The sequence below is a fragment of the Frondihabitans sp. PhB188 genome (genome assembly GCF_003752365.1).
Taxonomy (GTDB): Bacteria; Actinomycetota; Actinomycetes; order Actinomycetales; family Microbacteriaceae; genus Frondihabitans.
In genome coordinates this window covers 111,938-169,447 of the sequence record NZ_RJUO01000002.1, presented here as the reverse complement: position 1 = coordinate 169,447, position 57,510 = coordinate 111,938, and the positions used below count along the sequence as shown (strand labels likewise).

Below are 57,510 nucleotides of genomic sequence, written 5' to 3'. Positions count from 1 at the left end.
GGCTGTCGTAGGAGGTGAAGGACTGGTCGGTCGAGGAGTAGCCCCAGGCGACCAGGACGGATTGCGCCCTCGAGGTGCGCCGGTTGAACAGGTTGCCCGTGATGGTGATCTTCTTCGCGGGGGCGTTGAGAGCGTAGATCTGGAAGCCCGTGCCCGCACCGAAGGCGTTGTTCTCGACGTCGATGTCCTTCGTCACCCAGGGGACGGTGGGGTCGGGCACCGGCCGCTGCTTGTCGTGGCCCGGCACCGACAGGTCGGACGCGAGTCGTGAGTCCTGGTGGATCTTGATGCCGAACACCGTCGAGGCTCCGATGGAGTTGTTCCAGACGCGGACGTCGCCGGTGTTGAGGATGTAGACGGGGGCCTTGCCGCCGGTGAGCACGTTGTCGGCGACGATGGCCTTCTGCGACAGCTCCAGCTCGACGTTGGCCGTCGTGTTGCCGGTCGCGGTGTTGCCGGCGACGACGATGTCGTAGCACGACTCGTCGAACCAGATTCCCGTCGTCCAGTTGTCGTTGACCTGGTTGTTCGTGACGGTCACGCCGCGCGACCGCGTGATCTTGAAGCCGCCGGCGACGGGGGCCGCCTTGAAGTGCGACGAGTTGTTGTCGTCGACGACGGAGTTGGTGAGGGCGAAGCCGTAGCCGGCGTTGACGCCGATCCCGAGCAGGCCGGAGCGGACGACTGTGAGGTGGTCGAGGGTGCCGCCGGCGGCGGAGTTGTTGAGGCCGATCCAGGCGCTGTCCTCGACGACGAGGTTGCGTGCCGTCACGTTGGCGCCCGCGAGGCGGACAGCCCCGATGGAGACCTGCTGGCTCGCGTAGCGCCGGACGCCGAAGCCGCGCACGGTGGAGTTCGGAGAGAGCACGGCGAGGGCCTGGCTGAGGTTCGACACGCGGACCTCCTGACCGGACGGGTCGGAGCCGATGGTGACGGTACCCGCAGAGGAGTCGACTGCGAAGGTGCCGGCGGTGACCTGCGAGGTCTTGGCGACCTGGGTCAGCTGCGCCCCGTTGACGAAGACCTGGTCGAAGCGCGCGGCCAGAGGCGCGGCGGAGTCGACGTAGCCGGGGTTGTCGGCGATGCCGTCGATGACGCTGGAGGGGAAGAAGCTCCACGGGGTCGTCCACGTCGATCCGGACTTCGTCCACGCCGTGACGCGCTTGGAGCCGTCGAACCAGACGGCCTCGTGAGGGTAGGCCTGGATGGTGATCGACTTGGACGCCGGCACGGAGACGGACTCGTTGTAGGTGCCGCCGCGGATCACGACCGTGTCGCCCGAGGTGGCCTTCGACACGGCGGCCGCGACAGTGCGCAGCGGGGAGGCCAGGGTCCCGGAGCCCGAGTCGCTGCCCGAGGTCGAGACGATCACCGCGCCCGAGGCGGGGACGGCGTAGTCGGATGTCCCGACGGCGGCCGAGCCGCGCGTGGGGCGCGCGGCCGACTCGACGGGCGTGGTGGTGGCCGGCGACTCGTCGGCGTCCGTGGGCACGCTGGGGTTGCTGACGACGGTGAAGTTGTCGAGGGTCGACGAGATGGCCTTGGCGTTGAAGCCGGACGAGTACAGCCACCAGCCGGCGGTGCCGGCCTTCGTGATGCGCTTGGACGAGGTGTCCGTCGTGTCGAGCTGCCAGTCCGGCACGGCATCGCCGTCGAGGGACGCCCGCCCGAGGATGCGCACCTCGGTCGTGCCGGTGATCTGGAACTGCAGTCGCACCTCGGAGCCCTTGGCCACCTTGAAGGGAAGAGCGACCGTGTCGAGGTTGGTCTCGCCGGACGTCGTGAGGCGGGACACTGCGAGGACGGCCGAGCCCGACGACATCACGTTGAGGCGTCCGCGGTAGCGCGAGCCGTCCGACTGGCGGCGCAGCTCGAAGGCGTTGTACGTGCGGGCCGCCGTCGACGGCATGCCGATCAGCCCGACGGCGTTGACGTCGCGGAGGGAGAGCTTCTTCAGCGTCGCGGATGCCGCGGCGCCGCGGGCGAGCGACGAGAGCACGCCCCGACCCTGGGAGACGGAGAACCTCGTCGAGCCCGACTTCGAGAGCGACCAGGCGCCACCGAGGCTGGCGGTGCCCCAGCTCGACGAGAGCGTGCGGCCGCCGAAGCCGTCGTTGGCCACCACGGCGCCCTTGGCGGCGGCCGCCTGGGGGACGAGCAGGGCGAGCGCGAGTCCGACGACGAGGCCGGCGGCTGGGAACACCTTCGAGCGGCGGCTCGGGACGTCTTTCCGGTGGGCGCTTGTCGGCACGGGTGTCTCTCGATCTGTTCGATGCGGGGGCTGTTCAGCGGTTCATCTCGATGCGATCGGGCCCTCCGGCCCGCGTGAACGGGGCATGAACCCGATGAGTCATCAAGTATTCAGGGTTCGCCGCGGGCGGGGTAGACCCCGACAGGGTGTGGGCGCTCTGGGGGACAGAATGGGGGATTGCCGAGTGGTCATCAGGCCGTATGGTGGACGCCATGACCCTGACGACCCGAATCGCCAGCCAGTCGCCGACCCGCCTGATCCGCCAGGCCGCTGCCGAGCGCTCGCGCCATCGCGCCGTGCTCGCTGTCGCAGCCGCGTCGATCGTGGTCCTCGGCTGGCGCATCACCCTGCCCCAGGGCGTCGAGGTCGGCTGGATCGTGGCCGCGCTGCTCTCGCCCGTCTGGGTGCGCGCAGTGGGCCGCTACCGGTTCGGCTGGCTGCTCGTCTGCCTCTCGCTCGGGACGGCCGTCGCGGGTGTCTGGCTGCGTTTCGCCAACGCCGCGACCCACGGGACGAACGGCCTCGTCTTCACGACGCAGACCGGCATCATGATCGGCGCCGGGCTCTCGATCGGGCTGCTGCTGTGGGCGCGGACGCTGTTCTCGCCGTCGCTGGTCGCGATCCTGTTCGGAATCGGCCTTCTGATCGGCACCGACGTGCAGAACTCGGCGTTCCAGGGCAACCCGTGGAAGTTCGGCTTCTACTACCCCGTCGCCCTGATCGCGCTCGGCCTGGCCCACCTGACCCGACGCTGGTGGGTCGAGCTCCTCGTTCTCGTGGCGCTCATGCTGATGTGCGCGACGCACGACTTCCGCTCGTCGTTCGCCCTGCTGCTGCTCGCCGCGGTGCTCCTGATCGCGCAGCGCCCCGTGCTGCGGGTGCTCCACCGAGGGTCGACCCTTCTCGTGCTCCTCGGCATCGCGGTGGCGACCGTCGTCGTGACATTCGTCGGCCAGGCGGCGATCCTCGGCGGTCTGCTCGGGGCCGAGACGCAGGCCCGGTCGATCGCCCAGATAGAGACCTCGGGCAACCTCATCGTCGGATCGCGGCCGGAGCTGCAGGCGACGCTGGCCCTCATGCAGAACAGTCTGTGGGGCTTCGGCGCGGGGTCGGCCCCGACCGGCGCCGACATCGAGATCGCCAAGACCGGCATGCGCTCGATCGGGTACGACCCCGACAACGGCTACGTCAACGTCTACATGCTCGGCAACCACTTCGAGGTGCACTCGATCTTCGGCGACGTCTGGATCCAGTCGGGCCTCGTCGGCCTCGCCCTCATCGCGGCCCTGCTGGTGGTCCTGCTCGGGTCGACCAGCCGCCGCATCGCCCAGGGCACCGCACCCGCCGCGACTCTGCTGATGGTCGTGACGACGTTGTGGTTCGTGCCGTTCGGGCCGTGGTTCTCGTCGTCGCCGATCGTCGTGATCGCCGTGGCGCTGCTCCTCGAGGTCAAGCGCCGGGGCGGCGACGCCGACCGACCCCGCGAGAGCTCCGCGGAGCTGCCGCGGTGGAAGCGCGTCGCGCCGGGCCTCAGCCCCGACTGAACTCGAGCACGTCGGTCCGCGAGCCGTCCCAGACGGCCGTGCGGGTGAAGCCGGCGGTCCGCAGCACGGCATCGTCGGCGGCGCTCGCGGCGGCGCCGTAGTCGGCCGGTCGGAGCACCCAGACGCGGTCGACGCGGCTGAGCCGCTCGGACGCCCGCGCACCCCCGATCTGCCAGGACGTGCCGCGGAGGGTGTGATCCTGCGCCCCGGTCGTTCTGAGGGTCAGGTCGACGAGGCCGTCGAAGTCAGCCGGGTACACCGTGTCGACGTAGCGCTCCGAGCGCTTCACGACGGCCTGCCGGTTCGCCTCGAGGGGCGAGAAGTAGATGCCGTCGCCCTGGGCGGCACGATCGCCGACGATCGCCGCGGCCGCCGACCAGTCGGTGCCGCTCTTGCCCGTGACCTGCCGCTGCGACACGTAGACGGGTGCCGCCAGCACGATGACGGCCACGAGGGCGGCGAAGCGGAGCACGCGCGAGCCACGGCCGAGGCGCGGGCCGAGCTGCTCCAGCCCGAGCCCGACGAGCAGCGCGACGGCGGGGGCCGCGAAGGTGAAGTAGCGCGCGTTGTACAGCGGCGAGACGGCGACCGAGTAGGCGATGGCGACGACCGTGGGCACGATCGCGATCGGCACCACGACGATGACCGGGCGCAGGATCGCCGACCTCGCGGCACCCGAGGCCCGCGCGCCGCTCCTCCCGTCGCGCACGCACGCCCACGCCGCCAGGGCCCAGCAGAGGGCGGCGAGCACGACGGCCGCGACCGCCCACGCGGAGCGTCCCGAGTCGGAGCCGCCGTTGCCGGTCGGGGTGTCGCCGAGGAAGAACTGGTTGACGACCGCCTGCCGCAGCATGGTCGACAGGCCGATGGCGTTGTCGCCGAGCTGCGCCGACTGCCGCATCGACTCGAGGACGACCGGGGATGCGGCGAGGGCACCCGCCGCGGCGGCGATCAGCCAGGCGCCGCGGGTGCGCCAGGAGGTGTCGCGCAGCAGGAGCAGCGAGACGGCGTGCGCCACGACGAGCAGCGCGAGGTAGATGTTGAGGGCCACGCCGAGGGCGACGAGGACGCCGTAGACCACCCACCGCCACCGGCCCGACTCGAGGGCGCGGACGAGCACGACCGTCGCCCAGACGGCGATCGCGGCGCTGGGGCCGAACGAGCGCGCCTCCACGCCCATCCAGGTGATGCGCGGAAGCACGACCGCCACCGCGGCGGCCCAGAGGGCGGCCTCCGGGCGCTGGAGGGCACGGGCCAGGGCCCACACGCCGACCACGGCTATCCCCGCCGCCACCGCGCTGGGCAGCCGGAGGGCGACCGGCGAGAATCCGGCGATCGAGGTCCAGGCGTGCAGGAAGACGTAGTAGAGGGCGTGCACGGCGTCCTGCCCCTGGATCAGCTGCCACAGACCGCCCAGGCTGCGGTCGGCTGCCGACACGCTCGCGGCCTCGTCGGTCCACAGCGAGACGTTCCAGGAGCCGATGAAGGAGACGACCGCGCCCGCGACGAACAGGGCTGCCGGGACGACGGCGCGACGGGAGGAACGCGCATGCAAGGATGAGGGGGCCACGGTGCGGTCATGCTAACAGCAGGCGAGGGTCCCGAATCCCGACCCGGACGACCGCACCCCCGAAGGAGCAGCCATGGCCGACACCCCTCCCGCATCGCCGTCCCGGCGCACCGCCGTCATCGTCACGATCGTCGTCGTGGTGGTCGTCGCCGTCATCGCGGTTCTCGTCGTGCGGGCCCTGGGCCGCTCCGGCGACGACACGGCGACGCCCTCCGCGACGACGACGATCAACCCGACGCCCACGCCGACCGCGCCCGGCTACACCCCGGCGCCGACCGACTCGCCGAGCCCGTCGGCCAGCATCCCCGTGTCGACGCCCTCGGCGAGCGCGAGCCCGGGTGCCGAGGCCGAGGCCGTGCCGCTCACCACCACCGCGCAGCCCGTCTCCGGAGTCAAGGTCAGCGTCGGCGCGATCACCGCTGTCACGGGCAAGGGCAGCGGCATCGGCGAGATCGACGGTCCGGCGATCCGGTTCACCGTGACGTTCGTGAACGACACGAGCAAGGGCATCCCGCTGTCGTCGGTCGTGACGAGCGTCACGCATGGCAGCGACGACGCCCCCGCCAATGAGCTGGTGAGCGTTCGCAAGGACTTCCCGTCGGCTCTGGCGGCCGGTAAGACCGCTAGGGCGACCTACACGTTCACGCTGGCGAAGGCCGACCGGAGCGACGTGCGGATCCTCGTCGACTACTACGTCGGCGTTCCCATCACGGTCTTCGCGGGCTCGGCTCCGCATTAGATCGGGTCCGCCAAAGGGGGGACCCCCCTTTAAGGGGGGTATGGCACCCGAGCGGGGGTCAGCTAGTGTTCTGAGAACGGTGAGAACCCGAAAATCCTCACCTTCTGCCAAGTCAACGATGCAGTCGCACCTGGCGCAGCACCACCGCACGTACCCGAAGCTCGTGCGAACTTCACGTGAACCCGTCGGTCCCCAGCCGCCGGGCGAGCGGCTTACCCGAATCAGTGAGGCACCCCCATGGGGATTTCCCTGCCCTCGCGTCTGCGTGCCCCCAGCATCGCAGCCGCCGCAGCCATCGTCCTGAGCAGTGTCATCGTCGCCTCCCCGGCGCTGGCCGACTCGAACCCGACGGACCCGACCAACCCGTCGACGCCCACCACGGTGACCGCGGACGCGCTGGCCGCACCGCAGATCAACGGCGTGGTGTGGTCGCAGAAGATCGTCGGCAACACGGTCTACGCGGGCGGCGACTTCTCGACGGCGCAGCCTGCCGGCGCGGCCTCGGGCGTGAGCACTGTGACGCGCACGGACCTCCTCGCGTACGACATCACGACGGGTGCCCTCAACACCGGCTTCGCGCCGTCCATCAACGGCGCGGTGAAGGCCGTCGCGGCATCGCCCGACGGCAGCATCATCTACATCGGCGGCACGTTCACGACCGTCAACGGCGTCAGCCGCAGCCGCCTCGCCGCGCTGAACGCGACCACGGGCGCGCTCATCACGACGTTCAACCCGGCCCCCAACTACACCGTCGCGGCCATCGTGCCCACGGCCAGCACCGTCTACTTCGGCGGTTCGTTCGCCAGCGTCGGCAAGTCGACCCGTGGCAAGCTCGCCGCGGCATCGGCCGCCACCGGGGCCGTCACCGCCTGGGCGCCCGTCGCCGACGGCGGCCAGGTCACCTCGATGGCGATGTCGCCCGACGGCACCAAGATCATCGTCGGCGGCGGCTTCACGACCGTCAACGGCTCGAGCAACCCGGGCTACGGACTCGCCGCCCTCGACACCTCCGGCGCGCTGCTCCCGTGGAACGGCAACAACCTGATCCGCAACGGCGGCACGCAGGCGTCGATCACCAGCCTCACCGCCTCGGCGAGCGGCCTCTACGGCTCCGGCTACGTCTTCGGCGCCGGCGGCAACCTCGAGGGCTCCTTCCGCGCCGACTGGGCCACCGGCAACCTCGTCTGGGTCGAGGACTGCCACGGCGACACCTACTCCACCGCCGTCACCGACACGGCCGAGTACATCGCCGGCCACCCGCACTACTGCGGCAACATCGGCGGCTTCCCGCAGACCTCGCCCACGTGGACCTTCCACCGCGGCCTCGCGTTCAGCATCGCCGCGACCGGCACTGCGACGGCCGACCCGTACGGCTACTACAACTACGCCGGCAACCCGACCCCGAGCCTGCTCAACTGGTTCCCCGACTTCAACACCGGCACCTTCACCGGTCAGAGCCAGGGCCCGTGGAGCGTCGCGGCGAACAACAACTACGTCGTCTACGGCGGCGAGTTCACCACTGTCAACGGCGTCCGCCAGCAGGGCCTGGTCCGCTTCGCGGTCAAGGCGCTCTCCGCGAACAAGCGCGGACCTCAGCTGAGCGGCGCGAACTACACCCCCAAGGTCGTCTCGCTCGCCTCGGGCACCGCGCGCGTCAGCTTCGCCGCCAACTACGACCAGGACTCCGGCACCCTGAAGTACGAGGTCTACCGCAACAACAACCAGACCACGCCGGTCTACAAGGTGACGGCCGACTCCAGCTTCTACAAGCAGCCGTCGCTCGGGTTCGTCGACACCGGCCTGACGCCGGGACAGACCTACTCGTACCGGGTGCGCGCGACCGACCCCGAGGGCAACACCGTGATCGGCGACACGGTCTCGGTGGTGGCCAGCAGCTCGGCGCCGTCCTCCTACGCCCAGACCGTGGCGTCGCAGGGCGCCTCGTCGCTCTGGCGCCTCGACGAGGCCAGCGGCACCACCGTCTACGACAACGTCGGCTACACCGACATGGTCGCCGGCTCGGGTGTGACCCGCGGCGCGACCGGAGCGACGACGATCGACGGCGACTCCGCGTCCACCTTCGACGGCACCGCGAACGGCCTCGCCGCGACGCAGTCGGCCGTCGCCGGCCCGCAGACCTTCTCGGTGGAGGCCTGGGTGAAGACGACCTCCACCACCGGCGGCAAGATCGTCGGCTTCGGCAACTCCTCCACCGGCACGTCGACCTCCTACGACCGTCACCTGTACCTCGACCCGAGCGGCACCGTGAACTTCGGCGTCTACAACGGCAACACGCAGGTGCTCACCAGCCCGACGGCCGTGAACGACGGCCAGTGGCACCAGGTCATCGGCACGCTGTCGTCGTCCGGGATGCAGCTCTTCGTCGACGGCAAGCGCGTCGGCAGCCGGACCGACACCACCAGCGCCCAGGACTACAGCGGCTTCTGGCGCATCGGAGGCGACTCGTCCTGGAACGGCGACAACTTCCTGAAGGGCTCGATCGACGACGTCTCGGTCTACCCGACGGCGCTGACCACGTCGCAGGTGAACAACCAGTACGTCGCGGCCGGCTACCCGTCGCAGCTCAACTCCGCGCCGACCGACACCTACGGCGCCCGCGTCTTCAGCGACTCGCCCGTGCTCTACTACCGCCTCGGCGACTCGAGCGGCACGACCGCGAAAGACAGCTCGCTCGCCGGCTCGAACGGCACCTACACCGGCGGCGTCACGAAGGGCGCGACCGGCGCCCTGGCCGGCAACTCCGACACGGCCGCGACCTTCGACGGCTCGTCCGGCCAGGTCAACTCGACCCAGTCGTTCAACGATCCCGAGGTCTACTCCGAGGAGGCCTGGTTCAAGACGACCACGACCACCGGCGGCAAGATCGTCGGCTTCGGCTCGTCGCAGACCGGTCAGTCGGGCTCGTACGACCGCCACGTGTACATGCAGGACAACGGACAGCTCGTCTACGGCACCTACACCGGCACGACCAACACGATCACCACGGCGGGCTCCTACAACGACGGAACCTGGCACCAGGTCGTCGCGACGCAGTCGTCGGCGGGCCTCAAGCTCTACGTCGACGGCGTGCTCCAGGGCACCAACGGCGCCACTCAGGCGCAGCCGTACACCGGCTACTGGAAGATCGGCGGCGACACCACCTGGGGCTCCTCCAGCGCCTACTTCCAGGGCTCGATCGACGAGGTCGCGATCTACGACACCGCTCTGAGCGCGTCCACCGTCAGCGCCCACTACGCGCTCGGCACGGCCGGTGCGGTGAACGTCGCCCCGACGGCGTCGTTCAGCTCCAGCGTGTCGAACCTGACCGCCTCGTTCGACGCCTCGGCCTCCAGCGACTCCGACGGAACCGTCGCGAGCTACGCCTGGGACTACGGCGACGGATCGAGCGGCACCGGCAAGACGCCCAGCCACACCTACGCCACGGCCGGCACCAAGACGGTCACCCTCACGGTGACCGACGACAAGGGCGCCACCGCGACCTCGACCGCCCAGGTCGTCGTCACGGCACCGCGCGTCAACGTCGCCCCGACGGCCTCGTTCACCACCGCGGTGACCGACCTCTCGGCAGCGTTCGACGCCTCGGCCTCGAGCGACTCCGACGGCACCGTCGCGAGCTACGCCTGGGACTTCGGGGACGCAGGATCGTCCACCGCCGTCAAGCCGACCCACGCCTACACCTCGGCCGGCACCTACAAGGTCAGGCTCACGGTCACCGACAACGACGGCGCCACCTCGTCGTCGACCGCTCAGGTGACGGTCACGGCTCCGCGTGTCAACCAGGCTCCGACGGCCGCGTTCACCGCGACCACGACGAACCTCGGCGTCTCGGTCGACGCCGCGGCCTCGACCGACTCGGACGGCACCGTGGCCCAGTACGCCTGGGACTTCGGAGACGGCTCGACCGCGAGCGGCCCGACGGCGTCGCACTCGTACGTCTCGGCCGGCACCTACACGGTCACGCTGACGGCGACCGACAACGAGGGCGCCACCGGCACCCTCACGAAGTCGGTCACGGTCGCCCCGCCGGCCAACGTGCCGCCTACCGCGTCGTTCACGACCTCGGCGAACGCCCTGGTCCTCTCGGCCGATGCCTCGGCGTCGGCTGACACGGACGGCACGATCGCCTCGTACGCATGGACGTTCGGCGACGGAGGCACGGCCACCGGCAAGACGCCGAGCCACACCTACGCGGCAGCCGGCACCTACGCGGTCAAGCTCACCGTCACCGACAACCAGGGCGCCACCGGCACCTCGACCTCCTCGGTCGTCGTGACGAAGGCTCCGAACGTCGCCCCGACCGCGTCGTTCACGCAGTCGACGACGGGCCTGAAGCTGACGGCGGACGGCTCCGGCTCGTCCGACCCGGACGGCACGGTCGCCTCGTACTCGTGGACGTTCGGCGACGGCGGCACGGCGTCGACGGCCAACCCGACCCACGCCTACGCCTCGGCCGGCACGTACTCGGTCGCGCTGACGGTGACGGACAACGACGGCGGCACGGCGACGAGCACCCAGCAGGTCACGGTGACGGCTCCGGCCAACCAGGCTCCGATGGCGTCCTTCACCACCTCGACGTCCGGCCTCACCCTGACGGCCGACGGCTCGGGATCGTCCGACCCCGACGGCACCATCGCCTCGTACGCGTGGACGTTCGGAGACGGCGGCACCGCGACGACGGCGAAGCCCACCCACGCCTACGCCACCGGCGGCACCTACACGGTGACGCTCAAGGTGACCGACGACAAGGGCGCGACCAACACGTCCACGGCGACAGTCGCCGTCACCGCTCCGGCGAACCTGCCCTTCTACCTCGACTCGTTCAACCGGACGGTCTCGGGTGGATTCGGCACGGCGGACACCGGCGGGGCATGGACCGCGGTCGGCTCGGCCAGCGCCCTCTCGGTCGCACCGGGCGCCGGCGCGATCACCCTCTCGAAGGCGGGCGCCCAGGCCGGTGCGCAGCTGATGACCAGCCCTCAGGCGAACACCGACCTGCAGGCCCGGTTCCAGCTCGACAAGGCGGCCACCGGCGGCGGCACGTTCATCTACGTCTCGGGTCGACGCGTCGACGCGAACAACGAGTACCGTGCCACGCTCAAGCTGACGCCGACCAACACGGCCACGCTGACGCTGACGGCGATCTCGGGAGGCGTCGGGACGAACCTCGGCAGCACCGTGACCGTCCCCGGCACCTTCGCGGCCGGCGCCAACGTCACCTTCCGGATGCAGGTCACCGGCACCAGCCCGACGACCATCAAGCTCAAGGCCTGGCTGACGGGGACCCCGGAGCCCAGCGCGTGGCAGTTCACGCAGACGGACTCCAGCTCGGGAATCCAGGCGGCCGGCGGGATCGCGGTCCAGGGCTACGTCTCCGGCAGCGCGACGAACGCCCCGCAGAAGCTCTCGGTGTCGCAGCTCAGCGCCTTCAAGCCCTGAGGTCCGAGCCCTGACAGTGAACAGCAGCAGCACTCGGGGGCGGGCGGGAGGACTGACCGTACAGCAGTCCTTCCCCCGGCCCCGGCCCACCACCAACCCGTACCTCCGGCAGCTGGCCGACGCCATCGGCAGCCAGCCGGGGGTGCGGGTCCTCCCGTTCTCGTGGCGGTCCGCCCTGCTGGGGCGGTACGACGTGTTCCACGTGCACTGGCCCGAGATTCTCGTGACCGGCGCCAGCCCGACGAAGACGCTCGTGCGCCAGCTGCTCACGCTGCTCCTGGTGGCCCGGCTGGCGGTCCTCCGCCGGCCGATCGTGCGGACTTTGCACAATCTGACGCCGTGGGAGGGCCTCGACGGCCGGCGCGCAGCGCTGGTGCGGCTGATCGAGCGCCGCACGGCGCTCGTGGTGCTGCTGAACGACCTGACGCCCGTTCCTCGGCGCACCCTCTCGGCGCTCGTGCCGCACGGCCACTACCGCGACTGGTACGACACGTCGGCGGCGCCCGGCGAGGGAGAGCCCGGCCGCGCCGCGTTCGTCGGCCTGATCCGTCCGTACAAGGGCGTCGAGAGCCTCGTCGAGGTGTTCCGCTCGGTGCCCGGCGAGGTGGCGCTCGCCGTGGCCGGGAAGCCGGCGAGCCCTGAGCTCGCTTCGAGACTGCAGGAACTCGCCTCCGGAGACCCGCGTGTCGAGCTCGACCTGCGCTACCTGGACGACGTCGATCTGGTGGCCGCGGTCCGTCGTGCCCGCCTGGTGGTGCTGCCGCACCGGGGGATGCACAACTCGGGCAGCGCCCTGGCCGCGCTGAGCCTCGATCGGCCGGTGCTCGTTCCGGCGAACGAGGTCAACGAGCGGCTCGCCCGCGAGGTGGGGGAGCAGTGGGTGCGGCAGTACGATGGCGATCTCGACGCGGCGGACATCGCCGCGGCGCTCTCGGCCGCCGAGGGCATCGCCGCCGGGGAGCGGCCCGACCTGTCGAACCGCGAGTGGCCGGCGGCGGGCCGGGCCCACGTCGAGGCCTACCGGACAGCGATCGCACGAGCGAGGGGGAGACGCCAATGAGTCAGGACGCACCCGCGCGCCCGTCGACGACGCCGGCGGCCCCGTCGAAGAAGGGCGGCGGCTCCGGGATGCGCCAGGTCGGGTCGACCGCCGCGATCAAGGTCGTCGTCATGGGCGTCTCGGGGATCCTCGGCATCATCACGAGCCACCTCATCATCGGCCACTTCGGCACCGCCGCCTACGCGCAGTACGGCCTCCTCACCTCCTTCCCGCAGCTGCTGCCGTTCGCCGACCTGGGCATCGCGGCCGTCGTCATCAACTCCGTCGCCGGGTCGGAGAAGCCGAGCACCGACGAGGCTGTGCGCCGGACGCTGATCACGGCGTTCCGCGTGCTGTTCACGGCGGGCGGCGTCATCCTGCTGGCGGCCACCGTGCTGACGGTCTTCGACCTGTGGCCGCGGCTGCTCGGCGACGGACTGCTGCCCGGCGGCGGGCTCACCGCAGGGCTCTGCCTGGCGGTCTTCAGCATCGTGATCCCCATGACCATCGGGCAGCGGATCCTGATCGGACTCCGCAAGACGACCACGCAGGTCGCGAGCCAGACGGTCGTCGCGCCGTTCATGATCCTGGTGATCGGCTCGTTCGTGCTGCTCGCCGTGCCCGCCGGCAACTTCCTCTCGATCGTCTCGTACGTCGCGAACGGCCTGGTCTCGGTCATCTGCCTGGTCATCGCCTGGCGCGTGCTGTCGCCCCAGGTCAAGGAGTCGCTCAAGAACGTCTTCCGCCCGCGCCGGTACCCGAGCGTCAAGATCATGAGCGTCGCGTGGCCGATGATGCTGCAGTCGCTGATCCTGCCGATCGCCATCCAGAGCGACCGGGTGCTGCTGTCGCACCATTCGGGCTCGGAGCAGCTGGCTCAGTACAACCTCGCGGCGCAGCTGTTCGGCATCGTCCTGCAGACGATCAACGCGGCAGGCGTCGCCCTCTGGCCGATCTACACGAGGGCGCGCGCCCAGGGCCGCGTCGAGTCGCCGTACAAGGCGGTCGTCTACTTCCTGATCGGCGGACTCGCCGTCGGCGGTGCGCTCGTCGCGGTGTCGCCGTGGCTGGTGCGCTTCGTCTCGGGCGGCAGGATCGTGCTGCCGACGGCGCTGCTGATCGGGTTCCTCGGCTACATCGCCATCCAGGCGGCGAAGTACCCGCTGACGATGTACATGACCGACAAGCGGGGGATGACCTTCCAGGTGGTGCCCATCCTGATCGGCGTGCCGCTCAACCTGGCGCTGTCGTGGTTCCTGATCACGCCCTTCGGCGCCGCCGGCCCGATCATCGGCTCGCTCATCATGGTGGCGCTGTGCCAGCTGCTGCCGAACCTCTGGTTCGTCGAGCGCGACCTCCGCAGGCGGCGCGCAGAGCTGGCCGCCGCAGCGGAGCAGGCCCCGGTCACGGAGGCGGAGGGGACTTCGCGGTGACGTGCCAGACGAAGAGCGTCCAGACCGACTGGACGACGATCAGCACCACGACGATCGCGACCCGGTAGACGCGCGAGCGCGGCAGCGCCAGTGCTCCGATCAGCGGGAAGACCGGCATCAGCAGGCGGATCGTCGACGACTGCGGGTAGAAGACCGCGAACAGGTACGCCAGGTAGGCGAACGTCCAGAGGCGGAGGTCGACGCCGAGGCGGCGGACGGCCGGCACGAACAGCGCGGCCACGCACGCGAGCATGAAGACGGCGACCGCTACCAGGCCGACGACTCCCGCCCGGTGCTCGCCCGCCGCGAACCAGCCGGTGAACGGCAGGAACTCGGTGTGGCCGATCGCGGCGGCACGCCAGGCGAGCTCGGTGTCGGTGTAGGCGCTCGGCACCCCGGTGACCGCGCCCGCGATGACCGGCCAGGCCAGGCCCGCGACGAGGCCGGCCAGCGTGGCGATCGCGGCGGAGACGAACTCCCGGAGCGGGAACGGGTCGTCGCGGCGTCGGTACAGCCGGTAGAGGATGTGCAGGCCGAGGAAGAACGCGAAGGCGATCTCGCCGGGGCGCGTGAAGGCCATCACGACGGCGACCGGCAGCACCAGCCAGTACTGCCTCTTCAGCGCGAACAGCAGGCCCGCGGCGATCAGCAGGGCGCCCAGCGACTCGGCGTAGGCGACCTGGAAGAGCAGCGACACGGGGTTGAGCGCGAGCAGCGTCGCCCCGAACAGGGCGGTGCCCGCCGATCCGGTGACGCGGAGCAGGATGCGGTGGAAGACCAGCAGTGTCCCCGCGCCCGCCAGGACGGAGACCGAGACCGCGACCACGTCGAACGGCAGGGTGGTGATGGTCATCAGCGCCTTGATGACGTACGGGTATCCGGGCAGGAACGCCCAGGCGTTGGTGACCGCGTGACCGGCGTCGTCCACCGGGAGCGTCGTCGGGTAGCCGCTCTCGACGATGCGGCGGTACCAGACGCCGTCCCAGATGACGGAGTACTCGAGCAGGCCCGGGCGCGCGCCGGTGAAGGGGTTCGCCCCCTGGCGCAGCGTGCCGACGAGGAGCACGGCCGTCGTCAGCACGCGCGAGAGCGCGTAGACGACGAGGACGCAGAGCCACCAGGGCAGGCGCTGCCAGAGCGGGACCGCGGTCGCGGCCCGCTCGGTCGTCATCGCGGTCGTGCTCATTCGTTCTCCTTCTCGACCCGGGCGCGGGATGCGCCATGATCGTCTGTATGACGAAACCCGCGGCGTCCCAGGACGCCGAGCGCCCCGAATCGCTCACCATCGCCGTTCTGACCTTCCGCCGGCCCGACGACCTCGACGCCGTCCTGCCCCAGCTCGTCGAGCAGGCGCGCACCACCGCGCCGCTGGGCATCGCATCGCGCGTGCTGGTCGTCGACAACGACCCCGAGGGCTCTGCGCGCGACCAGGTGGCTCGGCTCGCCGCCGACGCGGGCGACGTGACCGTGGCCTACTCGCACGAGGCGGAGCCGGGCATCGCCGCGGCCCGGAACCGGGCGCTCGACGACAGCGGAGACTCCGACCTGCTCGTCTTCATCGACGACGACGAGCGGCCGAGCGCGAGCTGGCTGGTCGACCTCGTGCAACTCATGCTGGCGGAGGGCGTCGCCGCCACGGTCGGCCCCGTGATCTCGGAGTATTCGATCACGCCCGACCCGTGGATCGTCGCCGGCCGCTTCTTCGACCGCCGACGCCTGCCGACCGGCACGGAGGTCGACGTCGCGGCGACGAACAACCTGCTGCTCGACCTGCGCGCGATCCGCGCCCTGCGACTCGGCTTCGACCGCTCGCTCGGCACCATCGGCCGCTCGGACACCGTCTTCACGCGGACGATCGTGCAGAACGGCGGCCGCATGCTCTGGTGCGACGAGGCCGTGGTGACGGACGTGGTGCCGCCGCATCGGCTGACGCGGCAGTGGGTCGTGCAGCGGGCGTTCTCGAGCGGCAACGGCTGGAGCCTCACGTCGCTCCTGCTCACGCGCCACATCGGCTTCGGGGCGCGCCTCGCGCTGCGGGTCCGCCTGACGGCGAAGGGCGTCGTGCGCCTCGCCGGCGGGCTCGCCCGGGTCGCTCTCGGCACCGTCGCCAGGTCTCTCGGCCAGCGCGCGCGCGGCGTGCGCACCATGGCGCGCGGCGCGGGCATGGTCACCGGCGCGTGGGGCCACCGGTACCAGGAGTACCGCCGCAGCTGACCTCGGCGTCGCTGCCTCCGGCGCGGGAGCCACGGTCAGTCGTTCGTCGTGGGCTTCGGCTTCGCCGCAGTGCCCCGAGGGGTGCGGGCGGTCGACGGCGTGGTCCGCGGGGCAGGCGCTTTCGTCGCGGGGGTCTCGACGACCGGCGCCACCGGGGCCTCGGCGGGTGCCGGGGGCGCGGTGGGGGCGGAGGGGGTCTGCCGCGTCGGGGCGTCGACCGGAGCGCGCCCGCCGACCTCCGAGAGGACGACGCCGGTGACGTACGCGTCGACGGCCTCGAGCTGCTCGACGACCTCGGTGAGCTGCTGCCGCCTCGTGCTGCGGGCTGACGCGACCACGAGGGTCGAGTCGACGGCTCGCGAGAGGGTGAGCGCGTCCGCGAACTCGAGCGCCGCGGGGGCGTCCACGACGATGAGGTCGTACGCGTCGGCGAGCGTCGCCAGGGTCTCGGCCAGGACCGGGCGGCCGAGGGCGAAGTGCGGGTTCGACTGGACGGCTCCGGCCGGGAGCACGTCGACTCCGTCGCGCCACTCGACAATCGCCTCGGCCGCGGGGACGGCACCCGAGAGGACGTCGGCGAGGCCGCGCGCGTCGGTCGTCGCGGTCAGCTCCGAGATGCGGCGGGTGCGGAGGTCGGCGTCGACGATCAGGACGCGGGCACCTCGCTCGGCCGACGCGAGGGCCACGTTCAGCCCGACCTCGGCGGCGGGGACGCCGGTCGTGACCGGCGCGACCAGGACCGACGTCGCGCCCTCGGGCCCGGCGAACGGGAGGGTGGCGCTGACGCGGCGGTAGTCCTCGGCCAGCGGCGACTGGGCGCCGTCCGCGACGACGATGCCGGGGACGTGGTCGGCCGAGCGGCGGACGGTGCCGATGACGGGCGCGGCCGAGGCGCGCTCGACGTCGACCGTGGTCCGGAGACGGGTGTCGACGACGGCGCGGACGACCGCGACGATGATGCCGAGCAGGAGGCCGATGACCAGACCGGACGCGATGATCAGAGGCCGGTTCGGGCCGCTGGGCGAGGTCGGGGTGTCGGCCGTCGCGATGACGGTCATCGACACCTGCGGGGCGCCCGTGGAGCTGACCGGAGAGAGCTCGATCGTCACGGTGCGCAGCGAGTCGGCGATCGCGTTGGCGATGGCCGCCGCGGAGGTGGCCGACGACTCGGTGACGACCACCTGGACGATGACGGTGTCGAGGGGGTTGGTCGCGGCGACGTGCGTGGCGAGCTTCTCGGCCGTGGTGCTCAGGCCGAGCTCGTCGATCACCGGGTCGAGCACCTTGGGCGACGCCGCCAGCTTGGTGTACGACGCGACGAGGTTCTGGGTGTACTGCGACCCCTGCGAGAGCTGGTCGGTCGTGGCGCCCTGCGGCGTCGACACGAACACGGAGGTCGTCGCCTCGTAGCTGTCGCCGCGGGCGAACGCATAGGCGGCGCCGGCGGCGCCGCCGACGATGACCAGTACGAGAATGAGAGCCCAGCTCTTGAGCAGGGCCTTCCAGTAGTCGTGGGCTTCCATTGCGGTCGCTCCCCCTTCGGTTCTACGGGGCCGGGGCTAGGCGCCGAGCCTTCGGGTGCTCGTGCCATCTCGCCCAGCGGTCTCCCGGAAGTGCAGACCTGCGAATCCGTCTCAGCTTACGGCACCCGAGCGACGCTCAGGAGGGTCGCTCGGGCGTCACGCGGCCCCCGAAGTGGGGTGACGCGAGCCGGTCGCGCACACGGCGTCGAGCTCGTCGTCGCGCACGATCCCGGCCGCGAACCCCGCCGTCGACAGATGCCCGACGGTCGTCACGGCCTGCCGCTCGCTCGTCTCCACGACCAGCAGTCCGCCGGGTGCGAGCCACTCCGCTGCCTCGCCGGCAATTCGCGCCTGGATCGCGGTGCCGTCCTGCCCGCCGTCGAGCGCGGCAAGAGGCTCGAAGTCGCGCGCCTCGGGCGGCATGAAGGCGACCTCGCCCGACGGCACGTACGGGGCGTTGGCGATGACGACGTCGAAGCGGCCGCGAAGCGAGCCGGGCAGGGGCGCGAACAGGTCGCCGCAGAGCACCCGGTCGGCGGCGCGCAGGTTGGTGCGGGCGCAGTCCGCCGCTCGGGGGTCGACGTCGCTCGCCCACACCTCGGCGTCGGGTCGGGCAGCCTCGACGGCGGATCCGGCGGCCCCGGTCCCGCAGCAGAGGTCGAGCACACGCGGCGAAGCCGTCGCGTCGACGTGGCGGAGCGCCACCGCGACGAGCAGCTCGGTGCGGCGGCGCGGCACGAAGACGCCGTCGGCCACCCTGATCTTCAGGCGCAGGAACTCGGCCCACCCCACGACCACCTCGAGCGGCCGCCCGCTCTCGCGCTCGGCGAGCATCCCCTCGAGCCGCCCGCCGTCTTCGCCCGCCTCGGACACGAGCAGCGCCGCCTCCTCCTCCGCGAAGACGCAGCCGGCCGCCCGCAGGCGCGCCGTCACCGCCGCGAGGCCCGGCGCGGTCAGGCGCCCACCGCGTCCATGGCGCTCTCGAAGTCGGCGATCACGAGCTTCTTCATGCCCATCATCGCCTGCATCGCGGCCTGGGCCCGCGCGGGGTCGGGGTCACCCAGGAAGCCCGGCATCTGCACCGGAACGATCTGCCACGCCATGCCGAAACGGTCGTGCAGCCACCCGCACTGCGACTCCTCGCCGTCCTTCGTCAGGGCGTCCCAGAAGTAGTCGACCTCGGCCTGGTCGGCGCACGAGACCTGGAACGACACCGAGTCCGTGAAGCCGGCGTCGTAGCCGTTGATGAGGGTGAAGGTCAGGCTCCCGATGCGGATCGTCGCCGCGAGCAGGGTGCCCTCGGGGGTGTCGAAGCCCGGTCCCCAGCGGTCGGCCGACAGCACCTCGCTGTCGTCGAAGATCGAGGAGTAGTAGTCGAGCGCCTCTTCGGCGTTGCCGCCGTACAGGAGCGCGGGATTGATCGTCGTCATGGCTGCCTCCCGGCGTCGCTGCGGATTCAGGCCGGCTGCACTGCCGCGCCTGCCGCCCAGGATGGCACGATCCGGGTGCGTCCGCTTCTCCTGATTCCGCACCGCGCGCCTCTAGACTCGGCGGCGTGGCGAACATCTTCGACGTGGCGTCCGAGGCGGGGGTCTCGCACCAGACCGTGTCGCGCGTCGTCAACGGCGACCCGAACGTCCGTCCCGCCACCCGCGCCCGCGTCGACGCCGCCATCCTCAAGCTGAACTACCGGCCGAGCGCCGCGGCCCGCGCCCTCGCGAGCCGCAAGACCCGCGCTCTCGGCCTCATCTCGGCCGGCGGCACCCTGTTCGGCCCCGCCAGCACGATGCAGGGGTTCGACGGCGCCGCCCGCCAGGCGGGCTACCAGGTGTCGATCGCCACGATCCCGCCCGACGACCAGGCCGAGGTCGGTGCGGGGATGCGCGCCGCGATCGACGCCCTGATCGGCCAGAACGTCGAGGCCATCGTGCTCATCGCTCCCGACACCGGCTCGATCGAGGCCATCCGCAAGATCGACCTCCGCGTGCCGCTGGTCACCGCCGATGCGAGCCCTGACGACGGCCTCGTCTCCGTGGCGCTCGACCAGTTCGGCGGGGCGGTCCTCGCCACCGAGCACCTCGCCTCCCTCGGCCACGAGCGCATCGTCCACGTCGGCGGCCCTGTCGCGTGGAACGACGCTCGCGAGCGGGAGCGCGGCTGGCGCGACGCCCTGGTGCGGCTCGGGCTGCCGCAGGCCGACGTCTACCGCGGCGACTGGACGGCCGCGAGCGGCTACGCCATCGGCCACCAGCTGCCCGACGACGTGACCGCCGTGTTCTGCGCCAACGACCCGACCGCGCTCGGCGTCCTGCACGCCCTCTCCGAGCGGGGCATGGACGTCCCCGGGAGGGTGAGCGTGGTGGGGTTCGACGACATCCCCGACGCGGCGCACTTCATCCCGCCGCTGACGACGGTCCGGCAGGACTTCACGGCGCTGGGCCGCCGCATCATGCTGACCGTCGAGGGGCTGCTGGCGCCGGGCGACGCCGAGCCGCTGCCGGCGCTCGAGCCGACGCTGGTCGTGCGCGAGTCGACGGGGCCGGCGGCGAGGTGAGCGGGCGGGGCGGGGCAGTTCCTGCGCCACATGCCGGGGAGCTTCACAAAGTGAGCGCTCACATGGCAGACTGAGGGCGCACGCCCACCGAAGACAAGGACGTCTCCACATGACGACACCCCGCGAACTGATCGCCGCCGGCGATGCCACCCTCGGCATCGAGTTCGGCTCCACCCGCATCAAGGCCTGCCTCGTCGGCTCCGACCTGGCCACCCTCGCCACCGGCAGCCACGAGTGGCAGAACGAGTACGTCGACGGCCGCTGGACCTACTCGGTCGACTCCGTCTGGTCGGGGCTCCAGGCCGCGTACGCCGACCTCGTCGCCTCCGTGCGCGAGCAGTACGGCGTCGACCCGCAGAGCTTCGCCGGCATCGGCATCTCGGCGATGATGCACGGCTACGTGGCGCTCGACGACAGGGCCGAGCTGCTCGTGCCGTTCCGCACCTGGCGCAACTCGTCGACCGGCGAGGCCGCGGGCGCACTGACCGAGGCGCTGGGCTTCAACATCCCGCTCCGCTGGTCGGTCGCGCACCTCTACCAGGCCGTGCTCGACGGCGAGGAGCACGTCGACCGCCTCGCCTCGCTCACCACCCTCGGCGGGCTCGTGCACCGCGCGCTCACCGGCGAGAACGTGCTGGGCGTCGGCGACGCGTCGGGCATGTTCCCCATCGACCCGGCCACGCGCGACTACGACACGGCCCACCTCGATCGGGCGCAGGAACTCCTCCGGCACCACGCCCCGTCGATCCACCTCGCCGAGCTCCTCCCCGCCGTGCTCGTCGCCGGGGCCGACGCCGGCTCGCTGACGCCCGCCGGCGCCGCCCTCCTCGACCCGTCGGGCACCCTCCAGCCGGGGTCGCCGTTCTGCCCGCCCGAGGGCGACGCGGGCACCGGGATGGTCGCGACGAACTCCGTCGCGCCCCGCACCGGCAACGTCAGCGTCGGCACAAGCATCTTCGCCATGGTCGTGCTCGACTCGCAGCTGACGAGCGTGCACCCCGAGCTCGACGTCGTCACGACGCCCGCGGGCGACGCCGTCGCGATGGTGCACTGCAACAACGGGGCCAGCGAGATCGCCTCCTGGGCACGCGTGTTCGGCCGTTTCGGCGAGGTCGCGGGCACGACGCTCTCGGCCGACGACGTCTACGCCGCCCTGCTCGACGAGGCGCTGGCCGGCGACGCCGACGCGGGCGGCCTGCTGTCGTACAACTACCTGTCGGGCGAGCCCGTCACCGGCGTCGAGGACGGCCGGCCGCTGCTCGTCCGCACGCCCGAGAGCCGCTTCACCCTCGGCAACTTGATCCGCTCCGAGCTGTACGCGGCCTTCGCGACGCTGAGCATCGGCATGGAGGCGCTCGACGACGAAGACGTCCGCGTCGAGCGGCTGCTCGCCCACGGCGGCCTCTTCCGCACCGCCGGCGCCGCGCAGCAGCTGCTCGCCGCCGCGGTCGGCGTGCCCGTGGCCGTCGAGACCACCGCCAGCGAGGGCGGCGCCTGGGGGATCGCGGTGCTCGCGGCCTACCTGCGCCGCGCCGCCGACACGTCGCTCAGCGACTTCCTCGACGACGAGGTGTTCGCGTCGTCCGACGCCGTGACGGTCGACCCGCAACCGGCCGACGTCGCCGGCTTCGCCGCCTACCTCGACCGCTACCGCGCGGCTCTGCCGCTCCAGCGCGCGGCGGCCGCCGCCACCCCCATCACCTCGAAAGGCACCGCTTCATGACCGATCTCGACGCTGCGATCCAGCGCACCCGTGAGCAGGTCGCCGCCCTGCACTCCGAGCTCACCCGCTACGGCCTCGTCATCTGGACCGGCGGCAACATCTCGGGCCGCGTGCCCGGCGCCGACCTGTTCGTGATCAAGCCCTCGGGCGTCTCGTACGACGAGCTCACCCCCGAGAACCAGATCCTCTGCGACCTCGACGGCACCGTCGTTCCCGGCACCCCGGGCAGCGAGCGCTCGCCGTCGTCCGACACCGCCGCGCACGCCTACGTCTATCGCAACATGCCCGAAGTGGGCGGAGTCGTGCACACGCACTCGACCTACGCGACCGCCTGGGCCGCCCGCGGCGAGGAGATCCCCTGCGTCATCACGGCCATGGCCGACGAGTTCGGCGGGCCCATCCCGATCGGGCCGTTCGCGATCATCGGCGACGAGTCGATCGGCGAGGGCATCGTCGCCACGCTGACCGGTCACCGCTCGCGCGCCGTCCTGATGCAGAACCACGGCGTCTTCACGATCGGCAGAGACGCCAAGGACGCCGTGAAGGCCGCCGTCATGGCGGAGGACGTCGCGCGCACCGTGCACATCTCCCGCCAGCTCGGCGAGGCCATCCCCATCCCCCGGGAGAGCATCGACGCTCTCTTCGACCGCTACCAGAACGTGTACGGGCAGCAGCCCGCCGCGTCGGAAGGAACCACGAAATGACCAAGCTGACCACCTCCCTCGACTCCTACGAGGTCTGGTTCCTCACCGGGTCGCAGGGCCTCTACGGCGAGGAGACCCTCCGTCAGGTCGCCGAGCAGTCGCAGGCGATCGCCACCGCCCTCGGAGACGCCGGCGTTCCCGTGAAGGTCGTCTGGAAGCCCGTGCTCACCGACTCCGACGCGATCCGGCGCCTCGTGCTCGAGGCGAACGCCCGCGACGAGGTCATCGGCCTCACCGCGTGGATGCACACGTTCAGCCCCGCCAAGATGTGGATCGCCGGCCTCGACGCCCTGCAGAAGCCCCTCCTGCACTTCCACACGCAGGCGAACGTCGAGCTGCCCTGGGGCGACATCGACTTCGACTTCATGAACCTGAACCAGGCCGCCCACGGCGATCGCGAGTTCGGCTACATCCAGACCCGCCTCGGCATCGCGCGCAAGACCGTCGTCGGCCACGTCTCCGACCCGCGCGTCGTCGGCCAGATCTCGACCTGGATGCGCGCCGCCGCCGGCTGGGCCGCGACCCGCTCGATGAAGCTCGCCCGCTTCGGCGACAACATGCGGAACGTCGCCGTCACCGAGGGCGACAAGACCGAGGCGGAGCACGTCTTCGGCGTCTCGGTCAACACATGGGGCGTCAACGAGCTGGCCGAGCGCGTCGCCGCGGCCGGGTCGGGCGACATCGACTCGCTCGTTCAGGAGTACCTCGACTCGTACGCGGTAGTTCCTGAGCTGCTGCCCGGCGCGGAGCGCCACCAGTCGCTGCGCGACGGCGCCGCGATCGAGCTCGGACTCCGGTCGTTCCTCGAGGAGGGCGGCTTCTCCGCCTTCACCACCAACTTCGAAGACCTCGGCGCGCTCAAGCAGCTCCCCGGGCTCGGCGTGCAGCGCCTCATGGCTGAGGGCTACGGCTTCGGCGGCGAGGGCGACTGGAAGACGGCGGTCCTGATCCGCGCGGCCAACGTGATGGGCTCGGGCCTGCCCGGCGGCGCCTCGCTGATGGAGGACTACACCTACCACCTGGTGCCCGGCGCCGAGAAGATCCTGGGTGCGCACATGCTCGAGGTCGCCCCGTCGCTGACCTCGTCGAAGCCGTCGCTCGAGATCCACCCCCTCGGCATCGGCGACCGCGAAGACCCGGTGCGCCTCGTCTTCACGGCCGACCCCGGCCCGGCCATCGTCGTGGCCCTGTCGGACATGCGCGACCGCTTCCGCCTCGTGGCCAACGTCGTCGACGTCGTCGCTCCGGACGCCGACCTGCCGCACCTGCCCGTCGGCCGCGCCGTGTGGGAGCCCCGCCCGTCGTTCGCCGTGTCGGCCGAGGCCTGGCTCACCGCCGGAGCCGCGCACCACACCGTCATGTCGACCGCCGTCGGCCTCGAGGCGTTCGAGGACTTCGCCCGCATGGCCGGCACCGAGCTCCTGGTCATCGACGAGCACACGACGCTGCGCGACTTCCGTCAGGCGGCCAACTGGAACGCGGCCTACTACCGGCTGGCGCGCGGCCTCTAGCCCTCGCTGCTCGACCGACACGCGACCCTCGACTTCGGGGGTCGCGTGTCGTCAACCGGGTCGCGCCGTGTCTCCCCAGTCGTGCAGTTGTCCACAGACTGCACAGGCGCAGGATCTCCCCGCCGCCGCCGGGCCACCCTGGTCGAGTGCCTTCGCTCCCCGCCCTCCCGCACCTGCTCCGCTCCTCCACCTCCCTCCAGGCCCGACGCCTGGAGCGCGCGGCCGCCGAGGGCCGGCTGATCCGCGTGCATCCGGGCGTCTACGTGCGCGCCGCCGACTGGGCGGGTCTCCTTCCCGAGCAGAAGCACGTGCTGCAGGTGCAGGCCGCCTCGACCTCGCTGCTGTCGAGGCTCGTGTTCTCGCATGAGTCGGCCGCGGCCGTTCACGGTCTGCCCTTCCTCTCGGGCACGCCGAAGCCGGTGCACGTGACCGATCCGGAGCGCGAGCGGGGGCAGCGCTGGGCCGGCGTGGTCAAGCACGCGGGTCCGCTCTCAGACCTCGAGATCGAGGTGGTCGACGGGGTGCAGGTCACCACGCTGGCCCGCACCTGCGTCGACGTCGCGCTGACCTGCCTCTTCGCGGACGGTCTCGCGATGGTCGACGCGGCTCTCGCCGGCGGCATCGTGACCCACGACGACCTGGTGAGACTGCTCGCCGATCGTCCGACGGCCCGTCGCCGCGCCTCCGCCTGCCGCCTCATCGAGTTCGGCTCGCCCAAGGCGGGCTCGGCAGGAGAGTCCCTTGCGAGGCTCCGCCTGTTCGAGCTCGGCGCTCCGCAGCCCTCGTTGCAGGAGCCGTTCGACGACGCGGACGGCCTGATCGGCTTCGTCGACCTCTGGTGGGAGGAATTCGGGATAGCCCTCGAGTTCGACGGCGATCACAAGTACACGAACCCGCGGTACGCGAACGGACGGACACCGGCGCAGATCGCCCTCGACGAGCGAAAGCGGGAACGCCGCCTGCTCGCGCACCCTCGCGTGCGCACGGTCGTCCGTTCGGAGTGGCGCGACCTCCTGCAGCCGATCCGGCTGAGGTCGGCCCTTGCAGCGGAGGGCCTCCCGTTCGGTCGGCCGAGGCCCACGATCGCGACATGACACCACCAGGAATCCTGGTGCCATGTCGCGATCGTGGGCGCTGATGTCGGGATCGTGGGCGAAAGGCGGGAGGCGGGCGCAGGTGCCGCGCGGGGGCTAGTGGAACTGCGGGATGATCAGGTACAGCGCGTAGAGCACGGCCAGGCCGCCGACCCCGATGCACGCCCAGCCGCCGGCGGTGCGCGTCGGCGAGCGATCGGTCACGGGCGTGCTGCCCTCGCCGACCGGGAAGCCGTTCGCATCGACGGCGCCGGTCTCGAGCTCGCCGTTCGCCAGCAGGCGCAGGCCCGCCGAGAAGAACAGCACCACGACGGCGGTGGCGGCCAGCGCCACCAGGAAGACGACGACGAACGCGCCCCAGTCGACTCCGAGGAACATCAGCGGACTCCTTCCGTCTCGAGCTCCGGCGCGTCGGCCGACGTGCCGGCGACATCATGCGCCGAGATGGGCTTGCGCTTGGCGAGCACGTAGAACGTCACGCCGGCGCCGAGGGCGAGGACCGCGACGACGACGAGGCCGATGGTGCTGGTCGACGCCACCCATGCGGCGACGCCGCCGACGAGCGCGGCCGCCGGGAGGGTGATGACCCAGCCGGTGGCGATCCTGCCGACGACGCCCCAGTGGACGATGGCGAGGCGCTTGCCGAGGCCGGCGCCGATGACCGAGCCCGACGTGACCTGGGTGGTCGAGAGCGCGAAGCCGAGGTGCGACGAGATCAGGATGGTCGCCGCCGACGCGGTCTCGGCCGCGAAGCCCTGCGGGGACTGCACGTCGGTGATGTTCTTGCCGACGGTCTTCATGATGCGCCAGCCTCCGACGTAGGTGCCGAGTCCGATTGCGAGCCCGCAGGCGAGGATCACCCAGAGCGCCGGGCCCGTTCCTGCGCCCTGGTACCCCGCGGCGATGAGCGTCAGGGTGATCACGCCCATCGTCTTCTGGGCGTCGTTGGTGCCGTGCGCGAGCGAGACGAGGGAGGCGCTCACCGTCTGCGCGTGCCGGAAGCCGCGCTCCGAGCCGCGGGCCCGGGCGTTGTGCGTCATCCGGTAGGCGGCGAAGGTCGCGAGCAGCGCGACCGAGCCGGCCACGAGCGGCGAGGCGAGGGCCGGCACGACGATCTTGGTCAGGACGACGCCGAAGTCGACTGATCCGACGCCGGCGCCGATGACGGCCGCGCCGATCAGGCCGCCGAACAGTGCGTGCGTCGACGACGAGGGGAGGCCGAGGTACCAGGTGGTGAGGTTCCAGAGGACGGCGCCCACGAGGCCGGCGAAGATCATGACCGGGGTGATCTCGATGCCGCCCGGACCCTCTTTGATGATGCCGTTCGAGACGGTCTTGGCGACCTCGGTCGACAGGAACGCGCCGACGAGGTTCAGGACGGCCGAGATGAGCACGGCGGTCCGCGGCTTGAGGGCGCCGGTGGCGACCGAGGTCGCCATGGCGTTCGCGGTGTCGTGGAAGCCGTTCGTGAAGTCGAACACGAGGGCGACGACTATGACGAGTATCACAGTGAAGAGCACGTCCATGGAGAACCCCTTTCGTTGGCGCGACCGTAGGCCCGGATCGTGAACGCAGGATGAACCGGGGCGGACGAGGGTGCGCCCGGGAGTGTCTATGCTCGAAGGGTGCCAGCTCGTCCCCTCGCCTCCCTCTCGAAGTGGGCGCAGGACGCTCGGGTGCTCTGGTCGGGTCTCGTGCTCGTGCACGTCGTCGTCTTGATCCTGAGCATCCCGTACATCCTGAGCGGCGAGCTCGGCGGCGATCTCCCGGTCTACGCGAAGTGGGCCTCCGACGCCGTCGACCGCGGCCAGTGGCCGGTCTTCGCCACCGACTGGGTGTACCCGGCGGGCGCCCTGCTGCCGATCGTCGGCTCGCGCGTGCTCGGCGCCGGCCTCTACACGGTCGTCTGGGTGGTGCTCGTCGGCGTCGCGAACGGGATCGCGCTGCAGGCGCTGATCCGCCGCGGCCGCTTCGTGCGCTCGCAGTGGGCGCCCGGGTTCTGGGTGCTGACGATCGCCGTCCTGGCCGCAGTCGACCTGCTCCGCCTCGAGGGCTTCACGGCGCCGATCGTCGTCGTCGGCATGCTGTTCCTCGGCTCGCGCCCGTGGGTCGCCGGCTTCCTGCTCGCGGCGGCGACCTGGATCAAGGTGTGGCCGGCCGCGGTCATCGCCTCGGCCGTCGTCGCGACGAGCCGCCGCTGGATCGTCCTGATCACCGGCGCTGCCGTCTCTCTCCTCGTCTCGTCCATCGTGCTGATCGGCGGCGGGGGCGCCCACCTCGACAGCTTCGTCACCCAGCAGAACGGGCGCGCCCTTCAGGTCGAGGCGCCGCTGGCGACGCCGTGGCTCTGGATGTCGCTCGCCCGAGTGCCCGGGGCGCACCTGATCCACAACCGCGTCCTGCTCACCGAGGAGGTCACCGGCCCCGGCGACCAGTGGCTCGTCTCGCACGCCACGGCCGTGATGTTCATCGTGATGGCGGCCCTGATCGTGGTGCTCGCCGTGGCGACCCGCCGCCTGTCGACGCTGCCGCACGCCCTGGGCCGCGAGGTCGACCTCGTGCTCGTCGGCGCGCTGGCGCTCGCGTCGGCCTTCATCGTCTTCAACAAGGTCGGGTCGCCGCAGTACGTCCTGTGGCTCACGCCGATCGTCGTGGTCGGCCTGGTGCTCCGCCCGCCGGACTGGAAGACCCCGGCCATCCTCGCCCTCGTCGTCGCCGGGCTCACGACGCTGGTCTACCCGGTGCTCTACATCCCGCTGCTCGACCTCGCGCCGATCGCGCTCATCGTGCTCGGCGCCCGCAACGTCATGCTCGTCGTGGTGCTCGCCTGGTCGGTCGTCAAGCTGGTGCGCGCCGCGTTCGTGCGGCCGGCGGTCCCGCTCGGGACGCGTCCGATGGGCTCGCCGGTGCGCAGCACCAGCTACTAGGAGTCAGAAGCGGGCGCAGGAACGCTGTTCCGCAGGAACGCTGTTCCGCAGGAACTAGGCGGCAGCGTGCTCCCGCTCAGCGTCCGACAGCGCCGGCACGGTCGCGGCCCCGGCAGCGTCGAGCGCCCGCTCCAGGTCGCGCAGCAGGTCGCGCACGCTCTCCAGCCCGACCGACAGCCGCACCGTGCCGGGCGTGATGCCGCGCGACAGGCGCTCCTCCTCGGTCAGGTGGCCGTGGATCGTCGAGCCGGTGTGGATAGCCAGCGTGCGCACGTCGCCGAGGTGGGTCATCTTGCTGATCAGCTCGAGCGAGTCGATGAACGCCTTCGACGCCTCGAGCCCGCCGGCCAGCTCGAACGTGACGACGGCCCCGGCTCCCTTCGGCAGGTACTTCTGCGCTCGGGCGTAGTACTCGTTGCCGACGAGGCCCGGGTAGTCGACGGCCGTCACCTCGTCGCGGTGCTCGAGCCACTGGGCCAGCGCCAGGGCGTTCGCCACGTGGCGGTCCATGCGCAGCGACAGCGTCTCGATGCCCTGGAGGAGCATGAACGCGCTGGTCGGCGGCAGCGTGGGGCCGTAGTCGAGGGCCGTCACGCTCCGGAGGTAGGTGAGGAACGCGAGGGGGCCGAAGCGCTCGACGAACGAGGGCACGCCGGTCGGGCCGGGCGACGCGATGTTCGGGAAGCGGTCGGTGTGGGCGGACCAGTCGAACGTTCCTGCGTCGATGACAACGCCGCCCAGGACGGCGCCGTGACCCGAGAGCCACTTGGAGGTCGAGTGGATCACGAGGTCGGCGCCGTGCTCGATGGGTCGGGCCAGGTACGGCGTCGCCACGGTGTTGTCGACGATCAGCGGGAAGCCGCCCTCGTGGGCGATGCGGGCGAGGCGGGCCAGGTCGACGACGTCGTTCTTGGGGTTCGGGATCGTCTCGGTGAAGAGGGCCTTCGTGGTCGGGCGGATCGCCGCGGCCCACACCTCGTCGGGCGCGTCGGCGGGGATCAGCTCCACCTCGACGCCCTGGCGGCCGAAGCTGCGCGCGAACAGCGTGCGCGAGCCCTCGTAGAGGCTGTCGGTGGCGAGGATGTGGTCGCCCGAGACGGCGAGGGCGTTGAACGTGAGGGCGATCGCCGCCGTGCCGCTGGCGGTCAGGAGCGCGGCGGCCCCGCCCTCGAGGTCGGCGAGACGGCGGGCGACGGCGGCGTTCGTGGGGTTGTCGGTGCGCGCGTAGGCGGCGCCGGGGATCGTGCCGTCGAAGCGGCCCTGCCCGTCGGCGAACGAGTCGAAGACGAAGCCGGCCGACTGGTACATGGGCGTCAGGCGCGCACCGTGGTCGCTGTCGAGGTTCGTCCCCGCATGGATCTGGCGGGTATCGAAGTCGTACGACGAGCTGGACATGCGGCAGGGCCTTTCGCGGGGTTGGTCTGAGCAGGCTAGCCGAGGCGCGTGGGAAACCCGGGGCTGTTCGTCACACGCGTACACATAGTCAGCCGTGCACGAACGCGGGCTCGCGCGCGAGCCGCTCGTGGAAGACCGCCATGCCCTCGTCGTAGTACCGATGGAAGGCGGCGACAGTGCCCTCGACGTCGTGCTGCGCGGCGCACGCGATGGCGTCGTTCAGCGCAGGGTTGGTCACCTCGCGCGGAACGAGGTGCCCGAACTGGCCGAGCACGCGGAGGAGGTGGGGCCGGAGCCGCGCCAGCGTGCGCTCGAGCGGGGCGTTGTCCAGGCTGTCGACGAAGGGCTGGAAGAGGCCCGCCGTCGCCGCACCCGTGAAGATCGACTCGGTGTCGACCTCGTCGCGCCCGGCGAGCGATGCCACCCACGCCTGCATGCCGGCGATCTGCGGGTCTGTCAGCAGCGGGGTGCCGTAGCGCACGGCCATCAGGTAGAGCGCGCGAGCGGTGTCGTCGGCCTCGAGGTAGTACCGCAGCGACAGCGGGGCCACTCGCGTGTAGAGATTGGGCACCGACTCGACCAGGCCGATATGGGTCAGGCGCAGGATCGCCGTCCGGACCGTGGCCCGCGACAGGCCCAGCTCGCCGGCGAGCGCCACGTCGTGCACGCGCTGTCCGGGCTCGAGGCGGCCTCGGATGATGTCGCCGCTGAGCCGGTCGAAGACGTCGTCGGTGAGGAGCCGCCGGTTCGGGACGATGAGGGCCTCACGCTCAGGAACCGGCACCGGACGCCTTTCGGTAGGGGCGGAGCTCGTCGCCGGTGACCCGATCGATGAAGTGGCTCATCGTGCCGTCGAGGAACGCGCGCATCTCGGCCTCGAAGCCGTCGGCGTCGTGCTCGCGGCAGCGCCGGATGACGATGTCGAAGTAGCCGCGCACCGGCGTCGTGTCGAGGTGGTCCTTGAAGCTGTTCACGCCGAGGGTCAGAAGGGGCGCGTGCACCTGGATGCTCTCGATCAGGACCGTGTTGTCGCAGTGCATGACCACGCATGCCACGAACCGGTCGATCGGCGATGGTCCGGGTGGCCACTCGCTGGCCGGCGCGGCGCGGAGCTCGTCGTTGAGCGCCTCGAGAAGAGGGAGCTGCTCGCCGGGAAACCGCAGGATGCCCCAGTGCATTGCGCGAGTGACCAGGGCGGCCCAGACGGCCGCCGACTCGGCGTAGGTGCGCGGCGACACGTGCGCGACCTTGGTGAAGCGGTTAGGAGCCATCTCGACCAGTCCGATGTCGGCCAGTTGGGCGAGCGCCTCGCGGATCGGGGCCCGGCTGGTGCCGAGCCAGGCGATCAGGTCGTCGTCTCGGAGGCGGTGGCCCGGTGGGAGACGGCCGTCGAGGATGGCGTGGGTGAGCTCGGTCAGGACGGTCTCGCGCAGAAGAGTGCGCGCGATCCTGTCGTCAGCCATTCACCGTCCTTCGTGCGTGTACCCCGACCGGCGGAGACAGCGGGCGGGCCGTGAGCCTGCTGAACAGTACACGCGGAGCCGCGCGACCGTTACCGACGTGACATAGAAGAAGAGAAGGGCGGGAGCCTCTTACCCGAATAAAAGAGCTCCCGCCACCGCCGGATCAGTGGCGTAGTCAAGATACTAATCAGATCACTCCGAGTCGAGCAACATGGAAGAAAACATTCTGCCGAGAATGTTTCGAGTACGTGACATCAGATTGCGACGGCCGCCACGCTCGCCAGCAGCAGGATCGGACGATGGTCCGACTTGCCCTGGGGGAGCGACAGGACGCTGGCGATCTTCATCCCCATCGTGGTAGCGAAGTCGAAGTGCCCGCTGAAGCCCGAGCGGGAGTACGTGGGCTCCTCGGTGATGGAGAGCTCGTAGCCCGTCTTCAGGAGGTGCTTGCGCAGCCCCTGGCGGAACCACGGGTAGTTGAAGTCGCCGACCATCACGGTCGGGACGCCGCCGGCGAGCTCCTTGAGCTTCTCGTGCGCCAGGCCGATCTGGCGGCGGCGCAGACCGTTCGAGGCGGTCAGCGGAGCGGCGTGGAAGTCGGCCACGACGAGCTCCTCGCCGGTCACGAGGTCTTTCAGCCGCGCGGCGAGGAGCCGCTCGTGGGCCGGGGCCATCACGCGGTCGTGCATCGACTTCATCAGCGCGAAGAGGCTCGTGCCGAGCAGCTCGAAGCGGTCCTCGCGGTAGTAGAGCGCGAGCCCCAGGCGGTTGGTCTTCGTCGAGGCCGCCAGCTTCAGTCCCAGGATCTGGTCGGGGATGTCGGTGCTGTCGCACTCCTGCAGGCACAGGACGTCCATCCGGTGAGCCTCGACGAGGTCGGTCAGCTCCCCGATCGCGAGGTGCTCGCGAAGGTTGTAGCTGACGATTCTCAGATCGGGTTCCATATCTGCATTCTCTCGCTTGCGACGGTGCTGCGCGTTCAGGAACGCTCCGGAGTTCATCGGAACGTCACGGATCTCATAGGAACGGTTCGGCGTGGACGCTCGCTCCGCTTGGTCCGAGCAGTGGCTGGATTTCGCCATTGACATGTGGTGCACACACTCGAAATACTGCATAGGCGCGACCCAGAGGGCCCCGCCTCGGCTCGCACCAGCGCCAACTGACGCGAGCTATCGATAGCCGGAAGCGCCGGCTACCGAGATGGGAAGAATGCACGTGAAAACTAATCGAACGACCTGGAAGTTGCGCCACAGAATCGTTGCCACTCTCGCTCTCTCCGCTGTTGGCGTCGCAGGTTTCTCTGCTGCGGCTTCGGCCGCTCCGGCACCGCTGGCGGCCGTTGCCGCTGGACCTGTCGGCGGGTCTTTCCCCTCCTCGTCCGTAGCCGCATCTGGAGCGGTGATCCCGCTCACCATTGGTGGGTCCGTCCACGAGCCGGTGAGTCCGGTCGGCCCCTCCGACTGCCCTAGCGATTCACGAGCCAGCATCAAGCCCCTTATTGATGCAGCGGTGAAGATCATCAAGAAGATACCCGGATGGTGGTCGAAATTTGCCGCGGGTGTCAAGAAGGCTTGGGCGTGGTTCAACACCAACGTCTGGAAGCCGCTCGTGAAGCTCGCCAATGCACTCAGCGTCCTGGTGACAGGATGGGAAATCTGGAGCTGGTTCCACTGATGCATGCTAGGAATGGCGGGCTCATCGTCGATCAACTGACCAAGTCGTATGGATCGAAGACGGTCGTCGAAGGTATCTCGTTCACGGTGCCGACCGGGACCGTGGCCGGGTTCGTCGGCCCAAACGGATCAGGTAAATCGACGACGCTCAGGATGATGATCGGGCACGCCCGACCGGACTCCGGCCGCGCTCTGTTCGATGGCTCGCCGTTCCCGGCGCTTCGATCACCTGGACGGACCGTAGGCGTTCTCCTCGATGCTGCGGCGCAGCATCCTGGCCGAAGTGTCGTCGAGACCGCGTATCTCGCGGGCCTGATGATCGGCGTCACGCGGAAGCGCGTGCTGGCTTGTCTTGAAGCGGTCGGCGTCGAGTCAGTGGCCAAGAAGCGGGTGGGGGCCCTTTCCCTCGGGATGCGCCAGCGCTTGGGGATCGCAATCGCCGTCCTCGGGGCACCCCGCTTTCTCATTCTCGACGAGCCAGCCAACGGACTCGATCCGGAGGGGATCCAGTGGTTGCGGCAGTTCCTCCGGGGCTTCGCGGACCACGGAGGAACCGTCGTGGTGTCCAGCCATCAGCTTTCGGAAGTCGCCGCTGCAGCAGATTCGATTGTGGTCATCGACCGGGGGCGGCTCTCGGCAGTCGGAGTAGGGACAGCTACTAACCCGGCTTCGATCCTCGTCCGCTCGTCCGACGACGTTCTCCTTCACGAGACCCTCAGCCGTGCTGGCTTTGCTGTGTCAATCGCGGAAAACGGAGGACTGAGCGTCGAAGGCGATGCTTTCGACGTCGGTCGAGTTGCCTTCGAGCGGGGGATCCTCCTCGGACACCTCGCGCCGCACGAATCATCCCTCGAGGAGGCCTTCCTCGCCGCCACGCATGGTGAATACGCGGGACTAGGCGGCGAGCGGCTACTCGATTTCGTCAGGGGCGGTGGGCGATGACTTTCCTTCGATGCTTCCAGGTCGAGTTTCGGCGCTCCGTGGACACCCGCGCATCCCGGGTGCTCCTCGCTGTCATGGTCGCGCTGGGGGTTGGCGCGGCGCTTCTCGCCTCGCAGGGTGGCGCTCGACTCAGCGAGTTCGTCGGGTCGGCATCGCTCCCTCTGCCGTTGCTACTGCCGATCGTCGCAGTCTTGGCGACTACTGGTGACTGGACCCACCGTTCAGCGCTGACCACCTACGCGCTGGTCCCGCACCGACAGACTGTGCTCGGCGCCAGGGTTCTCGCAGCAATCGCGCTCGTACTCGCTACAGCCTTCGCCATCACCGTGCTCTCGGTCTCGGCTTTCCTCGTGCTCCACTGGGGCGATTGGACTGTCTTCGACGGGCCTGCCCTGCGCGTCTCGATCTGGTCGGTGTTCGCATTCTCGCTCGCGGCGGCACTCTCTGGAGTGGCGATGGGCTCGTTGCTCCTCAATACGCCTCTCGCGATCGTCGTCACGATGGTCGTCCCCATCGCGTATGACATCGCCGTGACACCCCGGCTTCCCGTCGTCGGGGAGTGGTTCTCGAGTCTGGGATTCAGTCTGTGGCTGACCGAGCCGCAATGGACGTGGCTCTCACCGACGGATGAGTTGACAGGCGTTGGTCCCGCGCTCACATCGCTCGTGGTGTGGGTCTGCCTTCCGCTCCTTCTCGGAGCGGTGAGGCAGGTCAGGAGGGAGGTCCGATGACAGACGACAGGGAGCCGCCGCGCCGCTTTCTCGACCTCGTCGTGGCTCGGTCGGTCCTGGCGGTCGCTCTGACCGCAGTCAGCCTGGTGCTCTTCCTCCACGAGGCGAAGCTGTCGCTCATGCCGATGGTGATGGCGCTCCTTCTGATCACGAAGGGCAAGAGCATCGTCGACCGGAAGGCGCCGCCGATCGCCTTCCTCGTCATGGTCCCGATGATCGCGGTCATAGTCGTGGTCGCACTCGGGCGGGCGTGACGGGCCGGCGGCAAGGGGCACCGGGCAGACTGGTCGCATGCCGATCGCCGACCTCGTCCAGCGCGTCCGACACCTCCAGCTGAAGCACGCCGGCCGACGGCTCATGATCGGGATCGCGGGGGAGCCCGGCTCGGGCAAGTCGACGCTGGCGACCCGCCTCGCCGAGTCGCTGGGCGACGCCGCCGTCGCGCCGATGGACGGCTTCCATCTGGCCAATGCCGAGCTCGGCCGCCTCGATCTCGCCGAGCGCAAGGGCGCGCCCGAGACGTTCGACGCCTGGGGGTACCTCGCCCTGCTGCGACGCCTTCGCACGGCGGACGAGCCCGTGGTCTACGCGCCGATGTACACGCGCGACGTGGAGGAGAGCATCGGCTCGGCGATCGCCATCCCGGGCGACGTGCCGATCGTCATCAGCGAGGGCAACTACCTGCTCGGCGACGACGACCCGTGGCCTCTGGTCCACGCCGAGTTCGACGAGGTGTGGTTCGTCGACACGCCTCGCGACCTCCGGCTCTCGCGCCTGATCGAGCGGCACGAGCGGTTCGGCAAGTCGCCCGAGGCGGCGCGGGCCTGGGCGACGGGGCCCGACGAGGAGAACGCCCTCGTCGTGCGGATGTCGCGCGAGCTGGCCGACCTCGTCGTCTCGGTCGACTAGGCGGAGGCGGGGTGGGCGGGCGCCGGGACTTCCTGCGCCCGCCTGCCGCGGCGCTAGAGGACGAAGAGGAGCTCCTGGTACGTCGGAAGCGGCCAGAGGTCGTCGGCCACGATGGTCTCGAGCTCGTCGGCTGCGCCCCGGACCGCCAGCATCGCCGGCAGCAGAGCGTCGCGGGCGTGCTCGGCCTCGGCGAGGGCGTCGTGGCCGGCGTCGGCAGTCAGCGCGTCGCCGAGCGTCGCGAGGGCCGAGCGGAGCGCCGCGACGGGCGCGCTGATGCCGTCAAGCGGAGCCAGATCGACGTCGGTCATGCCCGCCGCCTTGAGAGCGGCGATGTTGGTCGCGATCTCGGTCTGGTGGCGCACGGCCGCGGGGAGGATCACCGTCTGGCCGATCTCCTGAGTGAGCCGCGCCTCGACGCCGATGGCCAGGACGTACTGCTCGAGGCCGATCTCGTAGCGGCTGTGCATCTCGCGATGGGTGAAGACGCCGTACTTCTCGAAGAGGGCGAGCGCCTCGTCGGTGATCAGCTCAGGAAGGGCGTCGAGCGTGGTCTTGAGGTTCTTGAGCCCGCGCTTCTCGGCCTCGATCGGCCACTCGTCGCCATAGCCGTTGCCGTTGAAGACGACGGCGCCGTGCTCGGTGATGATCTCGGTCAGGAGCGTCTGCACGGCGGAGTCGAAGTCGACGCCCTCGGCGACGGCCGCCTCGAGCGTCGTCGCGACGTAGTCGAGCGAGTCGGCCATGATCGTGTTGATCGTCACCATCGGGGCCGCCACCGTCTGGAGCGAGCCGGGAGCGCGGAACTCGAAGCGGTTGCCCGTGAAGGCGAAGGGGCTCGTGCGGTTGCGGTCGCCCGGATCGGTCGGCAGGACGGGCAGCGTGTCGACGCCGATGGTCATCGTGCCGCGGCCCTTCGACGACGTGGCCGGGCCCCGCGCGATCTGCTCGAAGATGTCGGCGAGCTGGTCGCCGAGGAAGATCGAGATGATGGCCGGGGGAGCCTCGTTCGCGCCGAGACGGTGGTCGTTGCTGGCTGACGCGACCGACGCGCGCAGCAGGCCCCCGTAGAGGTGCACGGCCCGGATCACGGCAGCGCAGAAGACCAGGAACTGCGCGTTGTCGTGGGGGTTGTCGCCGGGAACGAACAGGCTGCCGAGCTCGCTGTTGCCGAGCGAGAAGTTGACGTGCTTGCCCGAGCCGTTCACGCCCGCGAACGGCTTCTCGTGAAACAGGCACTCCATGCCGTGCTTCTTCGCGATCGACTTGAACGTCGTCATCAGGAGCTGCTGGTGGTCGGCCGCGATGTTGCCTCGCTCGAACATCGGCGCGATCTCGAACTGGCCGGGCGCCACCTCGTTGTGGCGCGTCTTCGCCGGGATGCCGAGCTTGAACAGCTCGCGCTCGGTGTCCATCATGAAGCCGAGCACGCGCTCGGGGATGGCGCCGAAGTAGTGGTCGTCGAACTCCTGGCCCTTGGGCGGCTTCGCGCCGAAGAGGGTGCGCCCGGCGTTCATCAGGTCGGGCCGCGCGAGGAAGAAGTGGCGGTCGACGAGGAAGTACTCCTGCTCAGGACCGCAGAACGACACGACGTGGTTCACGTCGTCGTGGCCGAAGAGCCGGAGCACTCGCTCGGCGTGCTCGCCCATCGCCTGCTGCGAGCGCAGGAGCGGCGTCTTGTGGTCGAGCGCCTCCCCGGTCATCGACACGAACACCGTGGGGATGCAGAGCGTGTTGCCGTTCGGGTTCTCGAGCACGTAGGCGGGGCTGGTGACGTCCCAGCCGGTGTAGCCGCGGGCCTCGAAGGTGTTGCGGAGGCCGCCGTTGGGGAAGCTGGACGCGTCGGGCTCGCCCTGCACCAGCGTCTTGCCGGCGAACTCGGCGAGGGCGGTGCCGTCGCCGACGGGCTCCAAGAAGCTGTCGTGCTTCTCGGCGGTGAGGCCGGTCAGCGGGTAGAACACGTGGGCGTAGTGCGTGGCGCCTTTCTCCAGGGCCCAGTCCTTCATCGCGGACGCGACGGCGTCGGCGACCGCCGGGTCGAGCGTCGCGCCGTGCTCGATGGTCGCGACGACCGACTTGTAGACCGACTTCGGGAGGCGCTTCTGCATGACGACCCGGTTGAAGACGTTCTCGCCGAAGATCGCTCCCGGAGCCTCGTCGAGCGAGAAGCTCACGGCCGGAGGCACGTACGCCTCGACGTCCTTGATGGCTTGCAGGCGGGCGGCGTTTCCGGTCATGGCTTCTCCTGAGATTCGGGCTCGGGCGGCGGCGTGCCGTTCGACGTCGGGGATCCTGCTGCGGAACGACCCGTCGGGCCAAATCTAGGGAACGAGGCTTTCTCGGATGTTTCGGACGCGTGACGTTTGGCGACGGGGTGGTGACGGCGCGCCTACGCGCTCGCGGCGTCCGGCCCCATCGTCTCGAGAACGAGGTCGAGCTTGTGGCCGAAGGCGGCGCAGGCCAGCTCGGTGGCGTCGGAGTCGCGTCCGAACAGCGACGGCATCTCGATGCAGAGCAGCACGCTCGTGAGCATCCCGTACGACAGGAAGGTCTGGACCTCCTCGGGGGCGAAGCCGGCCTCGTCGCGCAGGAACGCGTACACCTCGAGGAAGCCCCGGCGTGCCGCGACGCCGATGACGGGGTCGCCGCCCGACACGAAGCCCTGCATGAGCGAGCGGTGCAGGCCCCTGGTCTTCACCAGGTCGATGAACGCGTTGCCGAGCTTCGGGACCAGCGCCTCGGCGGGCTCACCCGAGCTGCGGTGCTCCGCGAGCTGCTCGCGGAAGCTCACGAGCAGCATCGCCAGCGCCGCGTTGATGACTTCGAGGAACAGCGCCTCCTTGGTGCCGAACATGCGCACGACGTAGGGCTGGCTGATCCCAGCGGCCTTGGCGACCTGGTCGGTCGTCGTGCCGTGGTAGCCGCGGTCGCCGAACACGCTCGTCGCCGCCTGGATGATCTGCTCGCGGCGTTCCGCGGAGGTCATGCGGGTATCCGGAGCCGATTTGGTAGCCATGCTTGACAGGTTATCATTCGATTACTACGGTTCGAGTAATCATTCGATTACAACCATCCCCGTTCCTGAGAGACCACTCGTGTCTCGTAAGAACAGTCCTGAAGGAGCACTCGTGTCCGAACGAACGAGCACACGCCGGATTCCCGTCTGGCTGGCCATGGTCGCCGCCTCCCTGCCGATGTTCATGGCGACCCTCGACAACCTCGTCGTCACCAGCGCTCTCCCGGTCATCCACGAAGAGCTCGGCTCCACCGTCGAAGACCTCCAGTGGGTGACCAACGCCTACACGCTCTCGTTCGCGGCGCTCATGCTCCTGGCCGTCAGTCTCGGCGACCGGTTCGGACGTCGCCGCCTCTTCGTCGGCGGCATCGTCGTCTTCACGGTCGCGTCGGCGCTCGCCGCGATGAGCACCTCGTCCGGGGCGCTGATCGCAGCCCGTGCACTCGAGGGCGCCGGCGCGGCGGCCGTCATGCCGCTCTCGCTGACCCTGCTCGTCGGCGCGGTCTCAGTCCGCCTCCGGCCGATGGCTATCGGCATCTGGGGCGGCGTCTCCGGACTCGGCGTCGCGCTCGGGCCCCTGATCGGCGGCGCAGTCGTCGAGGGCTGGAGCTGGGAGTCGATCTTCTGGCTCAACGTGCCGATCGGCATCATCGCCGTGCCGCTCGCGCTCTACGCCCTGCCCAACACCTTCGGCCTGCGCGTCCGTGCCGACATCGTGGGCGTCCTGCTCGCCGGGCTCGGCGTCCTCGGCGCGGTCTTCGGCATCGTCCGCGGCAACGATGCGGGCTGGTCGAGCTTCGAGGTGCTCGGCTCCCTGATCGGCGGCGGCGCTCTGCTCGCGGCCTTCCTGATCTGGGAGAGCCGCAACCCGACGCCGCTCCTGCCGCTCCGCCTGTTCCGCGACCGCAGCTTCACCCTCGCGAACTTCGTGGCTATGAGCTTCAGCTTCGGCTCCTTCGGCGCGGTGTTCATCCTGATCCAGTTCCTGCAGGTGGTGCAGGGCAAGACCCCGCTCGAGGCCGGAGTCGCGACCATGCCGTGGACCCTCGCACCCATGATCGTCGCCCCGCTCACCGGCCTGATCGCCCCGCGGGTCGGTACCCGCATCCTCATCGTCTCCGGCCTCGCGCTCCTGAGCGCCGGGCTCTTCGAGATCGCCCTCACCATGAGCGCCGACGTCGGCTACCTGACGCTGCTCCCCGGCTTCCTGCTCGCCGGCGTCGGCATGGGTGCCGTCTTCGCGCCGATCTCGACGGCGGTCCTGACGAACATGGCGCCCGACGATCACGCGAAGGCGTCCGGCACGAACTCGACGCTGCGCGAGATCGGCGTCGCGCTCGGCATCGCCGTCCTGACCGCCGTGTTCACCGGCGCCGGCGGGCAGCTGACGCCGACCGGCTACGTGTCGGCGGCCGTCCCGGCGGTCGTCGTCGGGGCGAGCGTGCTGCTCGGCTCGGCCGTGCTGGCGGCCTTCCTGCCCTCGGGCATCGTGCGCAGGAACGCGGACACCCCCGCCGACCTGCCCGCCGTCCCCGACCTCGTCGCCGCCCCCTAGCCCTGCCCGCCCCGCCCCGCCCTCCCTCTGTCCGGTGAGGAGTCGCTGGTTGCTCCCGCCGACAGGCGTCTTCGACAAGCAGCGACCCCTCACCGGGGGCGGGGCGGCGGGCGGGGCGGGGCGGCGGGCGGGGGCGGGGCGCGGTCAGGTCAGGTCGGCGGGCTCGCCCTCGGCGGCGGGGGCCAGCCGCTTCTGCAGCCACGCCGTCGAGTGCCACCGCCCTAGCTTCCAGCCGATGTCGGCGAACGTCGCCACCCGCTCGAACCCGAGGGCCTCGTGCAACCCGAGGCTGGCGTCGTTCGGCAGTGTCATGCAGGCGGCGGCGATGCGGAACCCCCGGTCGGCCAGCCGGGGCAGGAGCGCGCCGTAGAGGGCCCGCCCGCCGCCGCGCCCGCGGTGCGCCGAGTCGAGGTAGACGCTGACCTCGGCGGCCCAGCGGTAGGCATCGCGGCCGGAGAACGGGCCCGCGTAGGCGTAGCCGACGGTGGTGTGGTCCAGTTCCAGCGTCATCCAGGCATGCCGGACCTGAGCCTCGGCGATGCGGCGGCCCATCTCGTCGGCGGTAGGGGCGACGCTCTCGAAGGTGATGGCCGTGTCGGTCACGTAGGGCGCATAGATGCGGGCGCAGGCCGCGGCGTCGTCGGGAGTCGCATCGCGGACGAGGAGCGCGGGCACGGTGGGGTCGGACATGGCACCATAGTAGCCAGATCAAGTCGTATAGTTGCACCCATGACCGACGACCTGACCGACTCGCTCGCGGCCGCCCTCGCCGGAGCCCGCCACAGCCGCGACCTCAGCGTCAGCGCCCTCGCTGATCGGTCCGGTGTCTCACGCGCCATGATCGCCAAGATCGAGCGCGGCGAGGTCCAGCCGACCGCGGCGCTGCTGGGCCGCATCTCAGGAGCGCTGGGCATCACGCTCTCGGAGCTCATCGCGCGCGCCGAGAGCACGGGGGCCGGCGGGCGCGTGGCGCGGTTCGGCGATCAGGCCGTGTGGACCGACCCCGAGACCGGGTACCACCGCCGCTCCGTCTCGCCCGGCGCCGGCGGCCCGATCGAGCTCGTCGAGGTCGAGCTCCCCGCCGGGGTCCGCGTCGACTACCCCGCCGACTCGTACTCGTTCACGCACCACCAGATCTGGGTGCTCGACGGCGAGCTCACCTTCGTCGAGGGCGCCGAGACGCACCACCTCGCAGCCGGAGACTGCCTGCAGCTCGGGACTCCGGTGGCCTGCGCCTACGTCAACGAGTCGGCGGGTCCGTGCCGCTACCTCGTCGCGCTCGCGCGGCGCGGCGCCTAGCAAGAGGGGCGTGTCGGCGGGCGTGCGTTGGCAGGGGCGGGTCTCCGGAGGCGCGCCGACACCTGCCAGACCCCGCCCGTCCGTGCCCGGGTCCGCGTGTCGGGCGGTGCGTGCGCGCTTCCCTGAAATGCGAGCGGGGGCGCAGGAACGTGCGCCCCGGCGCGGAACCCCGCACCGCCCGCACCCCGAGCGCCGTCGGGCCGCGCCTCCGGCAGCCCGCCGTCCGCGCCTCCGACAGCCCGCCGTCCGCGTCTCCGGCGTTTTGCGCCCACGCGCCGCCGAGCTGCCAGCCGTCGGCATCTCAGGCGCCGTGCACCCTGGACTTGCGGCGGCCCGCCGTCGCCGGCTCGGCCCGCGCGCTTTCCCTGAGTTGCGCGCACCCGCAGCGCCGCTGACCGTCGCCACGCAGCACCGCCCGCCAGCCAGCCGGGCCCGCAGCCGGCCCGCTACCCCCGCGGCAGCGCCGGCACCGCGAGCCCGAACAGCCAGGCGTCGAACAGCTCGCCGAGGTCGGCCCCCGCCTTCTCGGACGCGAGCGCGACGAAGTCCGTCGTCGTCGCGACGCCGTGATGGTGGCGCGTCGTCCAGGTGCGGAGGGTGTCGAAGAACACGTCGTCGCCGACGCGTGCGCGGAGCGCCTGCAGGGTCACGGCGCCGCGCTTGTACACGCGGTCGTCGAACATGGCGTCGGGCCCGGGGTCGCCGACCACGATGTCATGCGGCAGGCCGGCGAGGCGGGCGCGGGCGGAGGCCGCCAGGCGCGCCGCCGAGGGGCCGCCGGAGGCCTCCGACCAGAGCCACTCGGCGTAGCAGGCGAAGCCCTCGTTGAGCCAGATCTCGCCCCAGCTCGCGACGCCGACGCTGTTGCCGAACCACTGATGAGCGAGCTCGTGCGCGATCAGGCGCTCCGACCCGCTGCGGCCGTCGGCGTGGTTCGCCCCGAAGATCGCGAGCCCCTGGGCCTCGAGCGGGATCTCCAGATCGTCGTCGGTGACGACGACCGTGTAGGCGGCGAACGGGTACGGGCCGAAGCGCTCGGTGAAGGCTGTCATCATCTCGGGCAGCAGCCCGAAGTCGTGCCCGATGCGCGAGCGGAGGGCCGGCGGCCCGGCGAGGGTTCCGGGGACGCCCGCGAGGTCGACCGGGAGGATCTCGTAGCGGCCGATCTGGACGGTCGCGAGGTAGGTGGAGGTCGGCTCGGGCTGGTGGTACTCCCACGTCGTGCGACCCGACTTCGTGCTCCGCTCGGCGAGCACCCCGTTGCAGACCACCGCGTAGGGCTGCTCGGTGGCCACTCGGATCACGTACGACGCCTTGTCGGACGGGTCGTCGTTGCACGGGAACCAGGTCGGCGCCCCACTCGGCTGCGCCGCCACGATGACGCCGTCGGCGAGCTCCTCCCACCCCACGGTTCCCCAGATGCTGCGCCGGGGCGCCGGGGCGCCGGCGTACTCGATCACCACGACGAACTCCTCGCCCGCGTCGATCGCCTCGGGCGGCACCACCACGAGCTTCGCGGCAGTCTGCGAGAGGCGCGCCTTGGTGCCGTCGACGCGGACCTTCGAGGCGCGGAGCCCCACGAGGTCGAACGAGAGGCGGCGGAGGTCGGCCGTCGCGCGGGCCGTGATCGTCGCGGTGCCCTGGAGGCGGTTCGTCGAGACCCGGTAGACGAGGTCGAGGTGGTACGAGCTCGTGCGGTAGCCGGGGTTTCCGCTGTCGGGGAGGTAGGTGGTGCGTCCCGTCACTGAGCGGCCGCGCGGTAGTCGGAGACGCGGACCTCGCGCCAGGGGCCGATCGGGTTTCCCGACCAGCGGCTGCCGGTGGGGACGCCCTCGCCGCGCATGACGAGCGACGCGGGCCCGACCGTCGCGTGGGCGCCGAGGCGGGCGGCGGGGAGGACGACGCTGTGCGGCCCGAGGGTCGAGCCGGGGTCGAGGGTGACGGTGTCCATGCTCATGATTCGATCATGAAACAGGTGCGTCTGCACGACGCAGCCGCGATTGACGGTGCTGCCGTCGCCGAGCCGTACGAGGTCGGCCTCGGGCAGCCAGTAGCTGTCGGTCCACACGCCGCGGCCGATGGAGGCGCCGAGCGACCGGAGCCACCAGACCAGCGCCGGGGTCCCGGCGGCGGGCTGGGCGAACCACGGGGCGGCGCAGAGCTCGACGAACACGTCGGCGACCTCGCTGCGCCAGACGAAGCTCGACCAGAGCGGCTTCTCGGTGGCGCGGATCCGGCCCACGAGCGCCCACTTGGCGGCCGTCGCGGTGAGCGCCGCGACCGCGCCCGCGGCGAGCATGACGGCACCCGAGAGCGCGATGGTCCAGCCGAGGCCCACGGCGTCGACGAGCGCGATCAGGGCGAACAGGAGCGTGAGGCCGAGCAGGCACGACACGACGACGGGCACGAATCGGCCGAGCTCCCAGAGGATGCGCGCCGCGCGGATGCCGGCCGGCGGGCGGAAGGTGCGGGCCTCGTCGGTCGCGGCGACGGTGCGGCGGAGCCGGACGGCCGGCGAGCCGAGCCACGACGACCCGGCCTTCGACTTCTTCGGAGCGGAAGACAGCACGGCGACGAGACCGTCGCGGGGCACGGTGTGGCCGGGGCCGGTCATGCCGGAGTTGCCGAGGAAGGCCCGCTGGCCGATCTCGGCCCGCGCGATCCGCAGGTACCCGCCGCCGAGCTCGTACGAGGCGACCAGGGTGTCGTCGGCGAGGAACGCGCCGTCGCGGATCGTGGTCATCGACGGCAGCAGCAGAACCGTCGACGCCTCGACGTCGCGGCCCACCTCCGCACCGAGGAGGCGCAGCCAGACGGGCGTGAACAGGCTCGAGTAGAGCGGGAAGAGGAAGGTGCGGGCGAGGTCGAGCAGCCGCTCGGTGCTCCACACCTGCCAGCCGGCGCGGGAGCGCACGGGAAATGTGCCCTCGGCGACGCCGAGCGCCAGGAGCCGGACGAAGGCGACGACCAGCACGGCGGCGGTGAAGCCGGCCAGGAGCGTCGCGGGCACGAGCAGCGCGAGCGCGCGGGCGAAGACCTCGCCCAGCGAGCCCGATCCTGCGACCCCCAGGGCGAGGACGGCGCCGCCGCCGGCCAGGGCCGCGACGGGGAGGAGCGCGAGCACCACCGACGACAGACCGTACGCGAGCAGCCAGCGCTTCGGGGCCGCGGGGCGATCGGCCGGCCACCAGGTGCGGTTCTTCCCGACGCGTGCCGCGGGGGAGCCGGCCCACTCCTGCCCGGAGGGCACGCGCCCGAAGACGGCCGACCCGGGTGCGACCGACGAGTTCTTGCCGATGCGGGTGCCCGGGAGCAGCGTCGAGCGCATGCCGACGGTGGAGCCGGCGCCGATCCGGATGGCGCCGATCCGGACGACGTCGCCGTCGATCCAGTAGCCCGACAGATCGACCTCGGGCTCGATCGACGCGCCGCGGCCGACGCGGAGCATGCCCGTCACCGGCGGGAGCGCGTGCAGGTCGACGCCGGGGGCGATACGGGCCCCGAGAGCTCGGGCGTAGTAGCTCACCCACGGCGCGCCCGCGAGCCCGACGGCGCCGATCTGGTGCGCCACCTGCTCCGCGAGCCAGAGCCGCAGGTGCACGCCGCCCCCGCGCCGGTAGTCGCCGGCCTCGACGCCCGTCAGCAGCAGTCGCGCGGCGACGACCGAGATGGCCATGCGGCCGATCGGGCTCACGAACACCACGATCAGGATCACCAGGGTCAGCCAGCCGACGGACGGCAGAGCGCGGAACGCGTCGCTATCGGCCCAGTGGAGCAGCGTCGAGGCCGTCAGCGCGTACGTGAGCCAGCGCACGCCGCTAAGGATGTGCAGGGGGATCCCGAGCAGGGTCTGCAGCCACTGCATCCGCAGCGGCGTCGGCTCGGAGCGGTGGTAGTCGTCGCGGGCGGCCTGACCGCCGCCGCGCACGGCGAGGGCATCCGCCATGGCACCGAACCGCGGGTGGGAGTAGATCTCGGCGACTGTGAACTCGGGATCGCGCTCGCGGATGCGCGCGACCAGCTGCGCCGCGGCCAGCGAGCCGCCGCCGAGGTCGAAGAAGTTGGCGTCCCGGTCGTCGATCGGCAGGCCGAGCACCGCCTGCCAGTCGGCGGCGAGGATCAGCTCGTCCGAGCCGAGACCGGCGTCGGCGCCGTCGATGCTCGTCGCCGGGAGCGGCCACGGGAGGGCGTCGCGGTCGATCTTGCCGCTGGTCTTGGTGGGCAGGTCGCCCTCGACGAGGGCGAGCAGCGGGACGAGGGCCGCGGGGAGCCCCTCGCGGAGCCGCTCGAGCGCTGAGCCGCGGTCGAACGCCTGCGCGTCGGCCACGGCGAGGTAGCCGACGAGGAGCTGGTTGCCGGCGTCGGTCCTCCGGACGGCCGCCGCCGCGCCGCCCACGCCGGGCAGCGCCAGCAGCGCCGCCTCGATCTCGCCCAGCTCGATGCGGCGGCCGCCGACCTTCACCTGGTCGTCGGCGCGGCCCTGGAAGACCAGGCCCTCACGCTCGAACCGCACCAGGTCGCCGGAGCGGTAGGCGCGCTCCCAGCCGAGGCCCTCGTGCGGCGCGTACTTCTCGGCGTCCTTCGCCGGGTCGAGGTACCGGGCCAGGCCGACGCCGCCGATGATGAGCTCGCCGACCTCGCCCTCGGCGACGGGCCGGCCGTCGGCGTCGACCACAGCGGCGTCCCAGCCGTCGAGCGGCAGGCCGATGCGGACGGTCTCGCCCGGTACGACGAGTGCGCCGGTCGTGACGACGGTGGCCTCGGTGGGGCCGTAGGTGTTCCAGACCTCGCGGCCCTCGCCGGCGACCCGGTCGACGATGTCGGGCGGCAGCGCCTCGCCGCCGAAGATCAGCAGGCGGACGCTCTCGAGCGCCTCGGCGGGCCACAGGCCGGCCAGCGTCGGCACGGTCGAGACGGCGGTGATGCCGTGCAGCACCAGCCACGGCCCGAGGTCGGCGCCCGTGCGCACGAGCGAGCGCGGGGCCGGCACGAGGCAGGCGCCGCTCCGCCAGGCGAGCCACATCTCTTCGCACGACGCGTCGAACGCCACGCTCAGGCCGGCGAGCACGCGGTCGCCGGGGCCGAGCGGGTCGACGCCGGGCGCGTTCAGGAACATCCGCGCTTCGGCGTCGGCGAACGCGGCGGCCGAGCGGTGGCTCGCCGAGACGCCCTTCGGCGTGCCGGTCGAGCCCGAGGTGAAGATGATCCAGGCGTCGTCGGCCGGCAGCGGGGCCGTTGCGGGCAGAGCCTCGGCGCGGCTGCGGTGCGGCGCCGGCCCGGCGAAGATCGAGGCGGCGCGCGTGGTGCCGCCGCGCGGGTCGAAGACCCCGCCGGCTCCGACGACGCCGACGATCCCGGCCTCGCCGAAGACGAGCGCCGCGCGCTCCTCGGGGTCGTCGGCGTCGACGGGCACGTACGCGGCGCCGGCGGTGAGCACGGCCAATATGGCGAGGTAGAGGAAGCGGTCGCCCGAATGCATCCGCACGCCGACCCGGTCGCCTCGGGCGACGCCCGCCGCGGTGAGCGCGGACGCTGCCGCGCCCACCTGCACGGCGAGCTCGCGGTAGCTGAGGGCCCCCTGGTCGTCCTCCAGCGCGGAGGCCTCGGGGAACGCCGCCACCGTCTGCCGCAGCACGTCGACGAGCGTGCGCTCGGGCGGAGTCCGGTCGGAGCCGAGCAGGAGGCCGGGGCGCGAGTCGTCGTTCATCGGTTGCGCACCCTAGTGGACGCCGGCGACGCGACGGTGAACGCCAGCGCCCCCACCAGCGGACCGTCCAGAGCGAGGTCGACGATCCGCTCGTCGTCGGCGCGCACGGTGGTCATCGGCCGGGTGAGACCCTCGCCGGTCGCCTTCAGGAGCGCCTCTTTGCGCACCCAGGTGCGCAGCAGGTCGGACGATGCCTCGCCCTCCGCCAGCAGAGTGTCGGCGAGGGAGGGTGCCGCCCCGAGTTCCTGCGCCCTCTCGATGTCGACGCCGACCGGCTCGTCGGCGACCGCGATCGCCGCCCACCGCCCCGAGCGCGACAGGCTGAAGTGCGGGCCGTCGGCGAGGGAGGGCTTGCCGTGCCGCTCGCCGCACGAGAAGCAGGGGGCGCGCAGGAACTCCAGGCCGCCGCCCGCCACCCCCGCCGCCTCGCCCAGCACGTCGCGCAGCCCCGCGTGCGCTGCCGCGTACCGGCGTGCGTCGCGGGCGCTCGCGAACCGCGCAGCCCGCCGTCGCTCGCCCGCGTCGAGCGAGCCGGTGTCGATGGGCGCGTCGCAGTCGACGATCCACACCCGAGCGTCGTGGGGCATGCCTCGACGGTAGCGGCCCGGGTGGTCCTGGAGGACGAGACGATCCGATCCGGGGAGGGATTGCCTGGCTGCGGAGAGCCCCTACAGTCGATATATGAGTTCTGCGAATGCTGCCGCCGTCCGTCACCCGTGGCGCTCCGAGACTGTCGCGAGCACCGTGCGCGCCGTCGTGATCGTGCTCGTCGGGGCCGCTCTCATCGGCGGGGCGACCAGCCCGGCGCAGGGGTTCCTGCCCGACTGGCTGGGGTCGCTGGCGAACTCGGCGGGTGGCTGGAGCATGTTCGCCTTCCTGCTCGTGTGGCTCTCGCGGGCCCGGCCCCTGCTCGGCGCGATCCTCGGCATCGTGGCCTTCGAGGCGATGCTCGAGGCCTACGGGGTGGTCAGCATCTGGCGCGGCTACTACTACGCCGCTCCGCTGCAGAACATGTACACGGTGCCCGGCATCGCGGCCGGCCTGATCCTCGGCGCCTGTGCGGCGTACGTGCGCTGGGGGCGCCCTGCTCGACGCTGGCTCGCCGTGCTCCCCCTGACCGTCGTGCTGATGGCGGAGGGCGCGTACGGCCTCCTGTTCATCTCGGACACCACCAGCCCCGTCTACTGGACCCTCGACATCGTCGCCGGCGCGGCCTTCCTCGCCGCCGCCCTCTGGCGCTCGCGGCGCGTCTGACGCCGCTCGTTCACCCGCGGGGAGCATCCTTCTGGGATGCCCCTCATCGACAACGGCGTGTACGTCGCGGGACGCCGGATCGAGAACCCGCGCAGCCTGGACGCCACCTACCGCCTGATGCACCAGCACGACGGCATGGGCTGGATCGGCCTGTACCGGCCGAGCCCCGCCGAGGTGCGCTCGGTCGCCGCCGAGTTCTCGCTCCACCCCCTCGCCGTCGAGGACGCCCTGCTCGGCCACCAGCGCGCCAAGCTGGAGCGCTACGACGACATCCTGTTCGCAGTGCTGCGACCGGCCCGCTACGTCGACGCGGAGGAGACCGTCGAGTTCGGCGAGCTCCACGTCTTCCTCGGGCCCGAGTTCGTCGTCACCATCCGGCACGCGGAGTCACCTGACCTGATGACCGTGCGCAAGCGGATGGAGGCGGCTCCCGAGCTGCTGGCGGAGGGGCCCGAGGCCGTGCTCTACGCGATCCTCGACCAGGTCGTCGACGAGTACGAGCCCGTGCTGGCCGGCCTCGAGAACGACATCGACGAGATCGAGAACGATCTCTTCCGCCTCGAGAGCACGGGGCTCTCGGAGCGCATCTACAACCTGTCGCGCGAGGTGATCAACTTCCAGCGGGCCGTCGTGCCGCTCGTGAAGATGCTCGACAACCTGCAGCGCGGCAGCGAGAAGTACGGCGTCGACGTCGAGCTGCAGCGCAATCTGCGCGACGTCCAGGACCACACGCTCCTGATCGTCGAACGTGTGGCCTCGTTCCGCGCCATCCTCGACAACGCGCTGACGGTGCACGCCACGATCGTGACGAGGCGGCAGACCGACCAGAGCATCCAGCAGAACGAGGAGGTCAAGAAGATCTCGTCGTGGGCGGCCATCCTGTTCACGCCGACCCTGATCGCCTCGATCTACGGCATGAACTTCGACCACATGCCCGAGCTGCACTGGGAGTTCGGCTACCCCTTCGCAGTCCTCCTGATGCTCGCTGCGGGGTTCGGCCTCTACCGGGTGTTCAAGCACCGCCACTGGCTGTAGGGGCACAGGGTGCACGTCGTTCGGGCGACGTGCACCCCGGCCCGGTCTCTCAGGCCGTCGGGCTGCCCGGGTTCCCGCTCGCGACGATCGCGCCGTTGACGCCCGCGGGGAAAAATCCGCCCTTGTCGACCTGGTTCGGGTTCAGGTAGACGACGTTCAGCACGCGGGCCGCGGTCCGGCCGAACGCGATGGAGTTCGCGTCCGTCGGAACGAGGTTCTGCGTGTTGTTGACGACGACGCCCTGGTCGTCCTTCGTCGGACCGTCGAGCGAGTCGCGGGCGTCCGAGATCCGGTCGGCGGGAGTGTGCAGGCCCTTGCGGAAGAGCTCGCTCCGGATGATGCCGGCGTGGTACGCCTCCACCGACAGGATGCCCGCGGCGGCGCCGAGGTACGTCTTGTTGGTGATGAGCGGCGCAGCCCCCTTGTAGGCCGTGACTCCCACGTCCTCGAAGATGTAGGCGCCGAGCAGGAAGTTCTCGTCGCTCGCGAACGGGTCGAACGTCTCGCCCTTCTTGATCAGGCCGGCCGCCATGGCCGCAGCCGTGAAGCTGTTGCGCAGGTCGATCGCGGGCCGTGCCACCTTGGCTCCGCCGAGAGCGGTGCGCAGGAACTTGACGTGCGCCTTCTCGTCGGCCGCGATCTCCGTGGCGATGGCACGGACGAACGATGACTTGAACGGCACCTTGTGGCCGCCGAGCACCTTCCCCTGCGGGTCGATCCCGCCGATCAGCGAGCTGTCGAGGCCGGTGCCGTACACCGCGCGGAGGTAGAACTCCGCCTCGAGGTACTCGAGGTTCAGCGCGAAGTTGAGGATCGCGGAGTCGGTGACGGCTCCGTCCGACGCGGTGTCGGCGTGGGCGGGCAAGGCCCCTCCCGCGACAGCAGCCACGCCGACCCCGACGCCGGCGACGCCGGCCGCGGTGAAGAAGTTGCGCCGGTCGAGCGAGTTCTCGGCGCTTCGCGTGATAGCGGTCGTGATGAATTTCTTGTCGAACATCGTTGTTCTCCTTCTGGGCACTGCAGAGCAGACGACGCGATGGGTGATCGGAGCCGGTCCCAGATGCCGGTTCCTCGCGTCGAGAGGGAGGAGTCCCCCTCTTGGGGGACAAGCTATCCCCGTTCCGCGCTGAGCGCTAGAGGCGGCACGTTAACGCAGGAGGCGGCGGGCGCCTGATCGCGCCCGCCGCCTCCCTCGCTGCTCGATCAGGACGTGGGGTCGCCCGCCGCGCCGCTCGTCGAGATGGTGCCGTTGACGCCGGCCGGGTAGAAGCCGCCCTTGGTGGCCGCGTTCGGCGTCAGGTAGACGACGTTCAGCACGCGCGGTGCGGTCCGGCCGTAGGCGATGCCGTTCTTGTCGGTCGGAACGAGGTTGCGCACGTTCTTCTCGACCACGCCCTGGTCGTCGTTCGACTTGCCGTCGAGGCTGTCTCGGGCGTTCGAGATGGCCTGCGCCTGCTCGTACAGCCCGGTGTTCAGGATCCGCTCGCGGATGATGCCCGCGTGGTACGCCTCGACGGCCAGGATGCCGGCGGCGGCGCCCAGGTACGTGGCGTTCGTGATGAGCGGCGCCGCACCCTTGTAGGCCGTGACTCCGACGTCTTCGAACAGGTAAGCGCCGAGCAGGAAGTTCTCCTCGTTGGCGAACGGATCGAAGGTCTGGCCCTTCTTGATCAGGCCGGCGGCGGTGGCCGCGGCGCTGAAGCTCGTCTTGAGGTCGATCGCCGGGCGCGAGACCTTGGCCGAACCGAGAGCGGAGCGCAGGAACGCGACGTGCGCCTTCTCGTCCGCCGCGATCTCGGTCGCGATGGCCTTGATGGCGCCCGACTTGAACGGAACCTTCTTGCCGCCGACGACGCCACCCAGGGTCGCCGTGCCGTCGGTCATGCTCGAGGGCAGGCCCGAGCCGGTGACGGCGCGGAGGTAGAACTCGGCCTCGAGGTACTCGAGGTTGAGGGCGAAGTTGAGGATAGCGGCGTCGCTGACCTCATCGGCATGGGCCGGAGCGGCAGGGCCGGCGAGAGTGTTGCCGGCGATGGCCGCCACACCCACACCCACGCCGGCGACGCCGGCGGCGGTGAAGAAGTTGCGACGGTCGAGGCCGTTCTCGGCGCTCCTGGAGATGGCGGATGTGATGAATCGCTTGTCGAACATCGATGTTCCCTTTCTGGGTACTGCGACGCAGGCGGCGCGCTTTGTGAACGGAGTCGACCCCAGATATCGACCCCACGCGTCGGGAGGGAGGAATCCCCCTCTCGCCGCTGACGTTAGACCCCCGGGGGCCTCCCGGCATAGGGCATTGCGCGAATTGGCTCGATTGCTACGCGCTGTTTACCCTGGGGCATGCTCACTCGCCGCGACGCCGCCCTCCGCCTCGACATCCCGCTCGAGATGGCGACGCGCCACGGCATCCCGTCGCGCCTGACCGAAGACGAGCTGGCGGCGATCGAGAGCGATCCGCCGCAGTGGCTCGTGCAGTCGCGTGCGAACCGCACGGGTGCCAAGAAGGTGTGGGCGCACCTGGACTGCGTCGTGTGCGGATTCGCCGAGGACGCTCGTCCGAAGAAGTGGTGGCCCGACTGGACCTACCTGATGTGCGACTACCACTCGCCGTTCCAGGCGCCGGAGCCCACGGCCGGCTTCGCGCGGACAGAGGTCGAGGGCGTCGGCAGCCGCTTCATCGCACTGGTCGACGAGCGGTCGTAGCGCCTCAGGCCTCGGAGCCGGCCTTCGAGTCCTTCGCCTCGGCCTTGGCCTGCGCTTTGGCTTCCGCCTTCGCCTCGGCTGCCTTGCGGGCGGCGATGAACTCCCGCTCCTTTGTCAGCGACTCGATGGTCGCCGCGTCGAGGAAGTCGATGAAGGGGTTCGTCTGACCGGTCTTCTGCTCGACGATCGTCGCGTAGGCGGTCGCCGCGCTTCGAAGCTCGGCGGCGGCGCGGCCGGCCTTCTTGAGCGGGATGGGCTTCAGCCCGACGATCTGCGCGTGCTTCTCGAGAGCGTGCGTGAGGTCTTTCAGGGCGGTGTCGATCTTCTTGGTCACGGGGCCATTGTGGCGGGTCAAGGTGAACAGGCAAACCGGCCTCGGGATCTTTTCGGTATCGCACACCTGTCGGGCGGTCCGAGTGCGTGGAATCTGCGGGGTCCGGGCCTGCATCCTGCTGATTCCACGCACCCGCCGGGTCGCTCGGTGGCGCGGGTCCGCTAGAACGCCGCGGGGCCGCTCCGGTCGATGAAGGTGCCGGTGGGGCCGCCGACCGGGAGCGTCGCGAGCGTGACGATCGCGTCGGTGCCCTCGGTCAGCGTCTGATGACCCGAGTTGCCGTTCAGGTCGGTGGCCGTGTAGCCCGGGTCGGCCGCGTTGACCTTGATGCCGTCGAGCGCGCGGGCGTACTGCACGGTGAGCATGGTGACCGCCGACTTCGACGAGTTGTAGATCGGCGCGACGACCTTCGACTCGATGCGGTTCGCGTCGTGGACGGAGTCGAACGAGCCGAGACCGCTCGTGACGTTGACGATCGTCGGGTTGGCCGACGCCTGCAGCAGCGGTAGGAACGCGTGGATGGCCCGCACGATGCCGAACACGTTGACGGCGTAGACGCCCTCGAAGTCGGCGCCGGTCAGCTCGGCGGCGGGCTTCGACTGAGGGCCGGTGACGCCGGCGTTGTTCACGAGAACGTCGAGGCCGCCGGCGGCTGCGACCGTCGCGGCGGCCGCGTCGACCGATGCCTGGTCGGTCACGTCGAGCTGCACGAACGTCGCGCCGAGCTCGTCGGCGGCCTTCTGGCCGCGCTCGGCGTCGCGGGCGCCGATCCACACGCTGTGCCCGGCCTCGATGAGGCGGCGGGCGGTCTCGTAGCCGAGACCCTTGTTGGCTCCTGTGATGAGTGTCGTTGTCATGGCTCCATGGTGCTCGTCGTGCCTCGGAGTGCCCAGGCCCCCGTCGACGGTAGGACTCGCGATACCAGCCGCGGTCCCGAGTTCCTGCGCACAATAGAGGGGTGCAAGATCCTCACGGCGAACTCGCCTCGCTCCTGAAGTCGTGGCGCGAGCGCCTGTCGCCGGGTGCGGTGGGCCTCCCCGCAGGAACGGGCCGCCGTGCGACGGGCCTCCGACGCGAAGAGCTGGCGGCGCTCGCCGGGCTCAGCGTCGACTACGTCGTGCGGCTGGAGCAGGGGCGAGCGCGCAACCCGTCCGACCAGGTCGCGGCCTCCCTCGCGCGGGCGCTGCAGCTCACCGATCACGAGCGCGACCACCTGTACCGCGTCGTCGGCCTCCTGCCTCCCGGCGACGGCATCGTGTCGAACCACATCCCGCCGAGCGTCCAGCGCCTGATCGCGCGGCTCGGCGAGACGCCCGTCGCCGTCTTCTCGGCGACGTGGGACCTCCTGACCTGGAGCCCGCTCTGGGCGGCGCTGCTGGGCGACCCGTCTCTGGCCCCGGCGCGGGAGCGCAACCTCGTGCGAGCCGTGTTCGCGGGCTCCGACCTGGCAGGCGGAGCGGGCTTCCGGGTCCGGCAGGAGCTCGGCACGGAGCACTTCCAGGGCTCGCTCGTCTGCGATCTGCGCGAGGTGCAGGGCAGGTACCCCGGCGACCCGGCGGTCCGGTCGCTGATCGACGGCCTGATGGAGACGAGCGAGCTGTTCCGCACGATGTGGGCGTCGGGCTCCGTCGGCACCCACGTCTCCGAGCACAAGTACGTGACGCACCCGCTCGTCGGCGAGATCGAGCTCGACTGCGACGTGTTCTCGGTCGCGGGGTCGGACCTCCGTATCGTCGCCTACACGGTGCCCGCCGGCAGCCCCGAGGAGTCGAAGCTCGACCTGGTGCGCGTCGCCGGGCTCACCGCCGCCGCCCGTCCCTAGCCCCGTGCCGCCCCAGAATTTCAAGGAGATTTTTCGCAGAAATGCCCCGGATCGCACCTGACTGGCGCCATCCGGGGCATTTCTCCTTGAATTTCTGAAGCGGGTCAGCGCACCGACTTGATCCGCGTGATCGTGAACGCGCCCAGCACGGCCATCGCGATCGAGATCGGGAAGATGAACGTGTACGACCCGGTGGCGACGGCGATCGACGAGGTGATGATCGGGCCCAGGGTCTGGCCGAGAGTCGTGGCCAGGTTGAGGATGCCGAGGTCCTTGCCGGCCTCCTCCTTGCTCGGCAGCACGTCGACGTTCAGCGCCTGGTCGACCGACGAGTAGACGCCGTAGCCGAGGCCAGCGATGCCGGCGTACAGGAACATGCCCATCGTCGTCGGCCAGATCCACGGCATGGCCACTCCGGCGGCGAACAGCACCGATGCGACGACGACCGGTACCTTGCGGCGGCCGATGCGGTCCGAGATCGGCCCGGAGCCGAGCGAGGCGACGAGGCCGACGACGAGCGTGATGATCGACATGACCGAGATCGTGGCGGCCGACTCGGCGACGGTCTGGCCGATGTACTGCTGCACGATGTAGAGCTGGTAGGCCGCGATCATCTGGTAGCTGATGAGCATGAAGAGCCGGCCGACGAAGGCCTTGTAGAAGTCGGGGGCGTGGCGGGGCGGGCGGAACGACTTTCCGAGCTCCTTGAAGCCTCCGGCCTTGGCGGGCAGGTCGAGCGCCGACTTCTCACGCGGCCAGACGATCACGGCCAGCACGCCGGCGAGCAGCATGAGCGCGCCGCCCAGGAAGTAGCCGGGCACGGTCACGGTGATGAACGCCGCTCCGACCAGGGCGCCGATCGGGTACCCGATGGTGACGCCGGCACCCCAGAACGCCGACATCGTCCCGCGAGCGGAGAGCGGCACGCGGTCCGAGATCACGGCGACGGCGGGGGCCAGCATCATGTTCAGGCCTACGAGCGCGAACGAGTAGACGACCGTGATGCCGACCGGGTCGTCGATGACTCCGACGGCGGCGAGCGCCACTCCGCCGAGCACTGCGCCGCCGACGATCCACGGCGTGCGACGGCCGAAGCGGGTGCGGACGCGGTCCGAGAGATTGCCGAACACGAGGTTCGAGACCAGCGAGACGACGGCGGTGATGGCGTTGATCGTCCCGAACCAGGCCTCGGGCGACGCGACCCCGATGTCGGTGAGGCGCTGCGGCAGCAGCACGTTCGCGACCATGGCGAGGCCGACCGCCCAGAACAGCCCGATGATGATGAAGCCCGCGCCGAAGCGGACGAGGCGGGGGCGAGTCGGGATGGCCGTCGTCTCAGGCGCTTCGGTCGCGGTCGGCGACGGCCGTGACGCGGACTCCGGGATGGTCGGGTGGGAGCTCATGAGAGTGCCTTCTGGGGTCGATTCGACGTGCAGGGGGAGGAGGAGAGCGGGGCGGGTCAGACGCCGGTGGCGTCGTACCCGTCGAACGCGACGGTGCCGGCAGTGGCGTACAGGCCGATCACGCGGCCGGTGAAGGAGGCGGCCGTCTCGGCGGTCAGGTAGCGGCCGTCGACGGACGCGAGGCGGAGCTCCTGATAGGCGCCGCCCGGCACCCCGGACGACGCCCAGAGCGACACGAAGTCGCTGGTCATCATGTCGGGGCCGAACCCGTCGGCCTCGGGTGCGGCCGAGTCGAGGTGGAGCGTGACGGGCCCGGCGGGCAGGCGGCCGGACCACTCCCGGCTGAAGCTCGGCACGGAGGCGCGGGCTGTCACGACGACCTCGTCGCCGTCGGTGCGGGCCTCGATCTCGTAGTGGGCCTGCTGGTCGTAGCGCACGCCGAGGCCGCCGGTGCCGTTCGAGACGTCGACCGTGGTCTGCGACGTGACCGACCAGGTCAGCTGGCGGCGGCCGACGAAGACGGGGTGCGCGTCGTCGAGGGTCGATCCGTCGCCGGTCAGGGTGAGCACGCCGCGCTCGGCGTCGATGGCGGCGATCTCGGCGGGGGTGCGGCGGACGGCCATCCAGCGGTCGTCGAGCGGAGCGTCGAAGCGCACGGAGTCGATCGGCCTCTGCTCGGAGAGGAGGACCGGCTGGGCGACGGGCCAGTCGTCGATCCAGTCGACGGTCGACACGAAGGTCTCGCGGCCGAGCGGCGAGAACGCGCGGGTGCCGCCGCCGGGGCGGACGCCGAGCAGGACGATCAGAGTCTGGCCAGCGGGGCCCTCGACGAGGTCGCCGTGGCCGGTGTTCTGCACGGGTCGGATCGTGCTCCGCGCCGTCAGGAAGGGGTTGGCTTCGTAGGCCGTGAACGGACCCTCGGGCGAGGTGCCGCGGGCGATCGAGACGCCGTGGCCGCGCTCGGTGCCGCCCTCGGCGATCATCAGGTACCAGTACTCGCCGCGGTGGTAGAGGTGCGGCGCCTCGGGGAACATGAAGCCCGAGCCCGACCAGAGCGAGCGGGGCTCCTCGAGGATCGCGCCGGTGGCGAGGTCGACCTTGACCTGCTGGATGCCCAGGTGCGTGCCGAGCTCGTCGCCGCTCATGACGAGGCCCGAGTAGGTGACGTAGGCGGTGCCCTCATCGTCCCAGGCGAGGTCGGGGTCGATGCCGTTCAAGCCCTCGACGACGGTGCCGTCGCTCCACTCGCCCGCGGGGTCGGTGGCGGTGAAGACGACGCAGCCGCGTCCGGCGGGAATCACGACGATGACGTAGAAGACGCCGTCGCGGTAGCGGATGGTCGGGGCCCAGACGCCGAGGCCGGTCGGAACCTCGGTGACGGCCAGCTGGCCGAGGCGCGTGCCGACGTTGCCGACCTGCTCCCAGGTCACGAAGTCGTGGCTGCGGTAGACGGGCAGGCCCGGGTAGTACTCGAAGGTCGAGGTGACGATGTAGTACGCCCCGTCGGCCGCGACCACGCTGGGATCGGGGTTGAATCCGGGCAGGATCGGGTTGGGGTAGATGGCGCTGCTGGTGTCGTCGTCGTTCACGGCATGCTTCCTTGCACTAGGGCTTCGTTGCGCTCCGAGCGGTGGCGGCGCGGTCGTTGCGACACGGCAGTGTCGTTGCGACTCTGCACTGTCGTTGCGACACCGCACTGTGCGAAACATTTTCGCGTTGTTTCGCTCAAAAGCGACTCTAGGTCGGTTTTGGGACCGCGTCAACACGACCGTGTGCCCTCACATCCGCTTCGTAGAAAGGGCACGCCTGCGCAGGAACTGGCGAAACCTTTTCGCTACTATGGACTCCATGCCCGAAGCCCCCCGCCGCCGCGCCACCCTCGACAGCGTCGCCGAGGTCGTCGGCGTCTCGAAGGCCACCGTCTCGAAGGTCCTGAACGACCGGCCCGGGGTCTCGGAGGCCACCCGCCTGCGCGTCCACGACGCCGTC

General features: G+C 70.9%; 48 protein-coding genes (2 of these 48 only partly in view). 24 read left to right on the top strand and 24 right to left on the bottom strand.

Annotated features, from left to right (window positions below):
- On the bottom strand, positions 1-2,251 hold the 5' portion of the coding sequence (locus EDF46_RS05765; RefSeq protein WP_123505343.1) for a right-handed parallel beta-helix repeat-containing protein. 185 nt of this gene lie to the left of the window's left edge; the window shows 2,251 of its 2,436 coding nt (coding positions 1-2,251); it begins with the start codon at positions 2,249-2,251; its stop codon lies beyond the left edge, outside the window.
- Between the two features lie 212 nt (positions 2,252-2,463).
- Here EDF46_RS05765 and EDF46_RS05760 point away from each other — a divergent pair, with 212 nt between their 5' ends.
- Positions 2,464-3,795 (top strand): hypothetical protein, encoded by a 1,332-nt coding sequence (locus EDF46_RS05760; RefSeq protein ID WP_148061153.1) that lies wholly within the window; start codon positions 2,464-2,466, stop codon positions 3,793-3,795.
- Here the strand turns inward: EDF46_RS05760 and EDF46_RS05755 are convergent.
- Entirely contained in the window at positions 3,782-5,365 is a 1,584-nt protein-coding gene (locus tag EDF46_RS05755) for a glycosyltransferase family 39 protein (RefSeq protein WP_123505341.1), read from the bottom strand. The genes EDF46_RS05760 and EDF46_RS05755 overlap by 14 nt on opposite strands.
- Positions 5,366-5,438: 73 nt before the next feature.
- On the opposite strand from EDF46_RS05755, the gene EDF46_RS05750 reads away from it, so the two are divergent.
- From EDF46_RS05750 to EDF46_RS05735, 4 genes are all read left to right on the top strand, one after another.
- Positions 5,439-6,104 (top strand): hypothetical protein, encoded by a 666-nt coding sequence (locus EDF46_RS05750; RefSeq protein ID WP_123505340.1) that lies wholly within the window; start codon positions 5,439-5,441, stop codon positions 6,102-6,104.
- 237 nt (positions 6,105-6,341) lie between these two features.
- Positions 6,342-11,561, top strand: a complete 5,220-nt coding sequence (locus tag EDF46_RS05745) for a PKD domain-containing protein (RefSeq protein ID WP_123505339.1) — start codon at positions 6,342-6,344, stop codon at positions 11,559-11,561.
- A 16-nt stretch (positions 11,562-11,577) separates the two neighbouring features.
- Entirely contained in the window at positions 11,578-12,621 is a 1,044-nt protein-coding gene (locus EDF46_RS05740; protein ID WP_233579897.1) for a glycosyltransferase, read from the top strand.
- A complete protein-coding gene (locus tag EDF46_RS05735) occupies positions 12,618-14,033 on the top strand; it encodes a lipopolysaccharide biosynthesis protein (protein ID WP_233579896.1) in 1,416 nt (471 codons plus the stop codon). Before EDF46_RS05740 ends, EDF46_RS05735 begins: the two co-directional genes overlap by 4 nt.
- Here the strand turns inward: EDF46_RS05735 and EDF46_RS05730 are convergent.
- Positions 14,005-15,219, bottom strand: a complete 1,215-nt coding sequence (locus tag EDF46_RS05730; protein ID WP_233579895.1) for a hypothetical protein — start codon at positions 15,217-15,219, stop codon at positions 14,005-14,007. The two genes, EDF46_RS05735 and EDF46_RS05730, sit on opposite strands and share 29 nt — an antisense overlap.
- 47 nt (positions 15,220-15,266) lie before the next feature.
- Here EDF46_RS05730 and EDF46_RS05725 point away from each other — a divergent pair, with 47 nt between their 5' ends.
- Positions 15,267-16,247 carry a glycosyltransferase family 2 protein gene (locus EDF46_RS05725; protein ID WP_123505338.1) on the top strand — a complete coding sequence of 327 codons (981 nt, stop codon included), beginning with the start codon at positions 15,267-15,269 and terminating at the stop codon, positions 16,245-16,247.
- A gap of 35 nt (positions 16,248-16,282) precedes the next feature.
- On the opposite strand, the gene EDF46_RS05720 is transcribed toward EDF46_RS05725, so the two are convergent.
- The 3 genes from EDF46_RS05720 to EDF46_RS05710 all read right to left on the bottom strand — a co-directional run bounded on the left by EDF46_RS05720 (position 16,283) and on the right by EDF46_RS05710 (position 19,200).
- Positions 16,283-17,770, bottom strand: a complete 1,488-nt coding sequence (locus EDF46_RS05720) for a polysaccharide biosynthesis tyrosine autokinase (protein WP_123505337.1) — start codon at positions 17,768-17,770, stop codon at positions 16,283-16,285.
- 156 nt (positions 17,771-17,926) lie between these two features.
- On the bottom strand, positions 17,927-18,703 hold the full coding sequence (locus EDF46_RS05715; protein ID WP_123505336.1) for a putative protein N(5)-glutamine methyltransferase: 777 nt from the start codon (positions 18,701-18,703) through the stop codon (positions 17,927-17,929).
- Between the two features lie 20 nt (positions 18,704-18,723).
- Entirely contained in the window at positions 18,724-19,200 is a 477-nt protein-coding gene (locus tag EDF46_RS05710; RefSeq protein ID WP_123505335.1) for a VOC family protein, read from the bottom strand.
- 125 nt (positions 19,201-19,325) lie between these two features.
- On the opposite strand from EDF46_RS05710, the gene EDF46_RS05705 reads away from it, so the two are divergent.
- The 5 genes from EDF46_RS05705 (at position 19,326) to EDF46_RS05685 (ending at position 25,356) form a co-directional block, all read left to right on the top strand.
- Positions 19,326-20,324, top strand: a complete 999-nt coding sequence (locus tag EDF46_RS05705) for a substrate-binding domain-containing protein (RefSeq protein WP_233579894.1) — start codon at positions 19,326-19,328, stop codon at positions 20,322-20,324.
- A 109-nt stretch (positions 20,325-20,433) separates the two neighbouring features.
- Positions 20,434-22,047 carry a xylulokinase gene (locus tag EDF46_RS05700; RefSeq protein ID WP_123505334.1) on the top strand — a complete coding sequence of 538 codons (1,614 nt, stop codon included), beginning with the start codon at positions 20,434-20,436 and terminating at the stop codon, positions 22,045-22,047.
- Entirely contained in the window at positions 22,044-22,751 is a 708-nt protein-coding gene (locus EDF46_RS05695) for an L-ribulose-5-phosphate 4-epimerase (RefSeq protein ID WP_123505333.1), read from the top strand. Before EDF46_RS05700 ends, EDF46_RS05695 begins: the two co-directional genes overlap by 4 nt.
- Positions 22,748-24,262 carry an L-arabinose isomerase gene (araA, locus tag EDF46_RS05690; protein ID WP_123505332.1) on the top strand — a complete coding sequence of 505 codons (1,515 nt, stop codon included), beginning with the start codon at positions 22,748-22,750 and terminating at the stop codon, positions 24,260-24,262. The genes EDF46_RS05695 and araA overlap by 4 nt, the downstream gene beginning before the upstream one ends.
- A gap of 146 nt (positions 24,263-24,408) precedes the next feature.
- On the top strand, positions 24,409-25,356 hold the full coding sequence (locus EDF46_RS05685; RefSeq protein ID WP_123505331.1) for a hypothetical protein: 948 nt from the start codon (positions 24,409-24,411) through the stop codon (positions 25,354-25,356).
- A 96-nt stretch (positions 25,357-25,452) separates the two neighbouring features.
- Here EDF46_RS05685 and EDF46_RS05680 read toward each other — a convergent pair whose 3' ends face one another.
- Complete coding sequence (locus EDF46_RS05680; protein ID WP_123505330.1) at positions 25,453-25,734, bottom strand: hypothetical protein; 282 nt, start codon at positions 25,732-25,734, stop codon at positions 25,453-25,455.
- Entirely contained in the window at positions 25,734-26,882 is a 1,149-nt protein-coding gene (locus tag EDF46_RS05675) for an inorganic phosphate transporter (RefSeq protein ID WP_123505329.1), read from the bottom strand. Before EDF46_RS05675 ends, EDF46_RS05680 begins: the two co-directional genes overlap by 1 nt.
- Before the next feature lie 99 nt (positions 26,883-26,981).
- Here EDF46_RS05675 and EDF46_RS05670 point away from each other — a divergent pair, with 99 nt between their 5' ends.
- Positions 26,982-28,283, top strand: a complete 1,302-nt coding sequence (locus EDF46_RS05670; protein ID WP_123505328.1) for a glycosyltransferase 87 family protein — start codon at positions 26,982-26,984, stop codon at positions 28,281-28,283.
- 54 nt (positions 28,284-28,337) lie between these two features.
- Here the strand turns inward: EDF46_RS05670 and EDF46_RS05665 are convergent, their stop codons facing one another.
- The 4 genes from EDF46_RS05665 to EDF46_RS05650 form a co-directional block, all read right to left on the bottom strand.
- The gene (locus EDF46_RS05665; RefSeq protein WP_123505327.1) at positions 28,338-29,678 is read right to left on the bottom strand and encodes an O-acetylhomoserine aminocarboxypropyltransferase/cysteine synthase family protein; all 1,341 of its coding nucleotides are present in this window, start codon (positions 29,676-29,678) and stop codon (positions 28,338-28,340) included.
- An 88-nt stretch (positions 29,679-29,766) separates the two neighbouring features.
- Positions 29,767-30,462: a GntR family transcriptional regulator gene (locus EDF46_RS05660; protein WP_158614165.1), complete on the bottom strand. Its 696-nt coding sequence runs from the start codon at positions 30,460-30,462 to the stop codon at positions 29,767-29,769.
- Positions 30,449-31,141 (bottom strand): GntR family transcriptional regulator, encoded by a 693-nt coding sequence (locus EDF46_RS05655; RefSeq protein ID WP_123505325.1) that lies wholly within the window; start codon positions 31,139-31,141, stop codon positions 30,449-30,451. The genes EDF46_RS05660 and EDF46_RS05655 overlap by 14 nt, the downstream gene beginning before the upstream one ends.
- Positions 31,142-31,395: 254 nt before the next feature.
- Positions 31,396-32,085, bottom strand: coding sequence for an endonuclease/exonuclease/phosphatase family protein (locus EDF46_RS05650; protein ID WP_123505324.1), 690 nt, complete (start codon positions 32,083-32,085; stop codon positions 31,396-31,398).
- Between the two features lie 454 nt (positions 32,086-32,539).
- Here EDF46_RS05650 and EDF46_RS17990 point away from each other — a divergent pair, with 454 nt between their 5' ends.
- Genes EDF46_RS17990 through EDF46_RS05630 form a run of 5 tightly spaced genes read left to right on the top strand, consistent with a single transcriptional unit; the run spans position 32,540 to position 35,396 of the window.
- Positions 32,540-32,815, top strand: coding sequence for a hypothetical protein (locus EDF46_RS17990; RefSeq protein WP_148061152.1), 276 nt, complete (start codon positions 32,540-32,542; stop codon positions 32,813-32,815).
- A complete protein-coding gene (locus tag EDF46_RS05645; RefSeq protein ID WP_233579893.1) occupies positions 32,788-33,756 on the top strand; it encodes an ATP-binding cassette domain-containing protein in 969 nt (322 codons plus the stop codon). Before EDF46_RS17990 ends, EDF46_RS05645 begins: the two co-directional genes overlap by 28 nt.
- A gap of 38 nt (positions 33,757-33,794) precedes the next feature.
- Positions 33,795-34,487: a hypothetical protein gene (locus EDF46_RS05640; protein WP_148061151.1), complete on the top strand. Its 693-nt coding sequence runs from the start codon at positions 33,795-33,797 to the stop codon at positions 34,485-34,487.
- Positions 34,484-34,741 carry a hypothetical protein gene (locus tag EDF46_RS05635; RefSeq protein WP_123505321.1) on the top strand — a complete coding sequence of 86 codons (258 nt, stop codon included), beginning with the start codon at positions 34,484-34,486 and terminating at the stop codon, positions 34,739-34,741. Before EDF46_RS05640 ends, EDF46_RS05635 begins: the two co-directional genes overlap by 4 nt.
- A 37-nt stretch (positions 34,742-34,778) precedes the next feature.
- Positions 34,779-35,396, top strand: a complete 618-nt coding sequence (locus EDF46_RS05630; RefSeq protein ID WP_123505320.1) for a nucleoside/nucleotide kinase family protein — start codon at positions 34,779-34,781, stop codon at positions 35,394-35,396.
- 53 nt (positions 35,397-35,449) lie between these two features.
- On the opposite strand, the gene EDF46_RS05625 is transcribed toward EDF46_RS05630, so the two are convergent.
- Together EDF46_RS05625 and EDF46_RS05620 are read right to left on the bottom strand one after the other, a co-directional pair.
- Positions 35,450-37,630, bottom strand: a complete 2,181-nt coding sequence (locus tag EDF46_RS05625) for a glutamine synthetase III (RefSeq protein ID WP_123505319.1) — start codon at positions 37,628-37,630, stop codon at positions 35,450-35,452.
- A gap of 152 nt (positions 37,631-37,782) precedes the next feature.
- Complete coding sequence (locus tag EDF46_RS05620) at positions 37,783-38,379, bottom strand: TetR/AcrR family transcriptional regulator (RefSeq protein WP_158614164.1); 597 nt, start codon at positions 38,377-38,379, stop codon at positions 37,783-37,785.
- Between the two features lie 142 nt (positions 38,380-38,521).
- On the opposite strand from EDF46_RS05620, the gene EDF46_RS05615 reads away from it, so the two are divergent.
- Positions 38,522-39,964 carry a DHA2 family efflux MFS transporter permease subunit gene (locus EDF46_RS05615; RefSeq protein WP_233579892.1) on the top strand — a complete coding sequence of 481 codons (1,443 nt, stop codon included), beginning with the start codon at positions 38,522-38,524 and terminating at the stop codon, positions 39,962-39,964.
- Between the two features lie 144 nt (positions 39,965-40,108).
- On the opposite strand, the gene EDF46_RS05610 is transcribed toward EDF46_RS05615, so the two are convergent.
- A complete protein-coding gene (locus EDF46_RS05610) occupies positions 40,109-40,654 on the bottom strand; it encodes a GNAT family N-acetyltransferase (RefSeq protein WP_123505316.1) in 546 nt (181 codons plus the stop codon).
- A gap of 39 nt (positions 40,655-40,693) precedes the next feature.
- On the opposite strand from EDF46_RS05610, the gene EDF46_RS05605 reads away from it, so the two are divergent.
- The gene (locus EDF46_RS05605; protein ID WP_123505315.1) at positions 40,694-41,263 is read left to right on the top strand and encodes an XRE family transcriptional regulator; all 570 of its coding nucleotides are present in this window, start codon (positions 40,694-40,696) and stop codon (positions 41,261-41,263) included.
- Between the two features lie 446 nt (positions 41,264-41,709).
- Here EDF46_RS05605 and EDF46_RS05600 read toward each other — a convergent pair whose 3' ends face one another.
- The 3 genes from EDF46_RS05600 to EDF46_RS05590 are packed head-to-tail and all read right to left on the bottom strand — an operon-like array spanning position 41,710 to position 47,557.
- A complete protein-coding gene (locus EDF46_RS05600; RefSeq protein WP_123505314.1) occupies positions 41,710-43,008 on the bottom strand; it encodes a M1 family metallopeptidase in 1,299 nt (432 codons plus the stop codon).
- Positions 43,005-46,970 carry a Pls/PosA family non-ribosomal peptide synthetase gene (locus EDF46_RS05595; RefSeq protein ID WP_123505313.1) on the bottom strand — a complete coding sequence of 1,322 codons (3,966 nt, stop codon included), beginning with the start codon at positions 46,968-46,970 and terminating at the stop codon, positions 43,005-43,007. The genes EDF46_RS05600 and EDF46_RS05595 overlap by 4 nt, the downstream gene beginning before the upstream one ends.
- Complete coding sequence (locus EDF46_RS05590) at positions 46,967-47,557, bottom strand: 4'-phosphopantetheinyl transferase superfamily protein (protein ID WP_123505312.1); 591 nt, start codon at positions 47,555-47,557, stop codon at positions 46,967-46,969. Before EDF46_RS05590 ends, EDF46_RS05595 begins: the two co-directional genes overlap by 4 nt.
- Before the next feature lie 94 nt (positions 47,558-47,651).
- Between EDF46_RS05590 and EDF46_RS05585 the strand changes: the two genes are divergently transcribed.
- Positions 47,652-48,224, top strand: a complete 573-nt coding sequence (locus EDF46_RS05585) for a DUF6518 family protein (RefSeq protein ID WP_123505311.1) — start codon at positions 47,652-47,654, stop codon at positions 48,222-48,224.
- 36 nt (positions 48,225-48,260) lie between these two features.
- The gene (gene corA, locus EDF46_RS05580; protein WP_123505310.1) at positions 48,261-49,259 is read left to right on the top strand and encodes a magnesium/cobalt transporter CorA; all 999 of its coding nucleotides are present in this window, start codon (positions 48,261-48,263) and stop codon (positions 49,257-49,259) included.
- Between the two features lie 49 nt (positions 49,260-49,308).
- Here corA and EDF46_RS05575 read toward each other — a convergent pair whose 3' ends face one another.
- Both EDF46_RS05575 and EDF46_RS05570 read right to left on the bottom strand, forming a co-directional pair.
- On the bottom strand, positions 49,309-50,256 hold the full coding sequence (locus tag EDF46_RS05575) for a ferritin-like domain-containing protein (RefSeq protein WP_123505309.1): 948 nt from the start codon (positions 50,254-50,256) through the stop codon (positions 49,309-49,311).
- 206 nt (positions 50,257-50,462) lie between these two features.
- The gene (locus EDF46_RS05570; RefSeq protein WP_123505308.1) at positions 50,463-51,410 is read right to left on the bottom strand and encodes a ferritin-like domain-containing protein; all 948 of its coding nucleotides are present in this window, start codon (positions 51,408-51,410) and stop codon (positions 50,463-50,465) included.
- Between the two features lie 189 nt (positions 51,411-51,599).
- Here EDF46_RS05570 and EDF46_RS05565 point away from each other — a divergent pair, with 189 nt between their 5' ends.
- Positions 51,600-51,962 carry a hypothetical protein gene (locus EDF46_RS05565; protein ID WP_123505307.1) on the top strand — a complete coding sequence of 121 codons (363 nt, stop codon included), beginning with the start codon at positions 51,600-51,602 and terminating at the stop codon, positions 51,960-51,962.
- Between the two features lie 4 nt (positions 51,963-51,966).
- Here the strand turns inward: EDF46_RS05565 and EDF46_RS05560 are convergent, their stop codons facing one another.
- Positions 51,967-52,296, bottom strand: coding sequence for a hypothetical protein (locus tag EDF46_RS05560; protein ID WP_199738218.1), 330 nt, complete (start codon positions 52,294-52,296; stop codon positions 51,967-51,969).
- A gap of 161 nt (positions 52,297-52,457) precedes the next feature.
- Complete coding sequence (locus tag EDF46_RS05555; RefSeq protein WP_123505306.1) at positions 52,458-53,153, bottom strand: SDR family NAD(P)-dependent oxidoreductase; 696 nt, start codon at positions 53,151-53,153, stop codon at positions 52,458-52,460.
- A gap of 101 nt (positions 53,154-53,254) precedes the next feature.
- Between EDF46_RS05555 and EDF46_RS05550 the strand changes: the two genes are divergently transcribed.
- A complete protein-coding gene (locus tag EDF46_RS05550; protein ID WP_123505305.1) occupies positions 53,255-54,118 on the top strand; it encodes a helix-turn-helix transcriptional regulator in 864 nt (287 codons plus the stop codon).
- A 104-nt stretch (positions 54,119-54,222) separates the two neighbouring features.
- Here EDF46_RS05550 and EDF46_RS05545 read toward each other — a convergent pair whose 3' ends face one another.
- Both EDF46_RS05545 and EDF46_RS05540 read right to left on the bottom strand, forming a co-directional pair.
- On the bottom strand, positions 54,223-55,521 hold the full coding sequence (locus EDF46_RS05545; RefSeq protein WP_123505304.1) for an MFS transporter: 1,299 nt from the start codon (positions 55,519-55,521) through the stop codon (positions 54,223-54,225).
- Positions 55,522-55,577: 56 nt separating this feature from the next.
- The gene (locus EDF46_RS05540) at positions 55,578-57,110 is read right to left on the bottom strand and encodes a glycoside hydrolase family 43 protein (RefSeq protein ID WP_233579891.1); all 1,533 of its coding nucleotides are present in this window, start codon (positions 57,108-57,110) and stop codon (positions 55,578-55,580) included.
- 259 nt (positions 57,111-57,369) lie between these two features.
- On the opposite strand from EDF46_RS05540, the gene EDF46_RS17985 reads away from it, so the two are divergent.
- Positions 57,370-57,510 carry the 5' portion of a LacI family DNA-binding transcriptional regulator gene (locus tag EDF46_RS17985; protein ID WP_158614163.1) on the top strand. It continues 891 nt past the right edge of the window, so 141 of the gene's 1,032 nt are visible here — the first part of the coding sequence; the start codon lies at positions 57,370-57,372; the stop codon falls past the right edge of the window.

Coding starts and splice junctions, on each gene's coding strand:
- EDF46_RS05650 (WP_123505324.1), bottom strand. CDS start 32,085: ATGGAACCCGATCTGAGAATCGTCAGCTACAACCTTCGCGAGCACCTC.
- corA (WP_123505310.1), top strand. CDS start 48,261: ATGCCCCTCATCGACAACGGCGTGTACGTCGCGGGACGCCGGATCGAG.
- EDF46_RS05750 (WP_123505340.1), top strand. CDS start 5,439: ATGGCCGACACCCCTCCCGCATCGCCGTCCCGGCGCACCGCCGTCATC.
- EDF46_RS05675 (WP_123505329.1), bottom strand. CDS start 26,882: ATGGACGTGCTCTTCACTGTGATACTCGTCATAGTCGTCGCCCTCGTG.
- EDF46_RS05595 (WP_123505313.1), bottom strand. CDS start 46,970: ATGAACGACGACTCGCGCCCCGGCCTCCTGCTCGGCTCCGACCGGACT.
- EDF46_RS05630 (WP_123505320.1), top strand. CDS start 34,779: ATGCCGATCGCCGACCTCGTCCAGCGCGTCCGACACCTCCAGCTGAAG.
- EDF46_RS05655 (WP_123505325.1), bottom strand. CDS start 31,141: ATGGCTGACGACAGGATCGCGCGCACTCTTCTGCGCGAGACCGTCCTG.
- EDF46_RS05695 (WP_123505333.1), top strand. CDS start 22,044: ATGACCGATCTCGACGCTGCGATCCAGCGCACCCGTGAGCAGGTCGCC.
- EDF46_RS05575 (WP_123505309.1), bottom strand. CDS start 50,256: ATGTTCGACAAGAAATTCATCACGACCGCTATCACGCGAAGCGCCGAG.
- EDF46_RS05555 (WP_123505306.1), bottom strand. CDS start 53,153: ATGACAACGACACTCATCACAGGAGCCAACAAGGGTCTCGGCTACGAG.
- EDF46_RS05645 (WP_233579893.1), top strand. CDS start 32,788: ATGGGAAATCTGGAGCTGGTTCCACTGATGCATGCTAGGAATGGCGGG.
- EDF46_RS05565 (WP_123505307.1), top strand. CDS start 51,600: ATGCTCACTCGCCGCGACGCCGCCCTCCGCCTCGACATCCCGCTCGAG.
- EDF46_RS05635 (WP_123505321.1), top strand. CDS start 34,484: ATGACAGACGACAGGGAGCCGCCGCGCCGCTTTCTCGACCTCGTCGTG.
- EDF46_RS05570 (WP_123505308.1), bottom strand. CDS start 51,410: ATGTTCGACAAGCGATTCATCACATCCGCCATCTCCAGGAGCGCCGAG.
- EDF46_RS05720 (WP_123505337.1), bottom strand. CDS start 17,770: ATGGAAGCCCACGACTACTGGAAGGCCCTGCTCAAGAGCTGGGCTCTC.
- EDF46_RS05620 (WP_158614164.1), bottom strand. CDS start 38,379: ATGACCTCCGCGGAACGCCGCGAGCAGATCATCCAGGCGGCGACGAGC.
- EDF46_RS05605 (WP_123505315.1), top strand. CDS start 40,694: ATGACCGACGACCTGACCGACTCGCTCGCGGCCGCCCTCGCCGGAGCC.
- EDF46_RS05590 (WP_123505312.1), bottom strand. CDS start 47,557: ATGCCCCACGACGCTCGGGTGTGGATCGTCGACTGCGACGCGCCCATC.
- EDF46_RS05745 (WP_123505339.1), top strand. CDS start 6,342: ATGGGGATTTCCCTGCCCTCGCGTCTGCGTGCCCCCAGCATCGCAGCC.
- EDF46_RS05760 (WP_148061153.1), top strand. CDS start 2,464: ATGACCCTGACGACCCGAATCGCCAGCCAGTCGCCGACCCGCCTGATC.
- EDF46_RS05610 (WP_123505316.1), bottom strand. CDS start 40,654: ATGTCCGACCCCACCGTGCCCGCGCTCCTCGTCCGCGATGCGACTCCC.
- EDF46_RS05730 (WP_233579895.1), bottom strand. CDS start 15,219: ATGAGCACGACCGCGATGACGACCGAGCGGGCCGCGACCGCGGTCCCG.
- EDF46_RS05545 (WP_123505304.1), bottom strand. CDS start 55,521: ATGAGCTCCCACCCGACCATCCCGGAGTCCGCGTCACGGCCGTCGCCG.
- EDF46_RS05710 (WP_123505335.1), bottom strand. CDS start 19,200: ATGACGACGATCAATCCCGCGCTCCTGTACGGCGGCAACGCCGAAGAG.
- EDF46_RS05585 (WP_123505311.1), top strand. CDS start 47,652: ATGAGTTCTGCGAATGCTGCCGCCGTCCGTCACCCGTGGCGCTCCGAG.
- EDF46_RS05665 (WP_123505327.1), bottom strand. CDS start 29,678: ATGTCCAGCTCGTCGTACGACTTCGATACCCGCCAGATCCATGCGGGG.
- EDF46_RS05680 (WP_123505330.1), bottom strand. CDS start 25,734: ATGTTCCTCGGAGTCGACTGGGGCGCGTTCGTCGTCGTCTTCCTGGTG.
- EDF46_RS05725 (WP_123505338.1), top strand. CDS start 15,267: ATGACGAAACCCGCGGCGTCCCAGGACGCCGAGCGCCCCGAATCGCTC.
- EDF46_RS05625 (WP_123505319.1), bottom strand. CDS start 37,630: ATGACCGGAAACGCCGCCCGCCTGCAAGCCATCAAGGACGTCGAGGCG.
- araA (WP_123505332.1), top strand. CDS start 22,748: ATGACCAAGCTGACCACCTCCCTCGACTCCTACGAGGTCTGGTTCCTC.
- EDF46_RS05735 (WP_233579896.1), top strand. CDS start 12,618: ATGAGTCAGGACGCACCCGCGCGCCCGTCGACGACGCCGGCGGCCCCG.
- EDF46_RS05700 (WP_123505334.1), top strand. CDS start 20,434: ATGACGACACCCCGCGAACTGATCGCCGCCGGCGATGCCACCCTCGGC.